Here is a 57,671-nt window from a genome sequence, read left to right on the forward strand (position 1 = left end):
GTTCCTTCGCCCCCACGACCGCCGGCTGTCTTGGCTTCACCGGTGTGCATGATCGCTTGCAGGAACGTGCCGGTCGTAAGCACAATCGTTGGCGCTCGGTACTCGGCGTTGCCACGGACGCGGACACCGGCAACTTGTGGTGACTCGCCGCTTTCATCAATGATCAAATCTTCGACCGTCTCTTGCCTCAGGTCGAGGTTGTCTTGCAGTTCAATCCGATGCTTGATGAACTGTTGATAGGCCTTCTTGTCGGCCTGAGCTCGCGGGCTATGCATCGCCGGGCCCTTGCGCCGGTTGAGCATTCGAAACTGGATGGCCGTGGCGTCGATCGCCTCTCCCATCAATCCACCCAGCGCGTCGACCTCGCGGACGATTTGTCCTTTGGCAACGCCGCCGATCGCCGGGTTGCACGACATTTGACCGACGGTGTCAAGGTTCGTGGTCAACAGAGCCGTTTTGGCTCCGAGCCGAGCCGCAGCAGCAGCGGCTTCCGTCCCGGCGTGCCCAGCACCGATCACGATGACGTCATAGTAATAAAGACAGGCGTTCATATTTTTTCTTTAGTTTGCATCGTTAAACGTCGAAGCCGATTTGAGGTGGAGTCGATCGATGCGGAATTTCTTGTTCCGCATCTGTTTCACACGTTTCTCAATGTGCTTGACGTATTATCCGCAGTTCTCAGTCGAAGTATCACGATGCAAATGGCGGGCAAGAAGAGTCAATCTGGACTCCGCAGACGTTTTTCGAAAATCCTTAGAGACTCCCTCGGGATTCGCGGGAATATTCGCGAACGCCTTCTCTGGGCCGCAGCACCGTTTTTGTTGGTCCCCATGCTGATAGACACTGCGTCGGCTGTCGAGGTGAGCAACCCCGATTCGACCGTTACCAGCGGCAGTACAACCGCGAACACCACCCATGCTCCTATTCGACCAGGACAGTCGGCGGCCCCCGTCGCTAAGCCCAGCCCCGACAGCTTCATCCTAGGCGCAAAATCGTTTTCCATCCCGTTCACGGTAAACGACCAACCTAATGGACCGGTGAACGTCCACCTGTACGTCGCCGATCCAGCCTCGGATTCTCAACAATGGCGTTGGGTAGCAGCGAAAACCTCGAAGAACGGGAAACCGCAAGAATTCGAATTCGTTGCTGACCGTGACGGCGAATACTGGTTTGCGACTTGGACCACCGAGGCCAAGACAAGCCAAGCTCAACCACCGGCTCACGATCTTCAACCTGGCCAAATCCAACCCCAGCGAAAGATCTTTGTCGACACGACTGAACCGCGAATCGAGTTGTCGGTGGACTCCGACGGCGATGGACGAGTGGCTGTGTTTGCAACGATCGACGACGCGACCGATATTTCAGACATTACGATCCGGTACATTACCGATCGAATGCAGCAGTGGGCTGACATCGATTCGGCTCTGCTCAAGAAAGCCGGCGCCGTTCACTTTTCGACCCAGGACGACTGGGACCAATTGTCGGTTCGCATGGTCGCCCGCGACAAAGCTGGCAATCAAAGTGTTGCCGATAGGATGATTCGCAAGCCTCGTATCGCCGAGGCACCTGGGCCCCGCTATGCCGATGCCTCCTTGTCGCCGATCTATGGCAACGCTCAACCGGCCTACCCTCGCCAGTTCGCCGACGCAGTCCCGCAAGGATTCGCCAGCGGTGCGATGGCTGGTTACGGCTATGCTCCAAACGCCATGGCAAACCCTTACCGCGGCGCGATGAACAATTTATCGTCCACGCGTACAAGCGCACCTGTGGGGCTTCCCGCTGGACTTCCCACACGGCCGGTCGCGCAATCGAACCCTGCGATTGAAACCCTGCCGCCACCAGCAACACTCGAACAGATCAGTAACGGCTTTGGTTTGACGAGTCCACAGCAGGCCAGTCCTCATCCGCCGCTGCCGGAAACCATTCCGGCGCCCGCCCCATCGGTTGATCCGCAATCCCGTTCGGAACAACCCAAGGCACCTGAGCTTAGTCGTCAACGATCTCGCTCAGTTCAAGAGGCGATGCGGCCTTTGTCTGAACGCAGTGTGGTGCCACCGAAGTACAGCAGCAACGAAGACGAAACTGGAAGTGCCAGCGATCGCAACGTCGCCAATCGTCCGTCCGTGCAATCACCATCACCGAACTTGCGATCCCAGGTGCTATCGCGCGTACCCGTGCGTTTTAGTGACAGCGAACGATTCAGCTTGGACTATGTCCTCGAAGCCGTCGGCAGCCAAGGCGTCGAGGCAATTGAACTCTACGGCAGCATCGATGAAGGTGCCTCTTGGAAACTTTGGGGACGCGATCCCGACAAATCAAGTCCCTTTGATATTGAAACACGTGAAGAAGGCGTATTCAGTTATCGCATCGTCGTTGTCGGCAGCAGCGGCTTGACCAGCGCACGACCGCTCGCAGGCGATCTTCCGGACATCGTTGTCGTTGTCGACAAACAGGCACCTGAAGTTCGAATTAGCGGAGCCCGTTACGGACAAGGGGATCGCGTCGGGTCACTTGTAATTCAATACGAGTGCGACGACTCGAATTTGAAAGAGCGTCCGATTGCATTGTCGTACAGCGAAAGCGTCGATGGTCCCTGGACCACTATCGCCGGCGGCTTGCGGAACGATGGCGACTACGCGTGGCCTGCCGATCCTGGTTTGCCGCGTGCGTTCTACTTACGACTCGACGCGACCGATAAAGCTGGCAATGTCGGAACGTACATTCTTGACACACCGATTGACGCGCAAGGCCTTGCACCTCGAGCCCGCATCCGTGGATTCCAGACCCTTTCAGGTTCCTAGTTCACTTGGAACCCAGGGCTTTCAAGACTTCGTTGTGCAGTTTGCCATTCGTGCCAACTCCATCACCACCACGGCACGTTACAACGCCCTTCCAATCGGTGAATGTCCCACCCGCTTCGACAATTATCGGAAGGATCGCAGCGACGTCCCAGGCATTACAAATTGGGTCGACCATGATATCGGCGCGACCGGTGGCAACCATCAGGTAACCATAGCCATCACCCCAAGACCGGGTAATAAACGCTGATGATTCAAGGGACTCGTACCCTGACTTGGCACCTCGCTGTGCAAACGAATCCACTTGGCTCACCACGAACACGGCTTCGTCAATACTTGTCTTATTGGAAACACGAGCCGCTTGCCACGAAGCATCGCAAACGCGAACCCAGCTTCCATGCCCCATCGCCGCCACGATGATTTCATTCAGTGCGGGAATGAAAATCACGCCCCCCAGAGGTTCGCCTTTCCACTCCAAAGCCAGCAAGGTCGAGTACAACGGCACGCCGCAGATGAACGACTTCGTTCCGTCGATTGGGTCAACGACCCAGCGATAGTCACTTGAGCCTGATTTTTCAGCGAACTCTTCCCCCTGCATGGTATCCGTGGGAAATCGTTCGGTGATCAAGTCACGAACCAATTGCTCTGCTTCGCGGTCCGCGATCGTCACCGGCGACGCGTCACTCTTTGCATCGAAGGTCAATTCCGGATTGCGGAAGTATTTCAAAGTATGAGCCCCGGCTGCGGTGGCAACTTCAATCATTGCAGCCAAGCGACCTTCATGCAGATCTTGCCATTGGCTGGGATCACGTTGCGTGTTCATGGTTAGATTCCTTGTTCCCGTCGCGGTTTTAGTTTTGAAGTTCTTGTGGGGAGCTATGGGTCGATTCAGGATCGCGAGCAAGAAAGATTGACTGGATCATCAGCATCGCGGCACCAACGACCAGCAGCGAATCGGCGATGTTAAAGTTGGGCCAGGGGTCGAACATCGGCAAGCCCTCGATACGAAACAAAATCCAATCTCGCACCCCACTCTTCCAGGGCTCGGGAAAGCCAGGTTCCCACCACATGCCCAGTCGATCGTAGAGGTTGCCCAGAATGCCGCCGCAGATCAGTCCGAGTGCCCAAGTCAACCACAATGACTCCGCCGCACCGAACTTGAACAACCAAGCCAGAATTGCAATCCCGGCAATGATGGAAAACACGGCGAAGAAGGTGCCCTTCCCTGCTCCTAACCCGAACACCGCCCCAATGTTGACCGCCGTTTCGATTCCGAAGATTCCATCGATAATCCAATACGGTGATTTCTCGCCAGGCAACCCGCGGGCTGAAAACACAGCCGCTTTAGACCACAAGTCAGCCACAACGCCGATCAACGCGAGCGCAAAGAACAATACGATCCGCGAAATGGGATAGGAGCGATCGTTTGACGAGTTCAAAAGTCTTACCTGTCGAGTGGAACAAGATCTTGGTCGAATCCCGAACTATACCGACGCCTCCGGTTCAACGAAACACTAGCCCTAAGTAGCTAGCAGGCAACCGATGACAGAAGACGCTTATAAACAGGGTCAACATAGACAAGGGGAACCACGAAAAGCCAGTTTTAGATCGTGCAGCAGTGCGGATCGTTGATCTAGCCTAGCCGTGCGGCGGAAAAAGCTGACGCTTGTTCGCTTGGCCGAGACCACCGACAATTAACACCATGCCTGAACTTCCTGAAGTCGAAACGATGCGTCGCGGAATCCTGCCAATTTTGGGTTGCCGAATCACCAGTGCCGAGCGTCCGGCCTGCACTCGGCGGCCAATTTTGCTGCAGCCTCGCATTGATGCCTTCGATCGCCGCGTTCGTGACCGTGTCGTTGTCAACGTGGGCCGACGTGGGAAACGGGTCACAATCCACCTCGACGATAGCCAAACAATTGTGATTGAACCCAGGATGACGGGTCTCGTGTTGCTGGCCGAACCTCCGACGACCGACCACCTTCGTCTGCGTTTGAACTTGTCGGCTGGTTCCACTAAGTCGTCTCGTCCAAACGAATCGACTGGCGCAGGTGAATCGACTGGCTCAACTGATTTGGGCGGTCCTATTGATCAATTGTTGTTTTGGGATCGACGTGGCCTCGGAACGGTTCGCTTGCTTCATCCCGCCGAAATGGCTTCCATGGTGGATGCAAAATTGGGTGCAGATGCGTTATGCATTACTGCCGAACAATTGCGAGAGAACCTGGGTTCAAGTCGACGAGCGATCAAGGTCGCGTTGCTCGACCAAGCGGCCGTAGCGGGCATTGGCAACCTTTATGCCGCCGAAATTTTGTTCTTAGCTGGAATAGATCCGCGAACACGATGCGACAAACTTTCGCGGGTCCAGTGGCAGCGAATCCAGGAATGCACACTGAATGTGCTTGAAGATGCCATTGAACACGAAGGCAGCACTTTGTCCGACGGAACCTATCGAAATGCTTTGAATACCGAGGGAAGCTATCAAAATCACCATCGGGTGTACGATCGAGCGGACGTTCCATGTGGGCGTTGTGGTAAAGCCAACATCCGTCGCATCGTTCAGGCTCAGCGAAGCACCTTCTTTTGTCCAATCTGCCAACGAAAAAGTGGGCTTCACGAGACAGTCACGATAAGGTGATAAAGTAATAGCAGAATCGTACACCCCTTGGCTGTCTCGCTAGCGTTTGCCCGCCTACGAGGGCTGGACATCAAGGACTTCCCGCCATTCGCAATCTGTATGTGAGTTTCCCATGATTAACCGACGCGATTGGCTACGAACCGCCACCCTGCTGACCGCTGGGGGAGTCGCCGTTCCCGGCAGCCCCGCTTGGGCTGACGAACGTCGCGCCAGATGGGACGATGCCATCGAAAAAGGTTTAGCCTGGCTCAGCCGCACGCAGTCGTCCCGCGGTCAGTGGAACACTCAGGTCTACCCAACGGCGATGGCGGCTTTGGCCGGAACCGCATTGATCGCCAGTGGCAGCACGACGACTCAAGGGCCGTATGCCCGAGAACTCGCTCGAGCCTCGGACTACTTGATCAGCAAGAGTCGTGGCAATGGTTTGATTGGCGACCCGCAGACTGACACGCGATACACCTACGGGCACGGATTCTCGATGCTGTTTCTTTCCCAAATCCTCGGGGAAGAAGGGTTAATTGATCGACGCGAGGAACTCGTTGAAGTCCTCACCAAAGCGGTCCAGTTCAGTGGCAACGCACAAACCGCTGCGGGTGGCTGGGGCTATGTCTCGGCCAAGGAAGGCAACGACTTTGACGAAGGTTCCACCACGATCACTCAAGTCCAAGGCCTGCGTGGCTGCCGAAACGCGGGAATCCCCGTCAGTGGAAAGGTCATCGATTCAGCGAAAGAATATATCTATGGGTGCAAGAACCCAGACGGAGGCATTAGTTACAGCAGCCGACAAAAAGGCAGTAGCCGTCCTGCGATCACCGCCGCCGCGCTGGCGGCTTTGTACAACGCGGGTGATTACGACAGCCAACACGTTCCCGAAATGCTCGCGTACACCAAGGATTCCTTACACGACATCAGCGACGGGACTCGCGCCTTCGGCCACTGGCACTACACCTATCTTTACTACAGCCAAGTGGTTTATCGCCAAGGCGACGAACTGTGGAAGCCCTTCCGCGATCGGCTTTACGATCGCATCGCTAGCGAGCAGCGACCCGATGGTCTTTGGGAAGGACAAATCCATCCCGTGTACGTGACCGCCTGCAACTTGATCATGATGCAGCTCGACCGGGGCTATTTGCCAATCTATCAACGTTAAGACGGGCCCGAATTGATCTCAAAGCCGACGCCAAACGCCCAAATCCTAAACGCCCAACGATCATCTTCGCTTCGTTAACAGCCAATAGGAACCAAGTCCACTATCTAGCTTCTAGCGATGCTAATCATTTGGCGATATCGAATGCGAAGATCAAATCTTGATCTCGAATGAACAACGTTTGATTGGCGACGACCGGGTGAGCCCAAATCGCTCCCTTGTCTCGCTCGAGTTCAGTTTGCTTAGGCAAAACAACCTTGCCTGTTTCTTTCCAGCCATCGCGGTTGGGCGTGACCAAATAGCAAGATCCATCGGTGTCGTTGTAGCAATACAACTTGCCATCGGCGTAGCAGATCGAACCACTCTTGTTCTTGTCGACGCTTTGTTCCCAAAGCACTTCGCCGGACTCTAAATCTTGAGCCATCCAAACACCGCGATTGATTTTGGAAAATCCGTAGATCACACCATCGACCAACACCACGCCACCATGATGATTGCGCATTGTTTTGCCTTCGAGGTGATAGATCGACTCGGTCTTTAACTTCCCGTCATCGCCTGCGGACAACTTCAACAACGTGTTGCCGGCACCATAGTCACTGGTGTGATAGAGCTGATCGCCCACCAAGACAGGCGTTGGAATCACCGCGACGTCGTTGCCTGTTGTGTCGTCACTGAATACCTCGTTGCCGCTGGTCACGTCGAATGCGAACAACCCCGGTTTGCTGGCAGTCACGTAGAAAGTCGTCGAACCTACGGTGCCCTTCAGCGGAGAAACGTATTGCACCGGCGCGTTGACACCTTGGCTGGCCCAGACCTTGTCGCCAGAAGTTCGATCGAGTCCGACCATAAAGTTCTCGCCACCTGGGGTAACGATCACCCGATCGCCGTCCACCAATGGTGATTCGCTATAACCCCAGACCGGCACCTTGCCACCGTAAACGTCGACCATGTCGACGGACCATTGCACTTCGCCGCTGTCCTTGGCAAGCGCGACGACCACACCAATGTCGGTCGTCAGGAAAATTTGGTCACCATCAACGGTGGGTGTGGCGCGAGGGCCACCACCCCAACCGTGGTTGTACTCGCCCGAAGTGCTAGCCTTGCCGACGGCTGTTTTCCACATTTCTTTGCCGCTCTTGAAGTCGATGCAATAGGCGTAGCAGTTTTCTTCATCCGAGCCCATCGTGTAGATGCGGTCATCGACCACTGCTAAAGCAGAGTATCCGCGGCCGGCTTGGGTGAACGTCCACTTCAACCGTGGCCCTTGCTCGGGCCAAGATTCCAGCAGTTCTTGCGGGGCAGCATGTCCGTCTCGCTGTGGACCACGCCACTGGGGCCAATCGGCATCACCAGCAAACAGGTCAGAGGCAGGCGTGATTACTGCGACAAGCAAGCACAACGTAGCAAAGCGTTTCATAAAAAACCAAGTCAGCAATGTGTAATTTGGATGTTGCACCGACTGCGCTACCATGAGCAGGTTCGCAAAAAATGTCAAACGTGGGCAAGCCTAGAAGTATAAATCAGTCCGCGTCAAAACGTCGATGGTATCGGGCGTTTAGGGAAACCCCTCAGTGAACAGGCTCGTTCATCTGCAAATGCACCATCTCGCGATATCGGCCGTCCTTGGCGAGCAATTCGTGGTGTGACCCCACTTCAACGACGCGTCCTTCGTCAAGAACCACGATTTTGTCGGCTCCGGTGATCGTGGAAAGCCGATGCGCAATCACGAAGGCAGTGCGATCTTGCAGCAATTCAGCCAAACTGTTTTGAATCAGCCGTTCACTCTGGCTGTCCAAATTACTGGTCGCTTCATCCAAAATCAGGATCTTCGGATCTGCCAAAATCGCTCTCGCGATCGCTAACCGTTGGCGTTGCCCCCCGGAAAGCTTGACTCCGCGTTCACCGATGATCGTGTCGTAACCCTCGGGCATCTTCTGGATGAACTCATCAGCTGCTGCAGCCGAAGCGGCCGCGATGATGTCGCTTTCGGACCAATGCTTTTTGGCATAGCCAATATTTTCGCGAACGGATCCGTCGAATAAGAACACGTCCTGTTCAACGATACCAAGCAGACTGCGATAGCTCCCCAAATCAATGTCTCGCAGATCTCGTCCATCGAGCGAGATGGATCCCGATGTGGGGTCGTAAAATCGAGCGATCAAATTCGTCAGCGTTGTCTTGCCTGCCCCACTTCGTCCAACCAATGCAACCGTTTGGCCAGCTTCGACCTCAATCGAAACATTCTGCAACACCATTGGTTCCGAACTGGGATAGCGAAAGCTAACGTCCCGCATCGACATCGCGCCACGGACTTCCGATCGACGAACGACTCTCGCTTCTTTGCGCGTGGGTAATTCTTGTTCAACATCAAGGACATCTAACACTCGATCGAGCCCCGCCAAATTGTTTTGGAAACCCACGGCGCTACCAGCAAGGGTGGCTAAGGGATCCAATAACATGGTCAGGTACACCAAGAACATCATCAAATCGCCCAGAGTCAATTGATTGTCGATGATCTGGTATCCGCCGTAGAGAAGCAGCCCTGTGGATGCCAGCGGGATGATGACCTCCCAAATCATTTCGATGATGCGAGTCCACCACCAAGTGAACAATTGCTGACGCACAAGAAAGTCGCCTTCGCGGACAAAGCGAGACGATTCGTTGCGGCTACGTGAAAAAGTTCTCACCACACGAATACCACCAAACGTTTCCGTTGCTCCGGCATCGATACGTTGCCGCTGCTTTCGGATATCCCGATACAACGGACGAATGCGGTTGATCCAAGTGCGATGCGTGACCCAAACGATTGGCAACAACAACAGGCCACCGACCATCAACTTCCAGTCCACCAGCATCAAAATGACCAGGCTACCAACGAACTGAACGATCGCACGCCAAGGGTTGTACAGCATGCTGAAGATCAAATCCGCTACTCCGCCGGCATCTTCGCGAATCAAACTGGCCACCCCACCGCTCTTCATGCCGTACACCTGGTGCAAGGGTAAGCGAATGGAATGTTCAAATACCCGACGACGAACCGACACCTGAGTCTTGTTGACTGCCTTGGTTGCGATCCAGCGGGACGCCAAGTGAACGCACGTTGCGATCGCGGTAACGACTACGACCACAATTGAAATTGCAACCAACAGGCCCATCCGAGAGTCGGGCAATTCGAGAACATCCAGGAACGCGGGCAGCGGTTTCGGGGGCGTGGTGAGCGCCGAGTCGATCGCGAGCTTGGTTCCAAACGGTGGAATCAAACGAAGGCCGATCCCGATCGTCAACAATCCCATCGAGAGGATGATCTGCCCATGATGCTCCGCGGTGAGCGCCCAGAACGATCGCAACAGTTCCCAAAAGCCGCGTTCACGTTCCCCTAGTTTCTTGGGACTGCGATCCTCTCTTCCGTGAGGCTGAACGGGTGCCTTGTCCGCGTTGCGTTGACGGACCTTGTCACGATACTTTGAAAAACGGCGTCGGCTAGGATCAGTGGGCATGTGGTATTCATAGCGGATGGGCGAGTCGAACGGTCCCCCTCAAGATAGGCGGACCGCCAAGTTTCCCGCTCCGCCGAACTGTGTTGGCTGCTGAAAGAGCCACGACGCTCGCGACTTTCTAGGGGAAATTATCAAAAGCTGTGCCTTGGGGTACGTTGCCTCAATCGGGTCGATCGAATCCAATGGCCTCGCTAGGTGGTTCCCATTAAGCTTGCCACCCCAGTCCCGCCTCCCACCTGAGTATCTGCTGTGACTTTAATCGACTACGTCGTCCTGTTTGTTTACTTCGCCGTCATGATCGGCATCGGTTTCTGGGCGATGAAGGGTGTGAAGAACCAGGAAGATTATTTCATGGGCGGGCGTGGCTTCGGAAAGCTGTTGCAAACGTTTGCGGCTTTCGGAGCAGGAACCGGAGCTCATGAACCGGTCACCGTGGGTCGAACCGGTTGGACAAGCGGACTCAGCGGTGTCTGGTCGGCGCTAATGTGGCTGTTTGTCACACCGGTCTACTGGATCACTGCAGTCTGGTATCGCCGGATGCGTCACCTCACACTTGGCGATTGGTTTGTTGAACGCTACCAATCCAAAGCGATGGGCGCAGCCTACACGTTGTTCGCCATCGTGTTCTACATGTTTTACTTATCGACAATGCTTTCCGCGATCGCCAAGTTTGCAGTGCCGCTTCTAGGTTTTGAAGTTGGCCTCTTCGGCTGGGAACTGAAGTACACATTGATTCCCGCGATCGCCCTGGTCGTGATTCTCTACGGAGTATTAGGTGGCCTGACGGCGGCTTACTTCACGGACTTGATTCAAGGGTTGTTCATCATTCTGTTATCGGTGCTGCTTATCCCGTCGGGGCTATGGGCATTGGCCAAACGTTTTGGCGGTCCCGATGAACAAACACTAATGGATGGGTTTCGCATCATGCACGAGCGTGTTTCGGAAGACCACTTCAATCTGTTCTCTGGTCCATCCAGTGGTGAATTTCCGATTCAATACATTCTTTCCCTATCCATTTTGGCGATGGTGGGAATCGTCGTTCAACCTCACTTCATCGCCACGGGTGGTGGTTCAGCAAAAAGTGAAGACGGGGCCAGAATTGGATTGGTCGTGGGTAACTTCTTAAAACGGCTCTGCACGGTCGGTTGGGCGTTAACGGCACTGATCGCTCTGGCTTTGCTTTCCGGCAACGCCGAGATCGCAGCGGACCCAGATCGCGTTTGGGGCGTCGCTGCCCGCGAGATTCTTGGACCTCTAAATCTAGGCTTGGTCGGTTTGATGCTGGCGTGTTTGTTGGCCGCGATGATGAGCTCGGCGGACACCTACATGATTGTGACCAGCGGTTTGGTGGTGCGAAACTTGTACGCGCCATATATCGAGCCTGATGCCGATGAGAAACGCTACCTGTTGGTGGGTCGTTTGACGGGACTGATCATCATCATCGGCGCCTCATGGGTAGCACTTCGATACTCGGATGTATTTGGCCAATTCAAGTTGGCGATGGAATTACCCATCCTGTTTGCCGCGCCGTTTTGGATTGGGATGTACTGGCGTCGAGCTAATTGCCGAGCAGCTTGGGGAACGATCGCGTTCTCGATCGTGTTCTTTTTTGTGCTTCCCACTACCCTGCCCCATTTGATCCCTTCGTTGAAGGAATCGGAATCGTTGGCAGCGAAGACGGAATTGGTTACCACCGAGTTCACGCGAAACGCCACTCAAGCGGATGTCGAAAAACGAATTGCCTGGGAAGCAATCGACCGCGATGTCACTTCGCCGACTGGGCCGGAACCACCCGAGGCCGTATTGGGTGAACCGATTACGATCACCAGCATCACTGGGGGCAAACCAATTTACTGGTCCGAAACAGAGTCGCTTAACATCGACCTCGTTGCCTACTCGGCTATGGGATTTGACTTATCCAAAGCGTCGAAGGCGACTCTCGAAACATTGCGTCTTCCGTCGCGAGTGCTCTTACCGTTCCTGGTACTCGTGGTGTTGAGTTTGTTTACCCGGCGAGACGAACCGGTGGCACTTCAGCGTTACTTCGCGAAGATGAACACCCCCGTGGACCCCGACCCCGTCGCCGACCAAGTGAAACTGAAGAAAGCGTATGAATCGCAGTCTACCGATCACAAAATCTTCCCCCATTCGGACTGGGAATTTGTCTGGCCCACTCGCAAAGACGTGCTCGGATTCCTAGCAGCATGCCTGGTCTGCGCTGCCATCATCGCATTGATGCAGTTCCTGGCGAAGATCGGCGGTTAACCAGTCTGGAATGGTGAGCTACTTCAGGTTGTCCAATTTGACTCGCTGAGTGATATCCTTTGCGATAGCGAAAATCATGTTCTGTTCGGGCAGCGACTTGGCAGTCCATTCGAACCAATGGTAATGACCTTCGCTGTCGAGGTAGCGATTTTGGAAGTCGATTACACAATTACCGCTCGCCAATTCACTCACTACTTCTAGGGTTCGATCTCGATCGTCAGGGTGTACCAATGCCATGAACGGTTCTGAGATCAACTGCGTTTCGGTGTAGCCGAGCACACGCGTGAAATTAGAATTCACTCGCTTGAAATAGCCATCCAAGCTCGCAATGCAAAACATGTCCATGCTGATTTCAAAGAACTGGTGCAGATCTTCCTCGGCATGAATCATGGACTGTTCCACATGCGCGGTGATCGCGGAAGCCACGCTCTTGGCGTCGCAGGGTCGTTCCCCGGGTTCGCTGGAAAGACAGACCTTCGCTAGGTCAATTAATCGCCGCTCAGATCCGCAATGGTCCAGACGCTCGAAAGCATGAGTGAGCGATGCGGTAACGGCTTGCTGATAAGCCTTGTTGACGTTGCAAACTGAAAACGGGGGCTCACCGGTCAAGATCTCGCAAAGGATAGCTCCCAAACCAAAAACGTCCGAGTAGGAACCAATCTGTTCACCGCGAGCCTGCTCGGGAGGCATGTACGCCAACGTGCCCGTGATCTGCACTGCCGTCCTCGTTTTGCCGAGCGACGCGTCGGTTGTTTCGTTCGCTGACGAAGATTCTTCACGCGCGGAAAAAGGAATCGCAAGATCCTCAATTTCTTGGCTGAGCCCCCAGTCCACCACACGCACTTGCCCAAACAAGCCCACCATAATGTTCGATGGCTTGAGGTCCAGGTGGACCACGCCTTGGGAGTGCGCGTACGCAATCGTTTGGCAAACACTCGCAAATACACCAAGCTCGCGAGACTGTTGAAGCGGCGAACTGTCCGCGTGACTCACTAAACTCGCAAGGGTCTCACCACGAATCAATTGCATCGAAAAGTACGGGCATCCTTCCGAGGTCTCGCCCATATCGTACACCGGTGCAATGCCTGGATGCTGCAACTTCGCGGTCGTTCTCGCCTCGTGAACGAAACGTTTGACCATCCGCACGTCGGAAACATAGTCATCCCGCAGCACCTTCAGGGCGACGTTGCGATTGAAGTACGTGTCCGTCGCGTCGTAAATCACTCCCATCCCACCAAAGCCAATCGGATGGTTGACTCGGTAGCGAGGACATTCCGACAACTCAGCGCCATAGGGATGCGCGAAATCCAATCCGACGAGTTCAAAATCATCGTCGTCTGGTGAGGTGGTGTTCCCCAAAACTGTGGTTATCGCTTCGTCACCAAAACAATGGGCATCTTTCATCTCTTGACTCCCTAACCGCCCCACCCGGAACGGAGGATATTGTACCCCCATTAGCCCATTGCCCGAAAAAAAGAAGCTGTCTGAGGCGAGATTAGAAGGGTTTGTTGCCACATGCACGGGTTGATGACACACCCCAAAGAGCACGAGTGTGACGCTGCTATCTAGTGACAAACGCCAAAGGAATATCCGAATCCCGTCGATTCTTAGGCTTCCGTCGAATACCAACGTCCAAGTGAGACCAGTTCCTTCGGATGACCGAAGGATTTGCTTGTAGTTTGAGCGAGGCCCTTGGAACGCGAGGGTCAATCAACGGTGGACGCAACTCTACGAAGAGATTCGACTCGACAGATCGGCGACCAAGTCGTCAATCTTCACGCGAGTTTGTTCGAGCGTATCGCGGTCGCGAATCGTGACCGTCTTATCGGAAAGCGTGTCGGTATCCACAGTGATGCAGTACGGTGTCCCGGCCTCGTCCTGACGACGATAACGACGCCCTACCGCTCCCTTTTCGTCATAGAAAACATTGAAGTGCTCTTTCAGTTCGCCGTAGATTTCCTTGGCAACCTCGGGCATTCCATCTTTCTTAACCAACGGGAACACCGCAGCCTTGATAGGCGCTAAACGTGGGTGCAATTTCATCACGGTTCGTGTTTGAAGGTTGCCATTTTCATCGGGCGCTTCGTCTTCGGTATACGCTTCACATAGGAACGCTAGAACGCCACGGTCTGCACCTGCCGAAGGCTCGACCACGTGCGGAATGAACTTTTCATTCGTGACTTCGTCGCGGTAGGACAGATCTTTACCACTACCGCGATACTTTGGCTTACCGTTTTCGTTCAGTTCAACCGTCATTGGGTTTGTACTGGGATCTAACTTGCCTTCCATGTGCGAACGCAAGTCAAAGTCGCCTCGGTGAGCGATTCCTTCGAGTTCGCCATACTCGCCTTCGGGCAAGAACGGGAATGCGTATTCAATATCAGCCGTACCGACGCTGTAGTGAGCCAGTTCTTCCACGTGGTGCTCGCGCATGATCAGCGACTCACTGGACAAACCAAGTTTCGTGTACCAAGCCAAACGACGATCACGCCAATAGCGGTACCACTCTTGCGACGTATCGGGATGACAAAAGAATTCAATTTCCATTTGCTCGAACTCACGCGAACGAAACGTGAAGTTGCGAGGGGTGATCTCGTTTCGGAAACTCTTACCAACTTGACCGATCCCAAAGGGAATCTTCACGCGTGAACTATCCACGACGTTTTTGAAGTTAACAAAGATCCCCTGCGCGGTTTCAGGTCGCAAGAATGTCACGTCTTCCTCGCCACCGAGGGCGCCGAGGGTCGTCTTGAACATCAAGTTGAATTCGCGAGGCTCAGTCAACGTATCAAGAGCTTTCGCATCCGGTCCGAGTACGTCTGAGGTGTTGTCGAGCTTGTCGAGAGTCAGCGATTCATCGCCAATGGTGATTTTGTCAGCGTCCTTGGGACGCAATTTGAAGAACTTCATCCCACGACGTCGGACTTCGCTAAGTTCTTCTTCTTGTTCGGCCATCGTCGTGACGAAGACCTTCTGATCTTCATATTGAACGTAGCGTCCACGGACCTGATCGAACCGATAACGTTTCTTTGATTCGCGGCAATCGACCATTTGGTCGCAGAATAAATCGAAGTGACCGCTATTCTTCCAAACCTGGGGGTGCATGATGATCGTGCAGTCCAACCCGACCATTTCGAAGGTCGAGGGGGCAGAGGCCGGTGCGATCAGTTCGTTATGGCCCGCAATCATGTCGTGCCACCACGCGTCTTTGACATTGCGTTTGAGTTCAACCCCTAGCGGTCCGTAGTCCCAAAATCCTTGGACGCCGCCGTAAATTTCGCTGGATTGAAAAAGGAAACCACGTCGCTTACATAGCGACACAATTTTGTCCATCGATTTCATGAAAGTGCTCGTAGCAAATAACGGGCTTACGAGGGGCATTCCCCGTAAGAGATCCGCAGGGAGTGGAGAGTGCGGTGGGAAACCCCGTCAGCATTTAACGGGGAAAGAGTCGAAGAATACGACTTCCATGACCTGCCGTCGACCGATGGTGATGGCCAGAAATGGAAATTCAGCCACCGTTTGGAGATCAATCACCGATCTTCGACTGCCAATCCGAGTCGAAACGCTCTATTGAGCCGACGGATCTTCGTCGGCAGCTTTGTAGCGACGCACCATACCGCTGCCGAAACCAGGCTGCGAGGCAATTTGAGTGCCTCCCTGGGCGCTGACGGCCTCGAAGTTGGCGCTAATTTGGCGACTTAGCGACGCGATTCGCTCGGCAGCCATGGGTTGGCTACCGTTTAGCGCAAGCGAGCGTTGGTAGTTTTGAAGCGCTTGGTTAAGGTCGCCGGTTTGTTCTCGGAGTCTACCCAAGGCGAGCCAGGCGCGAGAATTGTTGGGATCCTTTTGAACGGCATCTTCAAGGTATTTCAAAGCGGTGCTCGGATCGCTCACTTCCTCGTACAAGCGTGCGAGCTCGATTCGAGGCTCAGCAAACTGAGGATTTTGGGCCGCCCAGTTTTTCATAAGCGCGAACGCACGATCGGGTCGCCCTGTGTCAACCAGTAACACTGCGAGGCCACGGTGACATTCAACGTGGTTGGGGTCGTGGTCGAGACATTGATTGTAGAGTGCTTCGGCCTGAGTGATCTGCTGCGAATCGCCTCGCTGGTTGCCCAGCCGGTGGTTCGTCGCGGCCAAGTTGTAGTAGCCGTCCGCGTTCTCGGGATCCGTCGCGATCACCTTTTGGAATTGCTGAAGCGCGGCGGAATACTGGCCTTGCTCGTACAGCCTGGCGCCGGTGGCGTTTTGTCCACCCGCGGCCCACTGGCAGCCCGTTTGGCAGGTCGCCAGGACGGATAAACCGACCCAGACCCAAAATTTCTGTATGAAAATTCCTGACCATCCATCGTCGGTAAGTCGACTTTGACAGTCGGTTTGACGGGATTGTGAGGGCTGGCCTGATGGCAGACGATTGTAAAAAGCCATGAATCGAGTCTTCCGTGACGCGTGCGAGGATTCGCGGACCCTATCAATGCGGGACCAAAGCACGCAATACCGGAACTTTTGCTGCGGGCAAACGTCAAAGTGGGCCGAGATTCTGGCTTGCGCCGGATATCGGCATGGTAAGGCGGACGGGAGGGGTGAAGTGGTCGAAACCCCGTCAAAAACGCAATTTGCGTTGCTCTGACAGCCCGTCCAACTAAACTCCGAAGCTGGTTCCGTTCTCCTTAATCACTCGCGCCGTATCGATGATGTAACCAGAGACGTTTTTTCCTACAGTTTCGACCTAACGGGAATCACCGCGACCAAGCCGATGGCAGACGCTATCGACATGACGGTCACGGTGCCCCGAGTGACTCCTCCCCCAACCCTTTGATTTGCCAAATTTTTCAGCGATGCCTGCGTGGGCTTTAATGAAAACTAGTCCGGCAAATCAACGAACCAACGATCCATCTAGCCAATTTGGAAACCTGTTCCATGATTGGCTCCTGATACCGAGGCTTGCTTGATGACTCTTCGTGATTCGCGTTTTCGCCCTGGCTTTGGCAACTCCTCTGAACGAGGTGGCAATACTCCTAAGGGAGATCGCAGTTTGCACAGCCGACTTCGTCAACAACGTCGACGTAAAGATCGTCGTCTGTTGTCAGAGTCACTCGAGCCGCGTCAATTGCTTGCCGGTCCTGAATTAATTGGAATTCAGCCCAACGAAGGTTCGTTGCTTACGTCGACGCCGTTGAATGTGTCGCCGCGCGAACTCGTCTTTCGCTTCGACGACAACGCCGACATTGACCCATCGACCTTGTCCGCTATTCGCATCACGCGAGCGGGTGAAGATGGAGTCTTTGAATCGGCCACCACGACTTCGGATCTGGGTACCGGCGGACAAATCTTGGTGGAGTTTCGCGCCAGACAATCCGGTAGTCTTGGCAACGGCATCAACGTGGTGTTTACGTCCAGCACACGCACCAACTCGGCGCTACCATCGGTATCGGTCACCGATCGCACGATCACGGTCGACGTCAACAACAACCCCAACCAATCAACTCGCGTTTCCGAATTGATTTCGGCAATCGCCAACAATGCCGAAGCGTCGTCGCTGATCGAGGTGATCCAAGTCAGCGGATCATCACAAACTTCCATCGGGACCCTCGTGCCGTCAGGTTTAACACTGACTTTGATCGGTGCGAATTCGGCGGAAGCAGTGACTGACTTCGGCACCGGCGGCGATGTTCGCGTTCGCTTGGTATCGCAGTTAAGTGGCGTGGATGGTCGAGGAACCCAGGTCGAGATTACTCGCCAAAACTTCGGCGGTGCAGCCAACCCAGTGGTCGTGGTGACGGGCCAATCTATTCGGGTTCAACTTAACAGTGCTCCTGGCTTTGAAACCACTGCCGCCCAATTTATCAACGCGATCAACACAAATCCTGAAGCATCGACGTTGCTGTTCGCTGCTCTTCAAGATGGCGACGCCACAACTGCGATCGGCACTGCTGGATTGAGCGTTCCGTTGCTAACGCTCAGTGGCGTGACCGATGTCGTTGTCGAACCTGGTTTTGTCGGACTGGGCGATTCATCACGCGAAGTCGTGTTCCGGTTTGCTGAACCACTTCCTGACGATATCTACCAAATCGACATCCTGGGAACTGGCGTCAACGCGCTGCGAAGCACTAACGGTGACCGCTTCCAAATGGGCACCGACTTGACTCAGTTGTTCAGCATTAACTTGGGTCCCAAAGTTGTTGCCGTTGTTCCTGAGCCAGTTCGCCGGAACTCGAGCGGTGGTCTAAGTCCAGCAACGGGTACGATCGAAGTTCACTTTAATGACGATGACCTCAATAAGGCCCAGGCTGAAACACCGGGCTTCTACCAGTTAATTTACACCCGTGATACGGTCAGCAATCAAGACGACATTGTCGTTACACCAACCACGGTCTCTTACAACAACATCACGAACATCGCGACGCTCAATTTCGGACGTCCACTTTCACGTATCCCCAACCCCGCTAACCCGACACAGTTCTTGACCGGCGCGGCGCGATTGCGTGTGGGAACGAGCGAAGGACTGCCTGCAGCACCGACCGAAATCGTCTTGCAGTTAGACGCCAGCACGGAAATCGAGCCTGGCAGCACATTCGATGATGCGTACGACTTGGGCGCGCAGTGGACGATCGGTTCGACGACGACCTCGTCAGCACGACTGACCAGCGAGATCTTTAACACGTCGCCCTATGAGTTGGACTTGCCAGGGCCAAATCTACCAGGCACTCGCACAATCCGTCCGGACGATCCTTCTCGTTTGGATCGGACCGTTCCGCTGGATTACCTTCGCTACGGCGCCGATGTCGTCGATGGCATTTCGGTCATCCAATACAACTTTGCACCATCGTGGTTAGGTGACGATCCCAATGCCCCGGGCATCGAAGAAGATCGCACCTACTTCAACATCATTAGCGAACAACAAAAGCAACGTGTTCGCGAAGTGATGCAACTCTACAGCGAGTACCTGGGCGTAAACTTCGTTGAAGTCGAGGGTGAGTTCACTAGCGAAGCGTTTATCTCGATCGCAGTGGGCGACTTGTATGGTGGCGACGAGCGAGCGTTCAGTGGCGACGGAGACATTGCCGTTGTGACTCGTGACCGAAATGGTGACGGCATCGACGACCTTGGCGTGATGGACTTCCAAGACTTCGATGAATCAACGGACGATCAATTCGGCGGCGAATTTTTCCGTGGTGCATTCTTTGTGGTCGGTCAATTGCTTGGCTACGGTTATGCGGATGACTTACCTCAACCTGTGACCCAAAGCACGGATTTCATCTTTGCACCGGGCACAGACAACGAACCAGCCTTCCCTGCTTTGGCTGACATCCTTCACGGACAGTATCTGTATCGTCCTGATAGCACAGACATCGACCTGTACCGCTTCTCGCTATCCACGCGCGGAACGCTATCGATCGAAACGATGGCCGAACGATTGTCAGAGCCAAGCTTGCTCGATACCACTTTGCGTCTGTATCGCCTGGGTGCCAACGGCGCCTTCGAAGAGATAGCACGCAACGATGATTACTTTAGCAATGACTCGCTGATCGATTTGGTTGTCGATTCGGGAACCTACGCAATTGGCGTTAGTGCTCGTGGAAACGACAGTTACGATCCAAACATTGAAGACTCTGGTTTCGGTGGACTTAGCGAAGGCAAGTACGAATTGCTTGTCGACTTCAAGCCAAGCAGCACGAATGCCATCACGGACACCACCGGTATCGCACTCGATGGTGACGGCGACAATCGCCCCGGCGGCGTGTTTGATTTCTGGTTCGTCCCAAGCGATTCGAACAACACGCTCTATGTCGACAAAGCAGCATCCGGCGGTGTTGGCCCCCTAGGAACGGTAGGAAACGCGTATCGCGAAATTGACCAAGCTCTCGCAGCAGCACGCCCCGGCGACACTGTTCGCGTGGTGGGTAACGGCGGTACTGACGGCAAGCTCGAAACGCCCGGCGACAACTTCAGCTATCAGATTGGGTTCGCCAGTAACGGAACAGCCCTCGAAGACGGTTCATCGCTGAATTTGCCTCAAGGCGTTCGAATGGTCATCGATTCGGGAGCCATCCTGAAACTCAGCGGAAGTCGAATCGGAATCGGCAGTGTTTCGCCACTAATCGATGTCAGTGATTCTGCGTTGCAAGTGCTGGGCACCCCTTCGATCGTGAGCGCCAACGGACTTCCCGCACGTGATTCAACGAATTCGATCATTCCTGGTAGCGTGTACTTCACGAGTATCAATGATCGCGAACTGGGGATGGGTAATTCCCCCAACATTACTTCCGCAGCACAGCCTGGCGATTGGGGTGGAATTGATTTCCGCGGTGATTTGGATACGGCAGATGAATCGCGTCGTAACCGTGAAAACGAAGGAGTATTCCTTAATCACATTCAAGGTGCCGACATCCGCTACGGTGGCGGTTCGGTTTCCATCGGCGGTCGATCCGTGGTGGTTTCGCCAGTGGATATGGCGATCACCCGCGCGACGATTATCAACTCCGTCATTCAGCGCAGTGCCGATGCTGCCATCGCGGCGACACCCGATACGTTCGCCGAGACTCGGTTCACCACTCCATTCTTTCAAGACGCTGGTGTATTCACTCCAGACTTCGAACGTGTGGGTCCGCAGATCTCGGGCAACACGATCATCGACAACTCGATCAACGGCTTGTTCATTCGAGTGGTCACGCGAACGGGCGATGTCGTCGAAACCATCAAAACGACCTCACGTTTCGACGATACTGACATCACTCACGTCCTTGCGGAAAATCTGGTCATCGAAGGAACCGCTGGTGGCCCGATCCTGCAATCCTCGGCACCTTCGTCGCTGTTGGTCCGTTTGGAAGCAACCGACACGGGCAACATCGCACCGGGCACTTACTCATATCGAATCACGAATGTTGATTCATCAGGCTTAGAGTCCGCTGCCAGCCAACCGTCGCTGGAAGTGACGCTCACTCAGACTGGCGGCATCTCGCTGACGCAATTGCCAGCTATCGCATCAGGAACGGACTTTGTCTCACGACGGTTGTATCGAGCCACCATTGACCCGGTATCTGGATTGCCAGGCCCGTATCAATTGGTTGAACAACTCAATGCCAGCAGTACTTCATTCGTAGACCGTGACGCGGCAGGAACTTCGTTGCTGCCCGCTGGCGATTCGCTGCTTCGCAGCCGACTTGATGCCAGTTTGGTCATTGATCCCGGCACCGTGTTGAAACTCGATGGTGCACGCATTGAAGCTCGTTTTGGTGCGGACTTGATCGCCGAAGGCCTGCCGAGCTTGCCAATCGTATTCACTTCCATCGAAGACAATCGGTACGGAGCCGGTGGAACGTTTGACACAAACGATCGTGGCGAAAACGGTGAACTCACCGCCGGTGATTGGGGTGGCATTTACATTGGGCATGCCGCTAGTGCAAGCATTGACCAAGCCGTCATTGCAGGAGCTGGTGGACGCACTCGAATCGAAGGCGGATTCGCTTCCTTCAACGCTTTGGAAGTCCATCAGGCTGATCTGCGATTGGCCAATACACGTTTCGAACAAAACGCCGATGGACGCAGCGAGATTGCTGATGACCGAGTAGGTCGCGGTGACAACGCTTCGGGAACTGTCTTCGTCCGCGCTTCAAATCCAATCATCGTTAACAATGCGTTTGTTGACGGTGAATCGGCAGCGTTGTCGTTCGACATCAACTCGTTCTCGGCGGTGGAAGTAAATGACCCTGGTCGTTCGACTGGCAACATTGACCAAGTCGACATTGTGGGCAACTCTGGCCCATTGATCGAAGGCAATGTGCTCGATGGAAACAGCATCAACGGCGTTGTGATTCGCGGTGGCCAATTGGCTACCGCGGGGGTATGGGATGACGTGGACATCGTTCACGTAGTCCAGGACTCGATCGAGATCCCGAACCAACACGTTTATGGTGGCCTTAAGCTTCAAAGCGATGCTCGCGGCAGTTTGGTCGTGAAATTCCAGAGTGCTGATGGGGAAACCGCCGGCATCGTCGTCGGCGGTTCGTTGCTGACGGCAACCGACGAATTCGGCGATATCGCTGATCGTATTGGTGGTTCACTTCAAGTGGTCGGTCACCCTGATTTTCCTGTTGTCTTAACGACCCTTGCCGATGACACCTCGGGTGCCGGATTCAAGCTAGATGGCACGCCGCAAGTTGACACCAACAACGACGGTGTTCTGACTACCGATCTTTCCCAACAACCCGGTGACGGATTCATTCGTCTACCAACCGGTCCGGAAGTGAATCGTGGCAACACCATCGACAACGATGTGGACGTCAATACACCCGGCTACTTTGAAGCCACGATCACGAGCGGAAACGACGTTGCGCTTGGTGGCGTGACGGTGGAAGACCTGACCAATCAACAAACACTCGTCAATCAAAACTACATTTTCGCTTACACGACTTACATCGAAGCGAACGGAACAGTCATCAATCTGGGCGGGACCACGGTTACGCAAGCGGCCACCCTGATTGCCGACGATGTTGTTGAAAGCCGCGGTACCTTTACCGGTGCTGGTGGAACAGTCGAATGGATCGCGACCTCGTTCTTCCTCGATGGCGTCGCGCGGTTGACCACTCGACTCGAACTCGACGGCGGCGATACTCCGCTGGGCGACTTGCGAGTGGTTAGCTACCTTGATGAAGACATCAACCTTGCGGATGACGACATTCTCGTCACCAGCGGTACACCAGGCGCGGCTGACTTCCGTGCGTACACCCTTGATGGTCCTTCACGCGTTGGTTTTGCTCACGGTGGTTTCTATCTTCAAGACGGAAGCAACTTGGTCAACGCAAACTACGAAGGTTGGGCGGCTGATCAGTTCAACGAACTTGAAACTGCAATTTTGGCAGGCACGCAAACGTTCAGTGTTGCCGGAGACATCGACCTTGTCGATTTACCTCAAGCCGCAGACGCTGACTTCGGTTCGCGATTTGGACCCAATGACGTTACCACCGCGTTCGCATGGCGAGCCGACGCTACCGCAACGACATCGACGATTACCTCGTTCTTAGAACTACTTTCGGCTGACCCCGCCATCGTTCCGCCAGCTCAGATCTTTGAATCGGGACTGTGGAACGGAATCGTAGTTCGTGAAGCCGCCGACGATCGCAACGTTGCGGCGATTGCCGAGCAAGAACCGGTGCGCACCGGTTTCATTGACTCCAATGCGATTCCGAGCCAGTCGCAGTTCCTTGGTGAACTTGCACCTAGCGAAAAGGATGGCGACGAAAACCGACGCCTTGGCTTCATTATCGATGGTGCGATCACGACACGTGACGACCTCGACGTGTACTCATTCGTAGCCGAAAGCAACACCGAAGTTTGGTTGGACATCGATCGAACCGGTAACCAGCTCGATTCGGTTGTCGAACTCATTGACGCAAATGGACGCATCCTAGCGTCGTCCAATGACTCCTTGCTCGCTGAAACGAATCCGAATTCGATCTACAGCGCAAGTGGACTCAATCCCGATGCCGCACAACCACTATCGGTAGCCGAAGAACGCATCACGTCGCAGGAAATCACGATCAGCGAATCGATTGTCGATGCAACTGGTGGAAACATCAGCTTGGCGATCGCTGGTCAGACACCCGTTTTGCTTCCTCTTTCAGTCTTTGTCCTCAATCCGGCCGAAGCGATCGAAAATGCTTTGTCCAATGCGTTCTCCGATCAATTGGGAACTATCACCGCAACACTTAACCGTCGCGCTGGACGAGAATTCTCTCCGACTGATCCGAATGTGATCACGCGATTTGGCGATGACTTCGTTGTTCAACTACGGTTCGATTCAACGTTCTTCATCGGCCGCGACGTGCCGCAAGTCCAGATCAGCACCGTCGGCATTACGGGTCCAAGTACGGTTACGTCCAATGTTGCTGAGAAACTTCTTGGTTCCCAACTTCAGGATGCTTATTCAAGCAATCCTAAAGATGCGGGAATGCGAATTACGTTGCCGGGCGAAGTCGGAACTCGAAACCTCTATCACATCCGCGTTCGAAGTGCGAACACAAAGGTGGCGACCGATCTAGCAACTTTGGTGGATCCTGCGAAAGTTCGAGATGGACTTTCTCGTGGTAATTACCAGTTGCAAATCCGGCTTTCCGAAGTGGACGAACATGCCGGCACACAGGTTCGTTTGGCAGACGTTCGCTACGCGACCACGGGATTGCAAATCATTGGGCAACCGCTGCATTCGCCACTGTTGGGTGAAGAGCAGGAGATCCCGGGTGACTCGGCGACCCCCGGTTCCAACGACCCCAACAACTCGCTTGCTGAAGCACAGCCCTTGGGCTACTACGGCGTGGGCAACGACGCAACAAGTGGGCAATCCGGGTTGCTACAAAGCGACCAAGCGTCCAAGTCATTTGGTGGATCACTGGTTTCAGCGACCGATGTCGATTGGTACTCGTTCACCGTTGGCTATGACAACTTGACTCGCGACCAACTTGACTTGCACTTCGCAACCGTGTTCGACCTTGACTACGCCAGCGGCTTCGCTCGTGCGGACATGGCGATGTACGTGTTCAACGCGCAGGGACAGTTGATTCTTGTTGGCGGCGACAGCAACGTTGCCGATGACTTGCCCGGTTTGGCATCATCCAACAACACCGATGACCTTAGCCGCGGTAGTGCTGGTGCCGAAGATCCTTATATCGGCGTGACTGAGCTTAGCGAAGGCACGTACTACATTGCGATTTCGAATCAGCAGCAAGTTCCGTTGCCGATGGATCAGTTCTTCAATGCGAACTCGGCCAACCCGTTGTTGCGGTTGGAGCCGATTGATTCAATTCGTCGTATTGCTGAAGACCGAATTGGCATTTCCGGTGGGGGCACTGCCTCGCTTCCCGAAGTACCGGTTTTGTTCGACCAAGATTCGATCATCGACTACACGCTCGATGACGTTTTGATTTACGTGAATACTCCGACTGGCCTGCGTTTGGTGAATGCATTCACCGGCCAAAACTACGGTAGCGTCGGCGACTTCAATAACGGGGAACTGATTCGCGAGATCGCGTTCTCGAACAATGGCGAACTGTTCTCGTATAATGTGCCTCAAGGTGCGTTGACCGATACGACTTTGCAGTATCACCGTATCGACACTGGCACCGCTGCCCTGAGTGCACCGCTTAGCTTGGGTGCTGGGGTGGTCACGTTCGACTCGACCGTCAACGTAACGGCGATGGCTCCCGACGTTTACACCCCTGTTGCAACCAACGCGGGACTAGACGTCCGGGCGATTGAAATTGGTGCACTCGGTGGAACCGAACTTGGCTTCCTGGTTGCGGACCGAGCGGCTCTTAGCGCCACGGCTACTGCCGCGGGTGCGAGCTACGAGTCCAACATTCTTTATGGCTTTGACCCAAGCGACGGTACCGCAAACGGTCCTACCGTTCCGTTCACCGCTGGCTTCATTGGGCAAGCACTTTCGGGTGCCGGTACATCACCTCGTGAAATCGGTCGCATTACCGATGGTGTTCGCGATGTAGGCCCGACTGCGATTAGCACTTTCCTTGGACTGACGGCACCCGTAGAAACCAATTCTGCTGGCGTCACTGTCCCAAGTTTGGTTGATGGTGATTCGTTTGTCTTGGCGAATGGTGCCAACAGCATCACGTTCGAGTTCAACTCTGGCTTCACGCTCAACGCTAATGCGGTGAATCCGATTCTTGATGGGCAAACGGTCAACATTGACGGAACCGTATTCGAGTTCAACACTGGCCAACGCTTCCAATTTGCCGACAACACCGGCGGTATCATCGAAGGCGCAACGGTTCGCATCCCGGCCGACGACGGCAGCACACTGGTCTTCCAGTTCGTAGGAAGTGGAAACGCAAGTGGATCCAACATTCCCGTGGCAGCACGTGATGCGACCGGACAACCACTTTCGAACGTCGCGTTGGCGGCAAACCTGGCGCAAGCAGTCAATAGTCAAGTGACGACCTATCGTGCTACCTCGCAAAACCAGAACGTTTACTTCACCGGTGCGACATCACCTTCGTTGACCGCAACCGGCACCGGCGTGACGGTCTTTGGTGATAACGGTGTTCAGAATGGCCGAGTCGCTGTGAACGTCCCCGAGACGGTTAGCAACGCTGTGTTGATCGACACACTTGCAACCGCAATTCGCGGTTCAGGAATTACAGTTGTCTCATCGGGCCCAAGCCTATCGCTACCGGACGCGACTTCCGTTTCGTACGACAACACCGCCGGCGGCCAACTACCCGCCACTCAGCCTGGCGGTTTGTCAGTGACCGGTGATAGCACTGTGGCCGACGGAGCGATTGCCGTTCAAATCCTGCCAAACGATTCCGCTGCTGACATCGCATTGCGAATCGCAAACATCGTCAACAACGCTCCATCAAGTAGTCCGCTTTCGGGCGTCGGTGCTCAAGCATTTGGACGATCGGTTCAGTTTTCTAATTCGAACATTGATACCGTGACCTCCGCGAACAACGCGTTAACCCGGGGTGGTCTACAACTCGGAGGCCAAGTCACCGGGGTTGCCGCCGTTGATTCGCAGAACGCATTGTTCGCGATCACGGATAACGGAGCTCTGTTCCGTATTGACGAGTCCATCGCATTGTCCACAGGAGTGCGTCAAGCGATTGGGCAACCTGTGTTCCAGGCGACCGACCTAGCCGACATTAACTTCACGGCCCTGCGTTCGGGACCTGTCAGCTTCGCCGATGGTGAACTTCGCGATACGTTGTTCGGAATCACCGGCAATGGTGACATCTATGCGTTCAACACCCTTGGCGAATTGCAACCTATTTTCTCAGGCGGCCGTTCGATCATTTCAACGGGCATCACAGGTGCTCAAGGATTCGACTTTAGCACGCTTGGATTCAACCTTTGGCACGTTACCGACACTCGCGAGTTCGACGCCGGACACGGCATTGATTCGCTGTACAACAGCACGCGAGACCCTGTATTCGGCGGCTTGAGCCTGGCGTTCAACTACGAAGCCAACGCATTTAACAACCGCTTTGGTGCTGGTGAGCAACCAGTCATTGAAACGAACAATGTTGTTGCTAACCCTCGGCAAGACGGTGGTGGAGTTCAATCCACTTACAACTTCCCTGGCGGTGCAAAGGGTGTCATCCAAAGTAATAGCTTCGACCTTGAAGGCTTCTCCAGTGCCGATGAGCCGGTCCTTTACTTCAACTACTACCTTGAAACCGATGGGTCCGATTCCATCGAGTTTGATAGGGATTCGCTTCGGGTTTATGTCACCACCGCTGATGGAACTCAGCACCTCGTTGCCTCGAACAACACCGCTCGCGGAATCGGTTCGTTTGATGATGAGTTCGACGACCCAGCAGCCATTGGCGACTATGACGATGACATTGATGTCGATGTTCAACAGTTGTTCGACAACACTGGAACATGGCGTCAGGCACGAATCTCGTTGGGCGAATTTGCGGGTGAAGCTGGTCTTTCGCTTCGACTCGAATTCAGCTCTGCCGGAACGGTTAACACCGGATCGGGGTCTCTGGGAACGATCGCAGGATCGTCACTTACCGATGGCCAGCAATTTACGATTGCAGGCGAGACGTTTAGCATCGACCTCGCACCCGCGGTTAGCACACCAAGCGGTCAACAACTTGCGCAGCTCTACACGGACCTTACCGCGAGAGCCACGGTCACGATCGACAATCAAGTCTACGTGCTCAATGACGGTAGCCGAGATGTTGCCGCCGGTGAAGTGTCGGTTTCGTTGGTTGGACTTATCTCGCAACGCGGATCACTTAATGCTCTAACTGCCATTGATGTTGCCGATGTTCTTGCCGCAACGATCCGAACATCGCCACCGCCAAACGCGTTGATTGATGGCCTGAGTTTCAGTGACCCTCAAGACATCGATCCCAACAGTGGCGATGACCGCAACGACGTCATCACTGGTGCTGCGGTCTTGCCGTACACCGGTGGCAATGTCACGTTCGTGGGGCAAGGTCAACTCGGAAACGATCGCAATGTCGGTAGTTTCGATGGACTGACACCTGCCAACGCGGATCCTGTCAACGTAGACGATGTCGACTTGATTCGAGTCAATCTGGAAGAGGGAGCTTTGGTCGCGGTTAACATTGCCGACACCAACCCGAACCTTCCCGTTCAGAGCGTGATTCGATTCTTCGATCAAAGCGGTCTGCCGCTTGTTCAGACCGGATCGGAAACCAATGCGGCAACGTTCACCGCTCCTGCTGCGGGCACTTACTTCATTGGCATCAGCGGATCAACGAACACCAACTACGACGCTCGCTTTGACGACACCGGTTCGACGGCTTCGGTTGGCGGTTATGAGGCTACCATTGCCATCAACACCAGCAGCCTGGACCTTCGCGTTCGCACCGACGGCAACACCATCGAATTGGCGGGAACCCAAGGGATCGTTAGCGATCCGACCGGATTGTTCACCATCTCGGGCGTGGCGCCTGTGTCCGGTGTTTCGGTCCCTCTAAGCCGTTTCCAATCGGCGGAAGAAGTGGCGTTGGTTGTTCAAGATGTTCTGGCGGACCGATTTGCGGGTGGCAACACCAACCTGCTGCCGACGACCGGAAATCTGATTCGACTTCCAGGATTCTCGATTGACGATCCGGGACCGTTTGCCAACTCGGCTGCTCGCTATGGCGATCAATTTGGCGATGGACCATTGGGCGGAACGCGGGACAACTCGAATGAAGGTGTTTACCTCGATGACTTCATCATCGGCTTCGCCGAGCGCGGCGAAGTGGCAACCAACTCAAACGTTGTTGCCGAAGACTTCATCACCGACCTTCGTCGCAACTTCCCGCTGCCGGCAAATCCGACAAGCAACCTGAACACGGGAACTTATCAAGTTGAAATACGGGGCGGTAGCGAATACGTCGATTCGGCTGCACAGTCTCCTTTCCGAACCTTTGACACCAACACTCGTTTGAGTGCGGCTCGTTATATGGAAGCACGTGCGGCAAGCGAACTTCGCGATGGCCAAACGTTCTCGATCTTTGATGGTCGTAGCGAAGTTGTGTTTGAGTTCAATCAAACGGAGACTGGCAACGGTGTCACACCTGGCAACGTCGAAGTCGCATTCACACTGACCGCCACCGACCCAGACACTGGGAACATTCGTCCACAGACAGCTTCGGAAGTGGCAACCAACATCATCAATGCGATTAATCGTAGCGATGTTCAATCTGTTATCGACGTCCCTGCACTGCTCGACAGCGGCCAGGACGGCATGAACTCGGCACGCATCAACATCTTCGCTGACGTGGTCATCACTGATAACGATGGTGGATTAGCGGTCATCGGCCGAAACGAACTTCGCGGTGACGACAACACCGAGCGTCAAACCCAAGGCATCATCTTGGTCGAGAACAGCCGTTTCATGTTCAATGAAAACTACGGCATCGGAATTGACCATGGCCTGTCGGCGACAGTGAACGGTGTTGATACGCCATCAGTCGTTCGCTATCCACGCAACCTTGTTGAGTTGAATTCGGAAAACTTAAGTCCTGGTGTCATCATCCAAAGCAACGTGCTCGCCTACAACGGGCTTGGCGGGTTGCAGATCAACGGCATCGACCCAACGTTAAATGAAACCCAGAGCGATCCAGTTGCCTTTGATCGGATTGTCAACAACACAATCATCGGCGGCACCGTGACCGCGGGTGTTCAAGCTCCGCCACAAACGATTCAAGGAATCTTGTTCCCACAAGGGAACATCTCCTTTGCTGATAGCGTGGTGGACTACTCACCGGATGCAGGTGGTTCAGCGCCGCCGATCTCGTTCCAGAACACCCTTCAAGCTCTTGGGGCACCCGATTCCACGGGAATTGGGGCAGAGCCCACAGACGGACTCACCACCGTTTCGCTTGGACTTGGCGGTTCAATCACGCTTCAATTCACCGACAACTTACTGACGGGAAGCGGCGACTCGGCAAACGATTTGATCGTCTTTGAAACCGGCCAAGTGGAATCGGTTCGAGTTGAAATCAGTCGCGACGGAGTGCAATTCTCAAATGTTGGTACGGTTGGCGGACTCACCAACAGCATTGACATTGATGCCTTCGGCTTTGGTTCTCAGGACCGCTTTGCATTCGTTCGCCTGACCGACCTTCGACAAGGTGACCTCACGGGTGCGGCTTTGGGGGCCGACATTGATGCGGTTGGTGCACTCAGCAGCGTTCCAGTGGAAACGTTTGAACCAGGCGGAACGGGCATTGAGCTGGTTGGAAACGCCAGCCCTGTGCTGTTGAACAACGTGATCGCGAACTCAACCTTGGGTGTTCAAGTCGGCACCGGTTCGGTGCTGCCGATCTTGGGCGGCAACTCCTACTATCGCAATACCGAGAACGTCCCCACCGGCAATAGCGTCGGCCAGTTCGCTCAAGAATTGTCGGACGCCGAAGTGATCTTCGTCAGTGCGGCCAATCTCGTATTTGCACCGGCGGCTGGTTCTTTGATTATCGATAGCTCGATTGACTCATTGCCAGATCGCCCGAGTCTGACGACCGTTAAGAACCCACTCGGTTTGCCACCGTCACCGATTCTCGCACCACGATTGGACGTGAACGGTCAATTGCGGGTCGACGATCCAAACGTGGAAACACCGCGTGGATTAGGTGAGAATGTCTTTAAGGATCGCGGTGCTTCAGATCGTGGTGACCTTGTTGGTCCTCGCGTGGTACTGCGTTCGCCGCAAGCACCTAATCTTGGAATCGACGCTGGTACCGTGAGCGTGCTTGGCGATGCTCCCAAGTTCTTCGAAATTCAGTTGATCGACGGACTCGCACCCGCCGATGTCGTGCCTGGAACCGGCATCGACGACCTCAGTGTTTCCAGCGGGTCTATCTTGTTGCTTAAGGACAACGAGGTGCTGGTTGAAGGCATTGACTATCGCTACGGCTACAACGCGAGCACCAACGTTATTCGGTTGACACCCATCGCAGGCGTTTGGGAAGAGAACTCGACTTACGTCATTCGTATGATTGACGCCAGCGATGCCATCATTGGTGCAACGGCGGGCAATACCATTGCCGATGGATCAGCATTGAATCTGCGTGATCTACAAAACAACGTTACTCGATTCGAATACGAAACCGGCATTACGTTGAATATCACGCCTGGATTGTTGGCAGGCGGTGCCGCAGACGGAATCACGTTTGATGTCTTCGACGGCACTAATTCGATCACATTCGAGCTTGACGACGATGGTCAATCCGATCCATTGAACTCCGCGGTTACCATCCCAGCCGCGGGCGCTGATTCGTCGATCGCCCAAGCACTGACAGCCGCCGTGAATGCATCAAGCTTGAACTTGACGGCCGTTAGTAGCGGTTTGGTGGTACAGTTCCAGGGCACCAATCCACTTGCGACCGTAACATCAAGTCGAGCACTAACCATCCAGGGATCGATCGGCACTAGCATCGGCTTTGGGTTGCAAATCCCAGCCGATGGTGCTGATGTTGCCGATACCGTCGCAGATGGCCAAACCTTCATCGTTCGCCGTGGAGCTAGCATTCAGGCGATCTTTGAGTTCGACGATGACAACGTGCTCAACACCACCGGTGCGATTCGTATCGCATTCAACGAAAACTCGACGTTGGATCAGATTGCTGGTGAAATCGTAAGAGCCGTTGGTGGCGCGGGCTTAGGTTTGGCTCCGTCGAATAAAGGCTTCGGCCGTATCTCGCTTGGTGGCAATGCGACTTACTCGGTTACGACTGTTAATTCAGCGTTGACTCAAATTGGCTTCCCAGGACAAACCGAGACCGTGCCGATCAGCATCTCGGTCGACCAAACCAGTGCTGAGGTTGCTCAGGCAATCGCAGCGGCGATTGAAGGAGCCGAGATTGCAGGCGTCTCCACATCGCTGGCCGAGTCAAGGATTTTCGTCGAAGGCAGTGCGGGCGTTGACGGAGTCGGCGCTATCGAGACGGTGACGATTCAAGACGAAGTGGGCAATGAACTGCAAAGCAACTTGCCAAACGGTCGAACCGAATTGACGATCTTCGTCGGCAGCGGTTTTGATTATGGCGATGCCCCGGCACCATACATTTCGCTCGATGTCGCTGGCGGTCCTCGTCATGCCGTGGATCCTACGTTCTCGATTGGGGCAACCGTCACTGCGGACGCCGATGCAAGATTGACCAACGCTGACACCGACGACGGAGTAGCCGTTGGTTCGCTGCAAGCCGGTTTCAGCACCAACCTTTCCATCGAAATCAACAACACGAACAATCGTTCGGCTTACCTTGATGCTTGGTTTGACTGGAACGCCAACGGAATATTCGAGTCCGACGAAGTGTTGCGTTACGCAACCAATGATTCGACCTTGCCCGTCATCAGCTCCGGTACGAACTCGATTCTAGTGAGTGTTCCATCCTCTGCAGTCTCAGGCGAAATCTACGCTCGATTCCGTTTGAGCGAGGTTGCCAACTTGTCGGCCACCGGCCAAGCCTCGAGCGGCGAAGTCGAAGATTACCGATTCGTGGTGGGAACGAACCCATTCCAGAATCCGAAGGTCGACAATACCAATGTTCCTGCTCAAGACCTCCGCAAGGACGTCAACGACAGCGGCAGTGTGACGCCTATTGATGCTTTGCAGATCATCAACGCGATCGGTCGCAACGATGGACAAAACATCCCGCTTGACGTGCTTCCACTACCAGCGAAGTTGCCGATTTATCCTGACGTGAACGGCGACGGAATCGTTTCGGCTCGAGATGCTCTTCAAGTGATCAACGAACTCGCTCGCTTGCCCAATAGCAACGGTGAGCAAATCGGTGGCGAGGGTGAGTTGATCGTGGCGGCCAATGCCAGCGGTTACTCTCAAGTTGCCGATGGAGTGCTTGCCTCGGGTGCAACGCGTCTGGGGGATCAATTGTTGGCGGAACAATCGGTGATTGACCAACCCGTGAGTACCGTTTCGGTTCAGGAATCGAAGACCAGTGTGTTTGATTCGCCAGAAACGGTGGGGCTTGATTCGATCGTTGACACTCTTGCCGAGGACACCTCTACCGCCAGAGAAGCACAGGCGATCGCAGGTGATGTCGACGTAAGGGATCAACTGTTCGCCTCTTTTTAGGCCCAAAACTCGATTCTTAGCACTAAAATGGCATACGCGTCTTACTCATGATTGAGCTCCTGGCTCGTCATCGGTGCGACGAGTGTGCCATTTTTTATGCGTGTGAAAATTTTCCGATCAGGTGCGACAAATCCGTTTGTGTGGCGTCTAACGAAGAACCGGGACGCTATGGCCGATGATGGAAACGTGGCAAATATCTCGCTTCGTCAGTTTGGACGACGGATTCCGCCAAATACAATAAACGTTAATGTGGAAGTGGCTCTCTCAACGAACTTCACGAGGATCAGGCCACCGGTCTGGAAGGACTGAGCAAAGCTCTTTTGCTAGTGGGCGATCAAGCAGGCATTCCGCTGGACGGCGCAGCACACGCCGAGCGATTCTTGAGACCTTAGAGACTCGGCAATTGATGGCGGCCGACTCGATTGGTGTGACTCCGACCGACAACGGAGAGTTCCTGGTGGGACGTGTTGCTGTCACGCCCGTCCTATTTGAGAGCGACGGGAGCATCGATCAACAGTCGCAGAACTGGACGACCGATGAGATCGCCGAGACACTCGCGAAGGTTACCGAAGGGCTGCAGTGGTGGACTGATACTCTCGATTCGCTCAACACTGTTCATTCGCTTGAATTTGTTATCGACGATACCTTTGCAGCCAATCCCGTCGATACGGCGTACGAGCCGATCGACCGAAACACGTCGGCACTAAATCTTTACGTTGGCGACTTTTTGACCGACCAGGGCTACGGTGACGCCGGAACAGTCGAACAAGCCGTCGCTTTGCTCAACAACGACCAACGCATCAAACACGATGCTGACTGGGCGTTCACCATTTTCATCGTTGATTCATCGGATGACCCGGATGGATTGTTCGCCGCAGGCGGCAGTTTCGCGGCGGCTTTCGCTTATCCCGGTGGTCTGTTCATCGTGACACCTTCCACCCGTCCGGCGTCAACGATTGCTCATGAGATGGGGCACATCTTCTGGGCTCGTGACGAATACTCTGGCGGCGGATCTTGGACTGACCAACGCGGTTATTACAACACCCAAAACCTGAACGCCGCTGACAATCCCACGACTGGTTTCGTGCAAGAAATCAGCATCATGCGAGGCGGCGTGCCATTGACCGCCGCTTTCGAGAACCATGTGAGCCCCGCGTCGACGCTGGCAATGGTTGGCTGGCAAGACAGTGATGGTGATGGCATCTTTGATTTTGCGGATGTTCCCCTTCAACTAGATGGCATTGGCTCGTTCAACTCTGAAACATCGCTCTACCGGTTTGCCGGGTCGGCATCAGCGGTACCGCTGCAGAATCGCAATTCGTCCGGCAACCAGAGCGATATCACGCTGAACGAAATTAGCCAATTGCAGTATCGTCTTGATGGTGGAGATTGGTTGACGGCAGCCACGGTGGGCGCGCAATCGGCTGATCTTGATGTTGAATTTTCAATTGGGGAAGCGTTTGAAACCATTGAATTGCGAGTCATTGACGATTCAGTTGGCGTGACCAGCGAACTAGTGTCGGGGACCAACTTGCTTCCTGCGATCGCCGGATCGAGCATTTCTGGCATCGCTTTCCTTGATCAAAACGGTGACGGACAACGATCGGACGACGAACCGCTGCTTGCCAACCATTTGGTCACCGTTCGCCAGGCCGATGGATCTGCATTGTTTGAGACCGAGATCGTTGCGGACGCATTTGACGATGATGGTGAGCTACCAAGCGATGCTGCCTTGGGAATGACGCTGTCCGCCGATGGTATCGTCGCGAGCTCAATGATAGGCGTCTTTGATTCCGAAAGTGTTTCGGGACGTGTGTTCCATTCCTATGACCTTCAACGAGAGCGATGGTCAGAGCGATTTGACGACCGAGTCGCGTTGGTCGCCAATTTTCACTTGGATACCGTACCGGTAAGTGTGGGTGAGGTAAGTGTCACCGCTGGCGGTCTCGACCAAGGTAGCTACGCCAGGATCGAAGGCTATGACGGCGATGGCAATTTAGTGGCTAGAGCGACTTCGTCGCTGATTGACGACGGACAATCCGAAACAATCACGTTGACTGACGTGCTCGGGCGAATCGAACAGATTCGAGTCTTCGGCCATGCCGACACCTCGATCGTTGTCAGCGAAATCGTTGCCGGAGTCTCGGGCGAACTGCAAACGGATTCGCTGGGAGTTTGGCGTTTGAACCACCTGCCGTTGGGTGACTATCAAATTGAGGTTACTCCACAAGTAATAACACAGAGCTTTGACAGCGTACCGCAGGTGGTATCAGTCACCGCCGAAGCGTCTTCCGTATTGATGGCGGGTGCTGTTCGTGTTGATAGTCCACGACACAACCTGATTTCTGCCGAGGATGTCAACGATGACGGGAAGATTACGTCGCTCGATGCGTTGCTGATCATTAATGACATGAGTCGATCAACCTCTCGAGTGCTTGGTCTGCACGAAACCGAAGGTTTTTATATCGACGTCAACAACGACGGGTCAGTGACCGCTTTGGATGCATTGCTAGTGATCAATTCAATTGGTCGATCCGAAAGCGGCGAACCCGAGCGTATTGCACAGTCAGAGTCACAACTGGGCACTGGCACTGGCACTGGCACTGGCACTAAGCCGTCGCAATCGTTTTATTCGGCAGACTCAAGTATCCCTTCGAAACCAGGCGTAAGTTCACCTTTCGTTGACCCAGTACCGGAAGTGACCTCTGACGCCAATGATCTGGTGTTCACGAAGTGGGGTACCGACCTATCCGATAGGACCGACCTTGCCGGTAGAGAAACGACTGATGAAAGTGCCGGTAGAGTTGCAACCGATAGCACACCAATGACACTGGTAAGTCTGGAGAAGGTGGATCGCTCCGATTTAGAAGCTAGAAATCTCTCTCTTATTAGGCGGCCAACGCTCAATGACGACCCCATAGCGAAGCCTATACACCCTAACAGTATTACGGAAATGGCTGAAATTACGGCCGAACTCGTGGATCCTTTTGGGGAACCTTTCTGGAGGTGGCTGGTCTAAGGGCGAGCCAAGGAGAGGCGGAAACCGGCTAACCAACACAGTTGTTGATAAAACAGGAAGACCAGGTAATATAGGTCCGCTATTCGGATTTTTTGGGCACAGATTGTCCCTTGTTGAACTAATCTGGGCCGAGCCTGAAGGTCTAGTCATGCTCGTCGGCACCGCGCCGGCGTCTATTTTACGAACGATTTCACTGCATCTTCCCGAGAAAACAGATGAAAAATCTGCGTCAACTGGTTCGCCAATCCGGTCTTCTATCTAGCGGAAAACGGCGCCGACGCAATGAGAAGTCCCGCCCAAGCACACGCCCCCTTGGTAGCGAGACTCTCGAAAAGCGAGAACTTTTGGCTGGTGATGCACTTGCTCCCCAGCACAATTACTGGAACAGCTACGACGTCAACGACGACGGTCAAATCACGTCACGTGACGCGCTCGCGATCATCAACAAGATGAGCCGCTTGAGTTCTGAAGGTGAAGCAGCCAGTGCCTCGGTGGATCCTGACGCTCCACGAATGTTCTACGACGTCAACGCAGACTTCAACGTGACTGCCTCGGACGCTCTCTCGGTTATCAACGCGATCGACCGTGGTGAAGAAGTTGGCGAGCTGATTGAGTTGCAACTGCGAGCTCTCAGTGACCCCACCGATATCGACAGCCAAATCACAACTGTGGCTGTGGGCGAAACGTTCCATTTGGAAGTCAGCTACGACGATTTGCGATTGTTCAACGATCGCCTCGGTGCATTCCAGTTGTTCACCGACATTGCCGTCAGTCAACCAAACGTCTTGGTTCCTGTTCTCAACGAGACTCAGCGAATCATCATTGGCGAAGAGCTGACTCAGTCACCTTTCCCAACGAGCATTACCGTTGGCCGCGAAGGAACAACGCAAACGGTCGACTCGGCGTTTAACGATTTCGCGAGCAGCCCGACGGATGAAATTAAGCGAGTGCTTCGTGAGTTTGGTCTTACAGATTCGCAGTTTGAAGTCAGCACGCTGTCGTTTGACAACAATGATCTTGGCTTTGAAATTTTCTACGTTGGCGATGAGTTTGGAAACGTCGATGTTCCCGACTTGACCATCGAGGTCAACGAGAACGGTGGTGCCGAAGTCCCAACTCAGTTCATCGAGTTTGCTCCTTTTGAGGCAGACGGAACGACGCCTAACAGCGATGCCGTTCGCTTTAACATCAACGCATTCAGCCGAACGTTCAACGATAACGAAGAGTTTTACTCGCTCCAGAATGCTGGTGCTTTCAGCTTGACTGACGGATTCACCGGAGTCGGTGGATTGGGACCAATTCCAGGTCAAGGCGGTGGTATTCCTCAACTTACCGACGACGGTAGCTTTATTGAGCCATTCGACGCGTTCAGCATTCCGGTGCGGTTGATTGCACCTGTCACCAACTTGGTGATCTCGGTGAATCCGGGCGAAGACCCTGAAGCAACCTTGCTTTACGGTCGTGATGATGCAGTTCCGCAGGATTTGGTTCTGATTGACGGCGACGCTTCGGTAACGATTTCCACAACCGTGGTTGGGACCGACATTGATGCTGCGAATGTGGCTCTTCCCGTAACGGAAGATGTTGCTGCAACAGTCGACTTGGCCAACTCAATTACGAATGGTCCTGCTGAAACAATTACGATTCAGCAAGCGGCTAGCCCGCGTGGTACAGCAACGCTTAACGGCAGCGTTCTGACTTACACGCCAAATGCGAACGTCAGCGGCACCGAAGCGATCACCTATACCGTTACACGTGCCGGTGTTACTGACACCGCCACGATCAACGTGACTATCACCGCCGTAAACGATGCACCCGTTGCAGTTAACGATTCGTTTACCACTGGCGTTAATACACCGCTGACCATCAGCGCATCCGAATTGCTTGCCAATGACACCGATGTCGACAACACAGCGGCTGAACTGAGTGTGACAGCAGTCGGTACGGCCAGCAGCGGAACGGTTGCCTTGAATGGCACCACCATCACCTACACGCCAACGGCTACCTTCGAAGGCGACGCGACGTTCACCTACACGTTGTCTGATGGAACGGCGACTGCAACTGGCACCGTTACCGTCTCGGTCGGTGATGTAGTATCGGCTCCTGAGGTTACTGACGGGACGCTTACTCTTAATGAAGATGTGCAGCGGACCATTGACCTCTCGACACTCGTTACTGGTGGCGGGACCGTCGACACATTTACGATTCCAACGGACGCTGCCAATGGTAGCTCAGTGATCAATGGCAGCATTTTGACTTTCACGCCAGACGCTGACTTCTTCGGCTCTGATTCAATCGTCTTCCGAGCGGCCAACAGCGGCGGTGCTGCTCGAGGAACAATTGCTGTCACCGTTAGATCAGTCAACGATGCACCGGTGGCTACTGACGATGCAGTCAATGCGACGCAGAACGAGGCACGCACAATTGCCATCAGCGCACTACTTAGTAACGATAGCCCAGGTGCTGAAAACGAAACCGACACGCTTTCGATTACCTCTGTAAGTACAACCACGACCGGAGCGAGTGTTGAAATCAGTGGTGCAAACGTCATCTATACACCGCCAACCGATTTCATTGGAGCTGACTCGTTCACCTATACGCTAAGCGACGGAAGTGCGTTGACGGATACTGGCACTGTCAGTGTCAATGTTCGCGAAGTGGCGTTGGAGGCACCAATTGCGGGCAACACAACTCTTACCGTTCAGTCGGGAAGTTCAGGCACGGTTGATTTGGCTAGCCTGCTAACTGGAGGTCCTGCCGATACGCTTGCCGTGTCATCAAATCCCAATAACGGAACGGCGTCGATCACTGGTACCACATTGACGTACACGCCTAATGCAGGCTTTACTGGTACGGACACCATCGTGTACCGAGCCAGCAATGACGCAGGGTCTGATCCTGGAACTATTTCAGTGACCGTGACAGCAGTTGGAGTGGTTAACAATCCGCCATCGAGTCCAAACGTTTCGGTGAATGCAACCGAAGACACGGCCGTGACATTCACGGCGGCGACTCTTCTTGCCAATGCGACTCCAGGGACAGGCGAAGGCTCAACCCAAACGGTTTCGATTGCCAGCGTCGCTAGCCCAGGTTCGGCTGGTGGAACGGCGACAAGAACATCAAGCGGTGGTATTCGTTACACACCAGCAGCTAACTTCAATGGTACCGAAACCTTCACGGTTACGATCACCGACGATTTCTCGCCTGCTGCAACGGCAACGTTCACTTTGACGATCAACGTCGCGGCTGTGAACGATGCACCGAACGCTGTTAACGACACGGCTACTGCGTTCACAGGTTCAACCACCAACATCAATGTCCTTGCTAACGACAATGCAGGTCCGGCCAACGAAAATCAAGCCTTGACGGTGGTCGCAGCCAGCTCATCCAACGGCACGGTAAACATCAACAACGATGGCACGTTGTCCTTCACACCTAGTTCTGGCTTCACCGGAACAGCAACGATCGACTACACCATCGAAGATTCAGGTGGAGCTCAAGATTCAGCAACGGTCAGTGTTACCGTTCAGGACTTTGTTCCAACGACGATTAGCGGTGCAATCTTCATCGACAACATCGATAATCTTGACGAAGTTCGCCAAGGTGGGCAGCCATCTCGAAATGGCATCAAGGATGACGTCGATGACGGCATCGGCGGCGTAGCGGTTCGACTGGTATCGAGTACCGGAACAACGGTGGCAGCGGCCCGTACCAATTTGGATGGCGGTTACACGTTCACTAACGTAGCTCCGGGTAACTACACCGTTGTCTTCGATCTGCCTGATTCCGCGACTCCGGTTGGCAGCACGACGGTAGCCTTGGTTGTGAATCCTAACGGCAGCCAAACCAACCCATCGCAAACCCAGAACCTGACTTTGTCGGGAACCACGGGAACCGGAACCGAAACGCTAAGCATCTTGGCGTCTAGCTACTTGCGAGCCAACCGCGACATCGCTGGCATGTCCAACGGCGGACGCGAAGGCGGCATGGTGGCGTTTGGACCAAACGGCGTTCAGTCCATGTTCATTGCCGGCGAAGGATTCGACGATGTGGTCTTCGGCGAATTGTTGGTCAACAGCCGCCAAGACACCGCATTGCTAGTGATTGTTCGTGAAGGTGCGACATCACCAGAGGTTGCGTCGATTGGCGAAGACAACTTTGTCATGTCCGCCAACGGTGGTGGTGCTCGGTTCTTCGGTGGCATGGACGACTTTGACTTTGTGTCGGTCGATTCACCACTGTCGAGCGAGTTTGCTGGTTATCAAGCGGCTGTCGACCGCGCTCTTGCTGAGCTGTAAGCCTGGCCGCATGCTGTAGACTCTTGAACGCCCTGGTCGCTACGGTGACCAGGGCGTTTATTTTTTGGTCCACAGCATTTCACTTTGGCTAGCCCGCCATGACTCTGGCACTGATCGCCACCGCCGTCCTGTTGCTTTTTGCACTCGCATTGCATTCAACCTTTGCGATCTTTCGTTGGCTCTACCTGCCCATTTCGGTGACAGCGGGTTTCATTGGTTTAGTACTCGTGCTAACAGCATCTAGTGAGGTGCTTGATTCCCTATTGCCGGGTCACGATCTGACGGCTGTCTTGCGATCGGTTACCGGACATTGGCGATCCTGGCCCGGCACGCTCATTGCAATCGTATTTGCTGGGATGTTACTGGAGCGGCCCTCATCATCAGCCGCTGACTCGTTGCGGCGTGCCGGACGGGAAGGCTTGATGGTTTGGATCATTGTGCTCGGTCAAACCGCCATCGGATTGGCTTTGACCTTGCTTTGGATCCAACCTCGAACGGGTGTTCCCGACGCGTTTGGAATGCTGATAGAAACTGGCTTCGCTGGCGGACACGGTACCGCCGCCGCGATGGGGCAAGTTTTTGAAAGCGAGATGAGCTTTCTGAGCGGTGGCCGAGACTTGGGCGTCACCATGGCGACTATCGGTTTGGTTTACGGTGTGATCTCGGGTGTCGTCTGGGTCAACCTTGGTATTCGACGTGGATGGACGCGGCCGAAAAACTCAAGCGACCAACAGGACGTTGACGCGATCGCAGGTGACGAAACTGCTAACGATACGAATCTCGAACAATTGCCTTCTAGTCGTGGCCCTGCGATCGAACCCTTGTTATTGCAAATGATTTGGCTGACGATAGCGTTTGCAATCGGATGGCTACTACAGGCAAGTGTGGGTGAATTGGCGGAGTGGATCGAAACGGCATTCAATCCGGCCAGCAGCGTTGCTAGTGAAGTCGGTGAAGCCAAGCTACACCAGAAAATCCAATTGTCCGAGATTGTTAATAGCTTCCCATTGTTCATCTACACCCTGCTTGGCGGTTGGATCGTTCGCTGGGCACTGTCTGTTCTGGGCATTAGCCATTGGATCGATGGCCCCATGATTAGTCGAATTTGCTCCATGGCCATGGACATATTGGTCGTGGCTGCCATTGCATCGCTGGACATCTCAATTGTGAGCGGACAATTCGAAAGCTTGCTGGTACTGGTTATCGGCGGCTCCTTGTGGACCGCGTTCTGCCTGCTTGTCCTCTCCCGACAAATCCTTCCAAGGGAACATTGGTTTGAGCTTGGACTAATTAACTATGGAATGTCGACGGGGACAACTGCAACAGGTTTCGTGCTGCTACGGATGATTGATCCGAAACTTGAGTCGGGTGCAGCGGAAGATTACGCGCTCGCGGCGCCCCTGTCTTCGCCGTTCATAGGCGGCGGTATGATTACGATTGGATTACCAATTCTAATTTTGGGTAAGGTGCCGCTAGCGATTGTCGTCCTTTCGCTCATCGCGATCGTACTGTTGCTAATCGTGGCAGCTCGGATGATCGCGACGAAACACAATCGGTCAGGATGAATTGAATACTTTAGCCGCGAACTCATCTGGTTTTTCGCGATTAACTTTAGCTCGCTCAGTGGACGTTCGCGAACTTCCTATACCAGGTTCCTTAGAGAGAACGAGCAAACTTAGCCAGTTCAGTAACCTCGGTCTGCAGGTTGTGAGGCGGAACATAGAGTTGAAACAAATGTTCGAGCTTGTACTCAATGCGGCATACAACGCCAAAGTGAGAGGGAACCGCCTTTACGTTGATTCGCTGCGTAATCTCCCGCTCATTGCTGGACACAAATCGCCACCATCCAGTTGTTGCTCGGGTAAACGTCAGCGCATCCGCAGAACTGAAAACATGAGTGGCTTTGTTGCCCTCGAAAAACCGAATGACACGGTCGAACAATCGCGATGTTGTTAACTGACAGGCGAACTGATAGACCTGAAGTGTGCTACCGAACCCAGCGATGTCCCGCCTGACCACTTGAACTATCGTTTCAGCGAGTTCTACCGACTCGCTCGACGGTGCCAGGTAGGGATTGAGCGGCAACATAATTCGAATCTCGCGATGAATGACAGCGTCGTGTTTGGGCCGTCGTAGCCCAGCGGTTGGCAATCTTGACGCAGCGGCGCCTTGCTCTACTGTAACTCCGTGGCCTTATTGCGCCCATTTTTTCCGCTGCCCTTATCCCCCCATCACCGATGCACCGCATTCGTCTTCGCTATCCGTGGACCAAAGAGCTGAGATCCGAACGAGCAGCCGACCAGCCGTTGGGCGATCCGCGAAATCCCGACGATTCGCCGGCACCTCTCGATTCCCACAGCAAAGTTAATTCGCAAGCCGTCGTGGGTCCGCAAATGGTTCACGTGCCAGAACCTGACTCGCAATCGCTTGGCGAGTTCGTCTACACTCGCAAATTCAATCGTCCCACAGGTCTGGACGACGCTACACGAATTTTTCTTTCCATCGCTGGTTGGCAAGGAAAGTTACTTGTCGTGGCCGTCAATCAGTCGCCGCTAAAGGTCGAGTCGTCAGCGATGGGTGATCGCCTAAGGATTCCACTCGAAACCAGCTTGCAAGCCCACAACGAGTTGCGAATTGTGCTTGCCCCCGATGGTTCCAAGCCTGCTCGACTCAGTGGCGAAGTCCAACTAGAGATTGAAGACGGTCTTCGTTGATCATAAAGAGCAAACCGACCGTTGCCAGAATTAGCGACGGCGAATTTCGTTACACTGCCCTTCCCTGCTCTGCATCAACGCCGTCTGGCTGACATCCCGTTTTCGCTATTCTTCGATTGAAATCCTCATGAGTCCATCGACTATTCCCGTCGCCTTGGTCACCGGCGGATCCGCGGGATTGGGTCGAGCGATTGCGATGCGATTGGTTGAAAAGGACTATCAAGTTTGGATCACTGGTCGAACCGAACGCACGTTGCGTCAAGCTGCGACCGAGCTATCGCTGGGTTCGCGGCGTCCGATTCAGTTCGCGGTGGCTGATGTCACACGACCACAAGATGTTGAGCAACTGATTTTGCGAATTGCAAAAGAAAGTCAAAGACTCGACGTGATCGTTAACTGCGTCGGCACCAGTGACCGAGGACTGATCGAAGGCTTAACGCCCGATCGAGTTCACGAATTGATCGATCAAAACGTGGTGTCTACCTTAAACGTCTGCCAAGCGTCACTCGCACTGCTTGCAGAGTCTCAAGGAGTGATCGTCAACATTGGTTCGTTGGCATCAAAGGTCAGTCCCCGTTTTCTTGGTGGCTATTCCATTGCCAAGCACTCGCTCGCAGCGCTCACTTCTCAACTGCGTTTAGAACTCAAGCCTCAAGGCATTCACGTTGGATTGGTCAGTCCCGGTCCCATTCGCCGCGACGATGCGGGGAGCCGCTATAACGACCATGTCGAAGATGGCCTTCCCGACCAAGCAAAAAAACCAGGGGGCGGAACTCGCGTTTCCGGTCTACCGCCTGAGGTCGTCGTTGATGCCGTGATGAAGTGCATTGTAAAACGGTCACCCGACCTGATCCGACCGCGGTACTTGCGACCGCTGATTGCGATTGGACATCTATTTCCAAGATGCGGCGACTGGTTGCTAATGAAGTTCACGTCGTCAAAGTCGTAGCTCTGCCATTATCGCGGTTGATCGAGACCAGTGAAACTCTTCGTGTTTTTGATTTAAGAGATCAGAAAACGGTTCGAAAAGGCAGTGAATTCCACTCTGAATACGGTTTTGCGAGAAAACCAACTTGTGTCGAAATAGCGTAGGCAGGGCCGTGTACGGTGAGTCTGCGTTTTGTAAGTTGTCGTTTCGAACCATCGACTCAGAATGTTCTGCACCCTCCCTCCCCGCTTGCTTGGCGCGTGGAAGGCCACGATACTGAGTCCTCGAAAACCCGTCCCCTTTTGACATAGAAACGCCTACCATGACTGCTTTTCCTGACGTCCCAACCATCGAGTACGAAGGTCCTCAAAGCGATAATCCTCTCGCCTTTCGTTGGTATAACCCGGACGAAATGATCGAAGGCAAGTCGATGAAGGATCACTTGCGATTCTCGATCGTGTACTGGCACACGTTCCGTGGCACCGGGGCTGACCCGTTTGGTCCGGGCACCGCGGTTCGTCCGTGGGACGATGGAACTGATACGGTGGAAAATGCACAAAACCGTGCACGCGTGGCGTTTGAATTATTTGAAAAGCTGCAAGCTCCTTACTACGCGTTCCATGATCGCGACGTGGCTCCCGAAGGCGAATCACTTTCAGAGACAAACAAGATCTTTGATGCAGTCGCGGACGTCCTTGAAGAGGAACAAAAGCGAAGCGGCATAAAGTTGCTTTGGGGCACCGCCAACATGTTTAGCAATCCTCGCTTCATGCATGGTGCTGCGACGACCTGCAATGCAGACGTGTTTGCATATGCTGCTGCTCAAGTGAAGAAGGCGATGGAAGTCACCAAACGCCTGGGCGGTGAAAATTACGTGTTCTGGGGCGGTCGCGAAGGCTATCAAAACCTCTACAACACGGATATGAAACGAGAACTAGACCACCTCGGTAAGTTCTTCCATATGGCAGTGGACTATGCAAAGCAGATCGGTTTCGACGGACAATTTTTGATCGAGCCTAAGCCGAAGGAACCGACCAAGCACCAGTACGACAGTGACGCGGCGGCGTGCATGAACTTCTTGCGAGCTTATGGCTTGGAAGATCACTTCAAGCTGAATCTGGAGACCAACCACGCAACGCTGGCTGGGCACACGATGATGCACGAAATTGATTACGCCGGTATGCAAGGTGCCTTGGGAAGTATTGATGCCAACACTGGCGACATGCTGCTGGGTTGGGACACCGATCAATTCGGAACCGACTACTACCTGACCACGCAGACGATGTATTACATCTTGAAGCACGGTGGATTAGGTAGCGGCGGTGTGAACTTCGACGCGAAGGTTCGCCGTGAATCCTTCGAACCTGTTGATTTGTTTTATGCCCATATTGGAAGCATGGATGCCTACGCCAAGGGCCTGAAGATTGCTGCGGCAATTCGAGCTGACCGAGCGATCGAAGACTTCATCGCGGCTCGTTATGCGAGTTTCGGCGAAGGCATCGGTGCCAAAATCGAATCGGGCAGCGTTGGCTTCGCAGAACTCGAGGCCTACATGCTTGAGAAAGGCGATTCCGCTCCGAACGCGAGCGGTCGCCAAGAACTGCTTGAAAACGTGGTCAATAAGTACATTGATCGCGTTTAGCATTCGTTGACAAACATGGCATCACGACGGCACCCACCGTCGTGATGATGACGAAGCACGGTGGGGAACCACCGTGCTGGTTTCTTGCCGGCTCCCAATGCTCGGCCACTTAATGCTCGGCCACTTGATGCTTAGCAGTTGCTGGCTATTTACGTCACACCAGTTCATCGCTGGGCGAATCACTCACTCGGCGGTGTCATCATAGATTGGTAGATGGCGATAGTAGACTTCCAGATTCAACAGATTCATGGTTGTCACGTAGAGACGTCCCGCATGGACACTCCAACGATCAGGCACCGGTCGCACAGGGTCCCAACTACCCGCGTAGATTCCGTCCTTGAGCTGACTGTCGAGCAAGACCGAGTTGAGACTCTTGTTCCATTCTTGCCAGTGATTTCCGCCCATGTGGAACATGACCTGAGTGGCGTAGTACCAATAGTATGCGTCACGTTTGGGCGCGGTACGCGTTCCCATTTCAGGTGCGTTTTCAAGCAAGTAGTCTGCCGCTGATTGCATCGCAGGCGTGTCACGTCGCCAACCCGCGTACATTCGCATCAGCATTCCCACCGATGTCATCGTTGGTGTTGGCTTGCGTCCGTGACGTTGGCTTGGTGTGTCAGGTGCATAAGGGTTATAGCGATAGCGATCAGCTCGATCGGGCGACTGAGCCACCGTGAGCCAACGTTCAATTCCATCATAGGTTTGCTGAGGCACCTCTAAGCCCGATAGTTGACCGCTCTTAAGTGCCATCATCATCCAACCTGTCACGCTCGTGTCAGCGCTAACCTGGGCGGTGTAACGCCATCCGCCACGCGTCCGGTGTTGCGTGGCGGCTATGTAGTTCAATGCAAGTTGAGCTGGTTCTTTCAGATCGGGATCCTGGGTCATTCCATACGCTTCGGAAAGTGCGAGAGCCGCGATGCCATGGCTATAGAATGCAACATTACGATCGCTCAGCTCGTTCTCTTTGCGATACAGGTCACCATTGGTTCGTTGGTTTTCAACAAGAAATCGCAATGCATTGTTGACCGTATCGGCGTACTGATGCTGTTTGTGCGTGTACCCAGCACCTTGGAACGCTAATAAGCAAAGCCCAGTCGCTGCCGAATCCCCTCTTAGCAACACATTCGAACCATGGCCTTGAAGTGACCAACTTCCATCTTCATTCTGGATACTGTCGAGATAGGCCAGTCCACGCTCGATTGCTTCCTCGGTAGCCGGTCCAACCTGTCCGGCCGGTGTGGGAGCTCGACCGCCCTCAGTTCGCATCACTCGGCGACTAAACGATTCAACCGCCGCAATCTTGGTCCCAAATGGTGTTACGGGACCACCGACCTCACGCCTCTTCCGTTTTCCCGCAGTGAGATCAAGCGCCGCAATTTGAGGTTGATCCTTTGATGGCATCACTCCGGGATTCTGGTTCGGAATGTCGGCAAACCCCATGCTTCCTTCACGGATCTGCATGTTCAATGTTGGCCCCGATAAGCTGGGGCTCGATAGTTCGATTGCGACCTCGGACGAGTCGCGTCGACTTGGTTCTCCACCGCCTATTCGGTCAACGATTTCCATGGGCGGCGAATCGCCCGATGTTGCCTGGGCGTTTTGCACCGCATCAGGAGACAAACCGGCAATCTGGTCGAGCGCCGGTTTTCCGCTCGGATCTATTCCGCTGCCACCTCTCGATAAACTTGAACGTCCCGAACGTCGCGAAGCATTTCCCGCACTCACATCGGGAACTCCAGCGGCGACCGCTGACACATTTCGCTCAAGCGGAGCGTCGGCGTTGTCACCTTTCGTGGCTGGATTGACCATGGCTGATAGAGCCTGGGTCGCCGACATCTGAACGCCACGTGTCTTTCCTCGCTCCGGAGACGACGTGTCGATGGGTGAGATCATTCGATCGGCCTTGGCGACGTCTCGAGCCACCGCTACTGATCGTGACGTTGGCGCTGCACCTGCTGGTTCGGCGAGGGCTCGCCGGCGGGCTTGAGGACGAGGCCTCCCCAACCCCATGTCACCAATCTTAGGCTTGGCTTGAGTGGATTGCCGCAATCCGGCAAGCGGTTGTTCAGTGGAATCCAAGATCTTTAGCGTGTCTTGGGTCGGTATCGCAGGTGTCACCGAAGTGCTTGATTTCGCCCGCGATTGCTGTGCAGGAGCAACGGGCGAGTCGGCGACACTCGCTTCGGCTTTCACTGGCAACTCAGGAGCCACCGGCTTTGAAAGAGGTTGGTCCATCGTTGGATCCGATGGGCTCTGACGACGAGCCAACTGAGCTGGTGAGTTGGATGGTTGCGGTTTCGTATCGGTTGGCTCGTCACGCCGTAATAAGTGCTGGCGGTCGGGACGCCGTACCGGTTGTTGAGGCTGAGGCATCTCAAGTTGCGGCGCAGATTGTTCAACCGGCGGCAACCGCCGCTCTTCACGTGGCACCACGGGTGAGGAAGTTTCCGCGTCGGTAGGCTTCGACCAATCCGGTTGCGACTCTCTTTTTTCGGCCGTCTTGAACAAGTATTCTGGAACGGTGCGTTTGACCGGGGACCGTTCCGGTTTTACCCCCATCACACTTTGGGGATAGTAGCTGCTAAAAATGACCACGCCTGTTGCCATCATCAACAACAACAAATGCAGTGCAACACTAAACAAGAATCCAAGCTGCAGTGATTTCTGCACATACCGTGATGCGATTCCGCGCAACACAAAGGCAAGTGCCAACGCACACAACGGCACGCCAATCAAATACGTCGTCGCGTTGAACTGCCAACGCGAATCGTCAAAACCCAACCGCGTGACGATTAGGTACAGCACCAAACCGGCCAACGCTGCGATCGAGAGATCGAGCGGCCACATTCGGTCCCGCTTCGATTTCGATCGGAGCGGAAAATCAGCATGACCGATCGGAGGCCGATTAGCAGTTCGCGGTCGTCGGGTGGAAGATCTAGCCATCGGGGCCTTCCTGCGTTGTCACGCTGTAGTCGCCCACGCCAGTTCGGTTGCATACGTCCATGACACTGACCACAGGCTGAAAAGCAGCTTGCCGATCAGCACGAATCACAACGGTTTGACTGGTCGGATTATCTGCAACCGCTTTCTCAAGCAATTGTTGCAAGTCGGCCAGAGCCGTCAGCTTGCCTCCAAGAAAAATGTCACCTGCCGAATCAATGTCTACGACGACTTCGCGAGGCTTGCTAATCATCGGCACGGCGCTGGTAGCCGATGGCAATACGATGTCGAGCCTGCGTTCTTCGTCTTCGAACTCACTGGTAACGAGGAAGAAAATCAGCAGCAGGAACACCACGTCAATCAAGGGCGTCAGGCTAAGTGTGCTCGCCACCGACGAGCGTTTCAATTTGAAGGCCATTAGCTCACCTTTGCTCCGCCGTGCTGATCATTGCCACGTTGGTCTGCTCCTGTACCGACCGCAGCAACGGGTGGAGGCATTGGCGACGAGTCGCCAGCAACAGGAACCGCAGGCGGAGGAACCGTTCCAAACTCCATAGGATGCAACTTGCCCTCCAAGTCCAATCGCTGACGTCCGCTAAAACGACTGAGGCCGGGTGCCAAATCAAAACAGAATTCTTCGAGACGATGAAACAGCTTGGCAAGCCGATTCTCGAGGTACAGTGCTAAGATCGCGGCGGGGATTGCGACCGCCAAGCCGGCCAAAGTAGTCACAAGCGCCGTGTAAATCCCCTCGGAAAGTTGCTCGCTTCGACTCCGTTCAGCCGTCAAGGTTGTGGATTCGTGGAATGCAACAATCATCCCCCAAACCGTTCCCAGCAACCCCATCAACGGTGTCGCAGCAGCGGCCAAAGTCAGCCATCGAATGGGCGAGGCATAGCGGTCGGCTTCTCGTTCAATGGCATCGGTCGCTGCCCGTTCAATGTCAGCCAATGGTTGCCCAGTGCGCAGCAGCATGGTCGTAATCACGCTAGCGGCAGGCGAAGGATTTTCATCACAGACCTTCATTGCGATCGACGGGTTAAAGCGATCGATAGGATTGGCGAGTGAACGCAAATCGGCTTCGAGGTCTCGTGGCATCACTTTGCTCGTTCGCAAACTTAACGTCCGCTCAACGGCCAAAGCGACGACCAACAAACTCATGATTCCAATCGGAATCATGAAACCGCCGCCCCGCGTTATCAATGACAGCAGATCGATGCCCGATGGCTTCGCTACGGCATCGGTCTGCGGTTCGGGTTCGTCGTTTAAGATCGACTGAATATCATCAGCCTCAATGATCTCGACATCATCTTGGGCATGCACTGGCGCTGGCATTGCTAACGCGCACCAAACGCACGTCGCCAACACGACGGTCTCGATAAACGCTAAGCCGCGAGCTTTGCCAGGGCGGCAAAAGTTACTAAAGGTATTCAATCGACCGACCATCATTTATTGAGCGTTTCGAGACGGACACGAGCTTTCTCTGCTAGCTCATGCTTGGGGTGTTTCTGAATGACGTACGTGTAGAAGTCACGACCAATCTTAGCCGCCTTGTCGCGAGCGGATTGAGTTTTTGCAGCCTGATAGAGCAACTCAGCACACCGAGCGGCTTCATATCCGCTTTTTGCCTGCCAATTTTTGATGCCCTCGGGCGCTCGTTCACCACCAAAGCCGAACATGACACGTTGAAACTCGGGGATCGCAAGATCGTATTGATGGTTGCCAAAGTAAATCTCGCCCATCATGAAGCGGGCACGTGCGGCTAGCTCGTTTCGATAGTTCGCCGCCACTTCCCCATAAAACTTGATGGCTCGATCCGAATCGCCTTTTTGCTGATAGGCAAAACCAGTTTCGTAAAACACTTGCGGCAAGTAGTCCGAGGACGGAAAACGCTCACGAAGTTCATCGTACCAAGACAAGGCATCGCCCCATCGTTCTAGCTGTGCCGCGCTCTGACCACCATGCAACAACACCAACTCGCGGACTTGGCGTTCGGCGGGTGAACGAACAGTCTTGGCATTGTCGTTGCTCGATTGAATTTTCTGACGTGATGTTTCAAAGGAAGCGAGTGCACGAGCGTAGTCTCCTCGCTTGAACTGACTTTCGCCAATCATCATTCCGGCATCGAAACTCAACTTACCGCTATTGAATTGCTTTGCCTGCTGATCAAACGCCGACTCTGCGGCCTCAAAGTTGCCCTGTTTGAAGTTTGACCAGCCCAAACGATAGAAAGCCTTCTCACGAAGATCTGGATCTTTCGATTTCTCAGCCACCATCGCGAACTGTTCTACCGCAGCATCCCATTGCCTCTTCGCATAGTGTTGTTGGCCAACAAAGTAAGCAGCCTCGGTAGCGAGATCCGTGTCGGGATACTTTTCTACCAGCGATGCGAACTGCTCAACGGCTTCGTCTTGCTTGCCGCTGTCCTGCATTGCCCACGCAAGTTCGTACATCACTTTATCCATCGCTGGATAATTAGGGACTTCAGCAACGATGCGTTGCAATTTTGTCACCGCTTCGGCAGGCTTGGATTCTTTGGAGTCGATCAGTGCCAATTCGTACAAGGCATGCCCTTGGTTGATTCCTTTCGGCTTCGAATCAAGGAATGTCTGTAGATCCGCTCTCGCATCGCTGTACTTTTCCAAGTTTCGAAAGGCGATTCCGCGAGAAAGAACGGCTTCGTCTCGCAACGGATGATCCGAATACTTCGTAATCGTTTGCGTCAACGATTGTTCAGCCGCTTGGTAGTCGCCCGCCTGCAACTGCGAGAACCCGATTCCGTAGGTTGCATAGGGTTTAAGGTCAGGATCAGCGTCTGAGTTGACGATTTGGCGATACCAATCGATCGCCTTCGCGTGGTCATTTGATTCGGCGGCAAGTTGCCCCAGTTTGTAGCGAGCTTGGTCTGCCATCCGCGACTTAGGATCGGACGTGATGATCGCTTGCCAAATCCTAGCTGCGTCGCTGCTCTTCCCCGCCGCAAAGAGCGCCTGACCTTGCAGAAGCCTTGCTTCACTTGCACGCAGCCCTTGCGGATCATCAGCGGCAGCCGAGTCGAAAGCCGCAGCAGCTAAGTCAGCACGACCAGCCATCATTTGTGCTTGCCCCAACAACAACCGAGCCTCTGTTTTTTGGCTGGCATCTTTTAAATTGGGAAGTTCTTGATCAACCAGCGTTATGGCCTCGTCGTATTGACGCCCAGCGCTTGCGGCGGCAATGGCTCGCAAGACCCAGACCGGGCGTTGTTCGTTGTCTGGCTTGGATTGCTTGAGCAAATCCTGATACACCTTTGATGCCTCGTTCATTTCACCCTTGGCAAATTGGCTTTCGGCAGCGACGAACATTACGTCCAACGCCAACTGATCACCCGAGAACTTTGACAAGAATTCGTTGGCTAACTTCAACGACTGATCAGGCTTACCGATCTGAAGTGCAGAAAAAGCCGCGTTGTAAAGTGCTCGAGGTGCAAGCGCGTTATCAGGATCTTCGCGGTAGGCCGATTCAAAAATCCCTAATGATTCGGCAACGGTCGCCGGATTCATTGACAAAGCTTCCGCAAGATCTAAACGAAGAGCCATTTCGAAGTCACCCTCGGCACCCCTATCAAGCTGCTCACGAGCGACCTTGGCTGCGTCATCGGCACGACCTTTACTAAGCCAAATCCGAGCTAACCAGTGCGCTGCTTCCGTGGAGGCTTCCGCATTGGATTGTTCCAGGACAATCTGAAAACGCTCAGCGGCGCCATCAATATCGCCGCCTCGATAGAGACTTTGCGCTGAAGCAAGTGTCGCCGAAGCCGCGTAAGGTGAAGTGGGGAAATCCTTGGCTAGGATTGCGTACTTGGCTGCCGCTTGAGTCGGCTCGCCGGCCTGAACGAGCGCGTAGGCTTGCCTAAAAATTGCGTATGACTTGTCCTCGTCTGCTTCCGCCGTCTCAATTGCTTTGTCAAAGGATTCCACCGCTCTATCAAACTCTTTTCGCAAGATGAACAGATCACCCAATCGAAGGCGAACATCAACAGCAAGTGGACTATCCGAACAACTGTCAATGAGTTGTTGGTAGGACGCAAACGCTTTGTCAAACAGGTCCTGTTCTTCAAGAGCGATGCCTCGCGCGTAGAGTGCATCGCATCGCAAAACGGAATCTTTAGCTTCGGGTAACGCGAGCAGATCGTCGTAGTACTGCACCGCTTGATCGAGTTTGCCCAGTCCGTAAGCTGCCTCGCCGCTATAGAACAAAGCGCGATCGAGGAAACGTGACTTTGGTGACTCATCCCGAAGCGTCTGATAGGTGGTCAATACTTGACGAAGCTGATTGGGGTCGGGTTGCTCCCCCACGGTTGCGACGGAATACAAACACCAACCTAGATTCGCCAAGCTTTCTTCGCGCAGATCGTAATCCTTGTCCTCAAGAGCAACCTGAAAACTCGCAGCAGCCTTTGCGTAGTCAGGAGTTTCCTTCTGCATATAGCAAACCCCCAAGTAGTGCGCCGCTTTGGACGCCATCGACTGCTTGGGATACTCTTTGAGGTACTGGATCCAGCTCTCAATTGCTAAGTCGATTGCACCGCCAGTTTGAAAGTTGGCGGCATCGGCATACAGCGCCATTGCCTTTTCGTTGACATCGTCTGCACCCTGATCGGAACTCTGTGCAACTGCTGGACTCTGTGCAACTGCTGGGGCATCCGCTTGATCTTGCGAAACAGCGAGATTCCCGGGAATCAAAAACCCCAGCAATATCCCCAGTAACAACCCCGCGAAAAGCGTCTGGAGTCGAGTCGAAAGTGCGTGGTGGCGTGGCACTGTGGTTTTCCCCGCAAAGACCGATAAGAAATCGCCAAAATCCGTTTTCTGACGCAGGCTGCATTTTAGCCGCGATCGAGAAAACCCGATAGTTCGCAGCACACCTACCCAAAGTCACCAGATTGACGAACTAGGCTCCCCTGAAGCACGTAATAGTGTCAACTTGAACAAATTTGCCCTCCCATCAGCGAGTCGCCACCATCAACGCCGCGACCGATGCTTCACCATTCTTGCGACGATCCTTGGGCCTTGCTTGGTGTCGATCAGACGTGCAATTTGATAGAACGCTAGTGCCACTCGACGCGGCAATCACCGCAACTTCTACTTGACCACTGTTGATAAGAGCAGCCTGAACGTGACTACCGCGAATGTGACTCCTGAAACTTGCCTCATCACTGGCGGAGCTGGCTTTATCGGTTCGCACCTAACCGGCCGACTATTGGCTCAGGGGCACAAGGTCATCATTGTCGATGATCTTTCGACAGGACGCGCCAGTAACCTTCGCAGCGTGATCGATCACGAGAACCTTGATTACATCGAAGGCACGGTCGAAGACGATGACTTGGTTGCAGAGGTCGTTGATCGCGCGAGTCGTGTGTACCACCTTGCTGCGGCAGTGGGTGTCGCGTTGATCGCGAAACAACCGATCCAAACCATCGAACGAAATATCTACCCCACGCAGTTGATCCTTGATCGTCTTGGCGAACGAGCCAAACGGGGCGACAAGGTGCCTTGCTTTATCGCGAGCACTAGCGAAGTCTACGGAAAAAATCCTAAAGAAACTTGGTGCGAAGAAGACGACCTCGTCTTTGGCTCCACCACGAAACCGCGATGGAGTTATGGCGTATCCAAAGCGATTGACGAATTCCTGGCGCTTGCGTTCTTCAAGGAAACAGGTTTGCCTGCTGTCGTTGGCCGCTTCTTCAATGTCGTAGGGCCCAGGCAAACCGGAGCCTATGGAATGGTTCTGCCGCGATTTGTCGATGCGGCAATCAAAGGGGAACCACTCGTCGTGCACGATGACGGAGCCCAAATACGATGCTTCGCTCACGTTGACGATGTCATCGGCGCCGTGATGACATTAGTCGAGACCCCTCATGCCGCTGGCCGTGTCTACAACATCGGCAGCGACAAACCCATTTCGATCCTGGAACTTGCTCAACTAGTTGTTGAGCGAGTGAATCCTAAAGCGAAAATCGAATTCCAAAGCTATCGCGATGCCTATGACGATTCCTTCGAGGACATTCGTCGCCGCGTTCCTGACTTGACCCGGATTCGCGAAACCATCAACTACGCGCCGTCAAAAGACTTGGACGCCATCATTGATGCCGTCGCTGAGGCCATGCGGGAGTCGACCAGCAATTAGGACGCTTTGACACTGACGTAGGCCATCCGCAGTGCGTGCATTGCTTCGGAAAGCATCTTGGACTCGTCATCGGAAAGGTTGCCCTTGGTTTTCTCTCCGAGCATTTCCAAAGTATCGATGTAATGCTTCGCGTACGGCTTGTTGACGCTGGCCTTGCCCGTGGTGGGATCCGGGATCTGACCGAGCATCGCCATCGCTTGGGTGAACATCATCGAAATCATCACTTCGAATGATGCAGGTGGCGGCGCAGGCATTGCGTCGCTACTTGAGCCCGACGACGTCACGTCGGTCGAATCATCAGCCACCTGATGCGAAGTGGATTCCAGTTCGGCAGCTTCGGTGTTAGTTGCTTCAGATTCAGTAGCCTCAGCTTCGCTCGCAGCCGCTGCCTTTTCTTTTTCAACTTGAGCTTTCCAATCGTCGTCAACAATGATCTTGGGTTCGTCTTTAGATTCACTCATGATTTCGCCTCATCGGTTGAACTTTTAACGTTGGCTAACTACAGGTTTTTCGGTGCTCTTACGTTGATTTTTTCGGTCGATCGCCGCACCAACGAACCCCGCAAATAAGGGATGAGCTTTTAGGGGCTTACTCTTAAACTCGGGGTGGTACTGAACCGCCACAAACCAAGGATGATCTGGGATCTCGACGACCTCGACGAGCCCGCCATCGGGACTTGTTCCTGCGAAACGCAATCCGTTGGCTTCGTACTGGCTACGGAACTGATTGTTGAACTCATAGCGGTGGCGATGGCGTTCACTTACTTCATCAGTGGCATAGGCCTTACCAGCCAAACTGTGACGATCGAGCTTAGTGGGCTGGGCGCCCAATCGCATCGTGCCTCCCATTTGCGTGACATTTTGCTGCTCATCTAGCAAACAAATCACGGGATGCGGGGTGTCTTTATCAAACTCGCTGCTATGGGCACCTTCAAGACCGACCACACTGCGACCGTATTCGATGACAGCGCACTGCATGCCCAAACAGATTCCAAAGAACGGAATGCCACGTTCGCGAGCAAACCGAATCGCCTGGACTTTCCCTTCGATACCACGCTCGCCAAATCCGCCAGGCACCAAAATACCGTGATACCCGCTAAGCAATCGTTCGGCGCCTTCACGTTCGATATCGGCACTTTGAATACGCCCAATGCGAACTTGAGCTTGGTGGTGCATGCCCGCATGGTCGATCGCCTCGTAGATCGACTTGTACGCATCTTTGTGTTCGGCGTACTTGCCGACAACCGCGATCGAAATTTCGTGTTGCGGGTTTCGCAAGCGATGCAACAAATCCGTCCACGGAGTGATGTCGAGACTCTTCGCAGTCGTTAACCCTAACCGTTCAACCACCAGATCGTCGAGCTTATTGTCAACCAAAGAGATAGGGACCTCATAGATCGAGAAGTCCTTGTCTTTTTCTTCGATCACAGCCTTCGCTGGAACATTGCAAAACAATGCAATCTTCTCTCGATCTTCGCGGCTGATCGAATGCTCACAGCGACATACCAAGATATCAGGCTGAATCCCAATTTCGCGAAGCTGCCCAACCGAGTGCTGAGTTGGCTTTGTCTTGAGTTCGTCAGCCGCCTTCAGGTAGGGCACCAAGGTCAGGTGCATGTAAAGGACATTCTCGCGACCAACATCAAGCGAAAACTGCCGAATCGCCTCAAGGAACGGCAGACTTTCGATGTCACCGACCGTACCGCCGATTTCGGTAATGACGACATCGACATCGTCGCCCCCCATCCGTTTAATCACCGATTTAATTTCATTGGTGATGTGCGGAATAACTTGAACCGTCTTGCCTAAAAACTGGCCTTTGCGTTCCTTCTCGATCACCGACAGATAAATTTGTCCGGTCGTGTAGTTGCAATCCCGCGTCAATGCGCCGGAGGTGAACCGTTCGTAGTGCCCCAGATCGAGGTCGGTTTCGCTGCCATCATCAAGGACGTAGACCTCCCCGTGCTGGTAAGGGCTCATCGTGCCCGGATCAACGTTGATGTAGGGGTCTAATTTTTGCATTCGAACCCGCAGTCCGCGTTGTTCGAGCAGCATTCCCATGGACGCGCTAGTGAGCCCCTTGCCGAGAGAACTGACCACGCCGCCGGTTACAAAGATATGTTTTGTCATGGAAAATGATCATATCAAGACCAGGAAATTGCGAAAGCCGAACGACATAATTTGGTTCGCTTTTCGTCGCCAACCCTGAATTCACGGATGCCCCCGAAGACTTGATCCGTCAAATCATCCATACCAGGAATATCGCGCTAGGCAGGACTGCGTGACTGAGTGACGAAATCACGACGTCACAACCTTCTCTGCCCTTGGCTACTAATCAATCAACGTTACGGTCACGTCGTGTGGCCAATTTCAACGTCGCCCGTTGTGCCCCAACCGCAGGACGATGCTCATGTCGCTACGCAACGGCCTAAACAGCAACGGCCCAAACAGCGGTAGCTTCATCAGCGGTATTTCGGAACAGCAACGCCCTGAATCCAGAACGAAACCGAATGTGACGCCTTCACACTCA

General features: G+C 54.0%; 27 protein-coding genes (1 of these 27 cut by a window edge). 12 read left to right on the forward strand and 15 right to left on the reverse strand.

Annotated elements, in window-relative coordinates; translation table 11 throughout:
- A protein-coding gene (gene mnmG / locus Pla22_RS04010; RefSeq protein WP_146513464.1) for a tRNA uridine-5-carboxymethylaminomethyl(34) synthesis enzyme MnmG crosses the window boundary here: on the reverse strand, positions 1–551 show its 5' portion. Its footprint begins 1,270 nt before the window's first position; 551 of the gene's 1,821 nt are visible here — the first part of the coding sequence; its start codon is at positions 549–551; its stop codon lies off the left edge, out of view.
- Between the two features lie 45 nt (positions 552–596).
- Here mnmG and Pla22_RS04015 point away from each other — a divergent pair, with 45 nt between their 5' ends.
- Positions 597–2,801 (forward strand): hypothetical protein, encoded by a 2,205-nt coding sequence (locus Pla22_RS04015; protein WP_165440505.1) that lies wholly within the window; start codon positions 597–599, stop codon positions 2,799–2,801.
- 1 nt (position 2,802) lies between these two features.
- Here the strand turns inward: Pla22_RS04015 and hisN are convergent, their stop codons facing one another.
- Positions 2,803–3,621, reverse strand: coding sequence for a histidinol-phosphatase (gene hisN, locus Pla22_RS04020; RefSeq protein ID WP_146513466.1), 819 nt, complete (start codon positions 3,619–3,621; stop codon positions 2,803–2,805).
- A gap of 28 nt (positions 3,622–3,649) precedes the next feature.
- Complete coding sequence (locus Pla22_RS04025) at positions 3,650–4,237, reverse strand: signal peptidase II (protein ID WP_242631782.1); 588 nt, start codon at positions 4,235–4,237, stop codon at positions 3,650–3,652.
- A 263-nt stretch (positions 4,238–4,500) separates the two neighbouring features.
- On the opposite strand from Pla22_RS04025, the gene Pla22_RS04030 reads away from it, so the two are divergent.
- Both Pla22_RS04030 and Pla22_RS04035 read left to right on the forward strand, forming a co-directional pair.
- A complete protein-coding gene (locus Pla22_RS04030) occupies positions 4,501–5,436 on the forward strand; it encodes an Fpg/Nei family DNA glycosylase (protein ID WP_146513467.1) in 936 nt (311 codons plus the stop codon).
- A 112-nt stretch (positions 5,437–5,548) separates the two neighbouring features.
- Entirely contained in the window at positions 5,549–6,586 is a 1,038-nt protein-coding gene (locus tag Pla22_RS04035) for a prenyltransferase/squalene oxidase repeat-containing protein (protein ID WP_146513468.1), read from the forward strand.
- Between the two features lie 124 nt (positions 6,587–6,710).
- Here Pla22_RS04035 and Pla22_RS04040 read toward each other — a convergent pair whose 3' ends face one another.
- A complete protein-coding gene (locus tag Pla22_RS04040) occupies positions 6,711–8,000 on the reverse strand; it encodes an outer membrane protein assembly factor BamB family protein (protein ID WP_146513469.1) in 1,290 nt (429 codons plus the stop codon).
- Between the two features lie 151 nt (positions 8,001–8,151).
- A complete protein-coding gene (locus Pla22_RS04045) occupies positions 8,152–10,080 on the reverse strand; it encodes an ABC transporter ATP-binding protein (protein ID WP_146513470.1) in 1,929 nt (642 codons plus the stop codon).
- 249 nt (positions 10,081–10,329) lie between these two features.
- Between Pla22_RS04045 and Pla22_RS04050 the strand changes: the two genes are divergently transcribed.
- A complete protein-coding gene (locus Pla22_RS04050) occupies positions 10,330–12,345 on the forward strand; it encodes a sodium:solute symporter family protein (RefSeq protein WP_146513471.1) in 2,016 nt (671 codons plus the stop codon).
- An 18-nt stretch (positions 12,346–12,363) separates the two neighbouring features.
- On the opposite strand, the gene Pla22_RS04055 is transcribed toward Pla22_RS04050, so the two are convergent.
- The 3 genes from Pla22_RS04055 to Pla22_RS04065 all read right to left on the reverse strand — a co-directional run bounded on the left by Pla22_RS04055 (position 12,364) and on the right by Pla22_RS04065 (position 16,776).
- Positions 12,364–13,749: a protein kinase domain-containing protein gene (locus Pla22_RS04055; RefSeq protein WP_165440506.1), complete on the reverse strand. Its 1,386-nt coding sequence runs from the start codon at positions 13,747–13,749 to the stop codon at positions 12,364–12,366.
- 324 nt (positions 13,750–14,073) lie between these two features.
- Complete coding sequence (locus Pla22_RS04060; protein WP_146515217.1) at positions 14,074–15,678, reverse strand: glycine--tRNA ligase; 1,605 nt, start codon at positions 15,676–15,678, stop codon at positions 14,074–14,076.
- 237 nt (positions 15,679–15,915) lie between these two features.
- Complete coding sequence (locus Pla22_RS04065; protein ID WP_146513473.1) at positions 15,916–16,776, reverse strand: tetratricopeptide repeat protein; 861 nt, start codon at positions 16,774–16,776, stop codon at positions 15,916–15,918.
- Positions 16,777–17,299: 523 nt separating this feature from the next.
- On the opposite strand from Pla22_RS04065, the gene Pla22_RS04070 reads away from it, so the two are divergent.
- From Pla22_RS04070 to Pla22_RS04085, 4 genes are all read left to right on the forward strand, one after another.
- Positions 17,300–33,430 (forward strand): GEVED domain-containing protein, encoded by a 16,131-nt coding sequence (locus Pla22_RS04070; protein WP_146513474.1) that lies wholly within the window; start codon positions 17,300–17,302, stop codon positions 33,428–33,430.
- A gap of 406 nt (positions 33,431–33,836) precedes the next feature.
- On the forward strand, positions 33,837–36,449 hold the full coding sequence (locus tag Pla22_RS04075) for a dockerin type I domain-containing protein (protein WP_165440507.1): 2,613 nt from the start codon (positions 33,837–33,839) through the stop codon (positions 36,447–36,449).
- Positions 36,450–36,664: 215 nt separating this feature from the next.
- Positions 36,665–40,747: a tandem-95 repeat protein gene (locus Pla22_RS04080; RefSeq protein ID WP_146513476.1), complete on the forward strand. Its 4,083-nt coding sequence runs from the start codon at positions 36,665–36,667 to the stop codon at positions 40,745–40,747.
- Between the two features lie 98 nt (positions 40,748–40,845).
- On the forward strand, positions 40,846–42,312 hold the full coding sequence (locus Pla22_RS04085) for a sodium/glutamate symporter (protein WP_146513477.1): 1,467 nt from the start codon (positions 40,846–40,848) through the stop codon (positions 42,310–42,312).
- A gap of 91 nt (positions 42,313–42,403) precedes the next feature.
- Here the strand turns inward: Pla22_RS04085 and Pla22_RS04090 are convergent, their stop codons facing one another.
- A complete protein-coding gene (locus Pla22_RS04090) occupies positions 42,404–42,835 on the reverse strand; it encodes a hypothetical protein (protein WP_146513478.1) in 432 nt (143 codons plus the stop codon).
- A 149-nt stretch (positions 42,836–42,984) separates the two neighbouring features.
- Between Pla22_RS04090 and Pla22_RS04095 the strand changes: the two genes are divergently transcribed.
- The 3 genes from Pla22_RS04095 (at position 42,985) to xylA (ending at position 46,031) form a co-directional block, all read left to right on the forward strand.
- The gene (locus Pla22_RS04095; RefSeq protein ID WP_146513479.1) at positions 42,985–43,461 is read left to right on the forward strand and encodes a hypothetical protein; all 477 of its coding nucleotides are present in this window, start codon (positions 42,985–42,987) and stop codon (positions 43,459–43,461) included.
- A gap of 127 nt (positions 43,462–43,588) precedes the next feature.
- Positions 43,589–44,410 carry an SDR family NAD(P)-dependent oxidoreductase gene (locus Pla22_RS04100; protein ID WP_146513480.1) on the forward strand — a complete coding sequence of 274 codons (822 nt, stop codon included), beginning with the start codon at positions 43,589–43,591 and terminating at the stop codon, positions 44,408–44,410.
- Positions 44,411–44,711: 301 nt separating this feature from the next.
- Complete coding sequence (gene xylA, locus Pla22_RS04105; protein ID WP_146513481.1) at positions 44,712–46,031, forward strand: xylose isomerase; 1,320 nt, start codon at positions 44,712–44,714, stop codon at positions 46,029–46,031.
- Between the two features lie 183 nt (positions 46,032–46,214).
- On the opposite strand, the gene Pla22_RS04110 is transcribed toward xylA, so the two are convergent.
- The 4 genes from Pla22_RS04110 to Pla22_RS04125 all read right to left on the reverse strand — a co-directional run bounded on the left by Pla22_RS04110 (position 46,215) and on the right by Pla22_RS04125 (position 53,776).
- Positions 46,215–48,881, reverse strand: coding sequence for a hypothetical protein (locus tag Pla22_RS04110; protein WP_146513482.1), 2,667 nt, complete (start codon positions 48,879–48,881; stop codon positions 46,215–46,217).
- An 88-nt stretch (positions 48,882–48,969) separates the two neighbouring features.
- Positions 48,970–49,392 carry an ExbD/TolR family protein gene (locus Pla22_RS04115; RefSeq protein WP_146513483.1) on the reverse strand — a complete coding sequence of 141 codons (423 nt, stop codon included), beginning with the start codon at positions 49,390–49,392 and terminating at the stop codon, positions 48,970–48,972.
- Complete coding sequence (locus tag Pla22_RS04120; RefSeq protein ID WP_242631783.1) at positions 49,392–50,408, reverse strand: MotA/TolQ/ExbB proton channel family protein; 1,017 nt, start codon at positions 50,406–50,408, stop codon at positions 49,392–49,394. Before Pla22_RS04120 ends, Pla22_RS04115 begins: the two co-directional genes overlap by 1 nt.
- A gap of 11 nt (positions 50,409–50,419) precedes the next feature.
- Complete coding sequence (locus tag Pla22_RS04125) at positions 50,420–53,776, reverse strand: tetratricopeptide repeat protein (RefSeq protein WP_146513484.1); 3,357 nt, start codon at positions 53,774–53,776, stop codon at positions 50,420–50,422.
- Positions 53,777–54,131: 355 nt separating this feature from the next.
- On the opposite strand from Pla22_RS04125, the gene Pla22_RS04130 reads away from it, so the two are divergent.
- Positions 54,132–55,142 (forward strand): NAD-dependent epimerase/dehydratase family protein, encoded by a 1,011-nt coding sequence (locus Pla22_RS04130; RefSeq protein WP_146513485.1) that lies wholly within the window; start codon positions 54,132–54,134, stop codon positions 55,140–55,142.
- Here Pla22_RS04130 and Pla22_RS04135 read toward each other — a convergent pair.
- Both Pla22_RS04135 and Pla22_RS04140 read right to left on the reverse strand, forming a co-directional pair.
- Positions 55,139–55,603, reverse strand: a complete 465-nt coding sequence (locus Pla22_RS04135; protein WP_146513486.1) for a DUF1844 domain-containing protein — start codon at positions 55,601–55,603, stop codon at positions 55,139–55,141. The genes Pla22_RS04130 and Pla22_RS04135 overlap by 4 nt on opposite strands.
- Before the next feature lie 24 nt (positions 55,604–55,627).
- Positions 55,628–57,271 (reverse strand): CTP synthase, encoded by a 1,644-nt coding sequence (locus tag Pla22_RS04140; RefSeq protein ID WP_146513487.1) that lies wholly within the window; start codon positions 57,269–57,271, stop codon positions 55,628–55,630.
- Positions 57,272–57,671: the final 400 nt, after the last annotated feature.

Origin of the sequence: Rubripirellula amarantea, assembly GCF_007859865.1 — a bacterium.
Taxonomy (GTDB): Bacteria; Planctomycetota; Planctomycetia; order Pirellulales; family Pirellulaceae; genus Rubripirellula; species Rubripirellula amarantea.

Excerpts from the sequence above, each read along its gene's own strand:
- Pla22_RS04030 (WP_146513467.1), top strand. The coding sequence starts at position 4,501 with ATGCCTGAACTTCCTGAAGTCGAAACGATGCGTCGCGGAATCCTGCCA.
- Pla22_RS04115 (WP_146513483.1), bottom strand. The coding sequence starts at position 49,392 with ATGGCCTTCAAATTGAAACGCTCGTCGGTGGCGAGCACACTTAGCCTG.
- Pla22_RS04040 (WP_146513469.1), bottom strand. The coding sequence starts at position 8,000 with ATGAAACGCTTTGCTACGTTGTGCTTGCTTGTCGCAGTAATCACGCCT.
- Pla22_RS04085 (WP_146513477.1), top strand. The coding sequence starts at position 40,846 with ATGACTCTGGCACTGATCGCCACCGCCGTCCTGTTGCTTTTTGCACTC.
- Pla22_RS04055 (WP_165440506.1), bottom strand. The coding sequence starts at position 13,749 with ATGAAAGATGCCCATTGTTTTGGTGACGAAGCGATAACCACAGTTTTG.
- Pla22_RS04075 (WP_165440507.1), top strand. The coding sequence starts at position 33,837 with ATGGCGGCCGACTCGATTGGTGTGACTCCGACCGACAACGGAGAGTTC.
- Pla22_RS04065 (WP_146513473.1), bottom strand. The coding sequence starts at position 16,776 with ATGGCTTTTTACAATCGTCTGCCATCAGGCCAGCCCTCACAATCCCGT.
- Pla22_RS04080 (WP_146513476.1), top strand. The coding sequence starts at position 36,665 with ATGAAAAATCTGCGTCAACTGGTTCGCCAATCCGGTCTTCTATCTAGC.
- Pla22_RS04035 (WP_146513468.1), top strand. The coding sequence starts at position 5,549 with ATGATTAACCGACGCGATTGGCTACGAACCGCCACCCTGCTGACCGCT.
- xylA (WP_146513481.1), top strand. The coding sequence starts at position 44,712 with ATGACTGCTTTTCCTGACGTCCCAACCATCGAGTACGAAGGTCCTCAA.
- hisN (WP_146513466.1), bottom strand. The coding sequence starts at position 3,621 with ATGAACACGCAACGTGATCCCAGCCAATGGCAAGATCTGCATGAAGGT.
- Pla22_RS04140 (WP_146513487.1), bottom strand. The coding sequence starts at position 57,271 with ATGACAAAACATATCTTTGTAACCGGCGGCGTGGTCAGTTCTCTCGGC.
- Pla22_RS04095 (WP_146513479.1), top strand. The coding sequence starts at position 42,985 with ATGCACCGCATTCGTCTTCGCTATCCGTGGACCAAAGAGCTGAGATCC.
- Pla22_RS04100 (WP_146513480.1), top strand. The coding sequence starts at position 43,589 with ATGAGTCCATCGACTATTCCCGTCGCCTTGGTCACCGGCGGATCCGCG.
- Pla22_RS04135 (WP_146513486.1), bottom strand. The coding sequence starts at position 55,603 with ATGAGTGAATCTAAAGACGAACCCAAGATCATTGTTGACGACGATTGG.
- Pla22_RS04070 (WP_146513474.1), top strand. The coding sequence starts at position 17,300 with ATGACTCTTCGTGATTCGCGTTTTCGCCCTGGCTTTGGCAACTCCTCT.
- Pla22_RS04090 (WP_146513478.1), bottom strand. The coding sequence starts at position 42,835 with ATGTTGCCGCTCAATCCCTACCTGGCACCGTCGAGCGAGTCGGTAGAA.
- Pla22_RS04045 (WP_146513470.1), bottom strand. The coding sequence starts at position 10,080 with ATGCCCACTGATCCTAGCCGACGCCGTTTTTCAAAGTATCGTGACAAG.
- Pla22_RS04110 (WP_146513482.1), bottom strand. The coding sequence starts at position 48,881 with ATGTGGCCGCTCGATCTCTCGATCGCAGCGTTGGCCGGTTTGGTGCTG.
- Pla22_RS04060 (WP_146515217.1), bottom strand. The coding sequence starts at position 15,678 with ATGGACAAAATTGTGTCGCTATGTAAGCGACGTGGTTTCCTTTTTCAA.